At 61.1% G+C, this 57671-nt stretch carries 54 protein-coding genes (1 of these 54 running past the window's edge); 19 read left to right on the forward strand and 35 right to left on the reverse strand.

Annotated elements, in window-relative coordinates:
• Nucleotides 1-446 precede the first annotated feature (446 nt).
• The gene (locus SFU85_12905) at nt 447-1430 is read right to left on the reverse strand and encodes a WYL domain-containing protein (GenBank protein MDX6767674.1); all 984 of its coding nucleotides are present in this window, start codon (nt 1428-1430) and stop codon (nt 447-449) included.
• A gap of 95 nt (nt 1431-1525) precedes the next feature.
• Between SFU85_12905 and SFU85_12910 the strand changes: the two genes are divergently transcribed.
• Together SFU85_12910 and SFU85_12915 are read left to right on the forward strand one after the other, a co-directional pair.
• A complete protein-coding gene (locus SFU85_12910) occupies nt 1526-1735 on the forward strand; it encodes a hypothetical protein (protein ID MDX6767675.1) in 210 nt (69 codons plus the stop codon).
• A gap of 22 nt (nt 1736-1757) precedes the next feature.
• A complete protein-coding gene (locus SFU85_12915; protein MDX6767676.1) occupies nt 1758-1934 on the forward strand; it encodes a hypothetical protein in 177 nt (58 codons plus the stop codon).
• 16 nt (nt 1935-1950) lie between these two features.
• On the opposite strand, the gene hemN is transcribed toward SFU85_12915, so the two are convergent.
• From hemN to SFU85_13010, 19 genes are all read right to left on the reverse strand, one after another.
• A complete protein-coding gene (gene hemN / locus SFU85_12920; GenBank protein ID MDX6767677.1) occupies nt 1951-3345 on the reverse strand; it encodes an oxygen-independent coproporphyrinogen III oxidase in 1395 nt (464 codons plus the stop codon).
• Nucleotides 3346-3393: 48 nt separating this feature from the next.
• A complete protein-coding gene (locus SFU85_12925; protein ID MDX6767678.1) occupies nt 3394-3804 on the reverse strand; it encodes a DUF2721 domain-containing protein in 411 nt (136 codons plus the stop codon).
• Between the two features lie 3 nt (nt 3805-3807).
• Nucleotides 3808-5037: a DUF1343 domain-containing protein gene (locus SFU85_12930; protein ID MDX6767679.1), complete on the reverse strand. Its 1230-nt coding sequence runs from the start codon at nt 5035-5037 to the stop codon at nt 3808-3810.
• Between the two features lie 2 nt (nt 5038-5039).
• Nucleotides 5040-6353: a hypothetical protein gene (locus tag SFU85_12935; protein MDX6767680.1), complete on the reverse strand. Its 1314-nt coding sequence runs from the start codon at nt 6351-6353 to the stop codon at nt 5040-5042.
• Between the two features lie 24 nt (nt 6354-6377).
• The gene (ftsA, locus tag SFU85_12940) at nt 6378-7616 is read right to left on the reverse strand and encodes a cell division protein FtsA (protein ID MDX6767681.1); all 1239 of its coding nucleotides are present in this window, start codon (nt 7614-7616) and stop codon (nt 6378-6380) included.
• A 15-nt stretch (nt 7617-7631) separates the two neighbouring features.
• The gene (locus SFU85_12945; protein ID MDX6767682.1) at nt 7632-8492 is read right to left on the reverse strand and encodes an FtsQ-type POTRA domain-containing protein; all 861 of its coding nucleotides are present in this window, start codon (nt 8490-8492) and stop codon (nt 7632-7634) included.
• A complete protein-coding gene (locus SFU85_12950) occupies nt 8489-9382 on the reverse strand; it encodes a D-alanine--D-alanine ligase (protein MDX6767683.1) in 894 nt (297 codons plus the stop codon). The genes SFU85_12945 and SFU85_12950 overlap by 4 nt, the downstream gene beginning before the upstream one ends.
• On the reverse strand, nt 9379-11658 hold the full coding sequence (murC, locus tag SFU85_12955; protein MDX6767684.1) for a UDP-N-acetylmuramate--L-alanine ligase: 2280 nt from the start codon (nt 11656-11658) through the stop codon (nt 9379-9381). Before murC ends, SFU85_12950 begins: the two co-directional genes overlap by 4 nt.
• Nucleotides 11645-12742: an undecaprenyldiphospho-muramoylpentapeptide beta-N-acetylglucosaminyltransferase gene (gene murG / locus SFU85_12960; protein MDX6767685.1), complete on the reverse strand. Its 1098-nt coding sequence runs from the start codon at nt 12740-12742 to the stop codon at nt 11645-11647. Before murG ends, murC begins: the two co-directional genes overlap by 14 nt.
• Nucleotides 12739-13878, reverse strand: coding sequence for a putative lipid II flippase FtsW (ftsW, locus tag SFU85_12965; protein MDX6767686.1), 1140 nt, complete (start codon nt 13876-13878; stop codon nt 12739-12741). The genes murG and ftsW overlap by 4 nt, the downstream gene beginning before the upstream one ends.
• Nucleotides 13879-13889: 11 nt before the next feature.
• Nucleotides 13890-14792 (reverse strand): LysM peptidoglycan-binding domain-containing protein, encoded by a 903-nt coding sequence (locus tag SFU85_12970; protein MDX6767687.1) that lies wholly within the window; start codon nt 14790-14792, stop codon nt 13890-13892.
• A 48-nt stretch (nt 14793-14840) separates the two neighbouring features.
• On the reverse strand, nt 14841-16157 hold the full coding sequence (murD, locus tag SFU85_12975; GenBank protein ID MDX6767688.1) for a UDP-N-acetylmuramoyl-L-alanine--D-glutamate ligase: 1317 nt from the start codon (nt 16155-16157) through the stop codon (nt 14841-14843).
• 6 nt (nt 16158-16163) lie between these two features.
• Complete coding sequence (gene mraY, locus SFU85_12980) at nt 16164-17264, reverse strand: phospho-N-acetylmuramoyl-pentapeptide-transferase (protein ID MDX6767689.1); 1101 nt, start codon at nt 17262-17264, stop codon at nt 16164-16166.
• The gene (gene murF / locus SFU85_12985) at nt 17265-18638 is read right to left on the reverse strand and encodes a UDP-N-acetylmuramoyl-tripeptide--D-alanyl-D-alanine ligase (GenBank protein ID MDX6767690.1); all 1374 of its coding nucleotides are present in this window, start codon (nt 18636-18638) and stop codon (nt 17265-17267) included.
• Nucleotides 18635-20101: a UDP-N-acetylmuramoyl-L-alanyl-D-glutamate--2,6-diaminopimelate ligase gene (locus SFU85_12990; GenBank protein ID MDX6767691.1), complete on the reverse strand. Its 1467-nt coding sequence runs from the start codon at nt 20099-20101 to the stop codon at nt 18635-18637. The genes murF and SFU85_12990 overlap by 4 nt, the downstream gene beginning before the upstream one ends.
• Nucleotides 20098-21879, reverse strand: coding sequence for a penicillin-binding protein 2 (locus SFU85_12995; protein ID MDX6767692.1), 1782 nt, complete (start codon nt 21877-21879; stop codon nt 20098-20100). Before SFU85_12995 ends, SFU85_12990 begins: the two co-directional genes overlap by 4 nt.
• Nucleotides 21876-22238: a hypothetical protein gene (locus SFU85_13000; GenBank protein MDX6767693.1), complete on the reverse strand. Its 363-nt coding sequence runs from the start codon at nt 22236-22238 to the stop codon at nt 21876-21878. Before SFU85_13000 ends, SFU85_12995 begins: the two co-directional genes overlap by 4 nt.
• Entirely contained in the window at nt 22238-23149 is a 912-nt protein-coding gene (gene rsmH, locus SFU85_13005) for a 16S rRNA (cytosine(1402)-N(4))-methyltransferase RsmH (protein MDX6767694.1), read from the reverse strand. The genes SFU85_13000 and rsmH overlap by 1 nt, the downstream gene beginning before the upstream one ends.
• Before the next feature lie 382 nt (nt 23150-23531).
• The gene (locus SFU85_13010) at nt 23532-23981 is read right to left on the reverse strand and encodes a hypothetical protein (protein ID MDX6767695.1); all 450 of its coding nucleotides are present in this window, start codon (nt 23979-23981) and stop codon (nt 23532-23534) included.
• 196 nt (nt 23982-24177) lie between these two features.
• On the opposite strand from SFU85_13010, the gene SFU85_13015 reads away from it, so the two are divergent.
• Entirely contained in the window at nt 24178-25491 is a 1314-nt protein-coding gene (locus tag SFU85_13015; protein ID MDX6767696.1) for a hypothetical protein, read from the forward strand.
• A gap of 96 nt (nt 25492-25587) precedes the next feature.
• On the opposite strand, the gene SFU85_13020 is transcribed toward SFU85_13015, so the two are convergent.
• The 11 genes from SFU85_13020 to glgA all read right to left on the reverse strand — a co-directional run bounded on the left by SFU85_13020 (nt 25588) and on the right by glgA (nt 37794).
• On the reverse strand, nt 25588-26046 hold the full coding sequence (locus tag SFU85_13020; protein MDX6767697.1) for an acetolactate synthase: 459 nt from the start codon (nt 26044-26046) through the stop codon (nt 25588-25590).
• A gap of 117 nt (nt 26047-26163) precedes the next feature.
• Nucleotides 26164-26388: a DUF167 domain-containing protein gene (locus tag SFU85_13025; GenBank protein ID MDX6767698.1), complete on the reverse strand. Its 225-nt coding sequence runs from the start codon at nt 26386-26388 to the stop codon at nt 26164-26166.
• A gap of 68 nt (nt 26389-26456) precedes the next feature.
• The gene (locus SFU85_13030; GenBank protein ID MDX6767699.1) at nt 26457-28022 is read right to left on the reverse strand and encodes an NAD(P)/FAD-dependent oxidoreductase; all 1566 of its coding nucleotides are present in this window, start codon (nt 28020-28022) and stop codon (nt 26457-26459) included.
• A 97-nt stretch (nt 28023-28119) separates the two neighbouring features.
• Nucleotides 28120-28812 carry a hypothetical protein gene (locus SFU85_13035; GenBank protein MDX6767700.1) on the reverse strand — a complete coding sequence of 231 codons (693 nt, stop codon included), beginning with the start codon at nt 28810-28812 and terminating at the stop codon, nt 28120-28122.
• Nucleotides 28809-29984 (reverse strand): aminotransferase class I/II-fold pyridoxal phosphate-dependent enzyme, encoded by a 1176-nt coding sequence (locus SFU85_13040; protein MDX6767701.1) that lies wholly within the window; start codon nt 29982-29984, stop codon nt 28809-28811. Before SFU85_13040 ends, SFU85_13035 begins: the two co-directional genes overlap by 4 nt.
• A 23-nt stretch (nt 29985-30007) precedes the next feature.
• The gene (locus SFU85_13045) at nt 30008-30487 is read right to left on the reverse strand and encodes an Lrp/AsnC family transcriptional regulator (GenBank protein ID MDX6767702.1); all 480 of its coding nucleotides are present in this window, start codon (nt 30485-30487) and stop codon (nt 30008-30010) included.
• A 92-nt stretch (nt 30488-30579) separates the two neighbouring features.
• Nucleotides 30580-30996, reverse strand: coding sequence for a hypothetical protein (locus tag SFU85_13050; GenBank protein MDX6767703.1), 417 nt, complete (start codon nt 30994-30996; stop codon nt 30580-30582).
• Between the two features lie 75 nt (nt 30997-31071).
• Nucleotides 31072-33096 carry an alpha-amylase/4-alpha-glucanotransferase domain-containing protein gene (locus SFU85_13055; protein MDX6767704.1) on the reverse strand — a complete coding sequence of 675 codons (2025 nt, stop codon included), beginning with the start codon at nt 33094-33096 and terminating at the stop codon, nt 31072-31074.
• Nucleotides 33097-33105: 9 nt separating this feature from the next.
• Entirely contained in the window at nt 33106-35274 is a 2169-nt protein-coding gene (locus SFU85_13060) for a glycoside hydrolase family 57 protein (GenBank protein ID MDX6767705.1), read from the reverse strand.
• Between the two features lie 4 nt (nt 35275-35278).
• Nucleotides 35279-36316 carry a DUF4921 family protein gene (locus tag SFU85_13065; GenBank protein ID MDX6767706.1) on the reverse strand — a complete coding sequence of 346 codons (1038 nt, stop codon included), beginning with the start codon at nt 36314-36316 and terminating at the stop codon, nt 35279-35281.
• Nucleotides 36313-37794: a glycogen synthase GlgA gene (glgA, locus tag SFU85_13070; protein ID MDX6767707.1), complete on the reverse strand. Its 1482-nt coding sequence runs from the start codon at nt 37792-37794 to the stop codon at nt 36313-36315. Before glgA ends, SFU85_13065 begins: the two co-directional genes overlap by 4 nt.
• Before the next feature lie 27 nt (nt 37795-37821).
• Between glgA and rnr the strand changes: the two genes are divergently transcribed.
• Nucleotides 37822-39993, forward strand: a complete 2172-nt coding sequence (gene rnr, locus SFU85_13075) for a ribonuclease R (protein ID MDX6767708.1) — start codon at nt 37822-37824, stop codon at nt 39991-39993.
• A gap of 9 nt (nt 39994-40002) precedes the next feature.
• On the opposite strand, the gene SFU85_13080 is transcribed toward rnr, so the two are convergent.
• Both SFU85_13080 and SFU85_13085 read right to left on the reverse strand, forming a co-directional pair.
• Nucleotides 40003-41004 carry a hypothetical protein gene (locus SFU85_13080; protein MDX6767709.1) on the reverse strand — a complete coding sequence of 334 codons (1002 nt, stop codon included), beginning with the start codon at nt 41002-41004 and terminating at the stop codon, nt 40003-40005.
• A 13-nt stretch (nt 41005-41017) separates the two neighbouring features.
• Complete coding sequence (locus SFU85_13085; protein MDX6767710.1) at nt 41018-41872, reverse strand: hypothetical protein; 855 nt, start codon at nt 41870-41872, stop codon at nt 41018-41020.
• 237 nt (nt 41873-42109) lie between these two features.
• Between SFU85_13085 and SFU85_13090 the strand changes: the two genes are divergently transcribed.
• From SFU85_13090 to SFU85_13130, 9 genes are all read left to right on the forward strand, one after another.
• A complete protein-coding gene (locus SFU85_13090; protein MDX6767711.1) occupies nt 42110-42547 on the forward strand; it encodes a PqqD family protein in 438 nt (145 codons plus the stop codon).
• Entirely contained in the window at nt 42544-43620 is a 1077-nt protein-coding gene (locus SFU85_13095) for a hypothetical protein (protein MDX6767712.1), read from the forward strand. The genes SFU85_13090 and SFU85_13095 overlap by 4 nt, the downstream gene beginning before the upstream one ends.
• Nucleotides 43610-44839, forward strand: coding sequence for a glycosyltransferase family 4 protein (locus tag SFU85_13100; protein ID MDX6767713.1), 1230 nt, complete (start codon nt 43610-43612; stop codon nt 44837-44839). Before SFU85_13095 ends, SFU85_13100 begins: the two co-directional genes overlap by 11 nt.
• A gap of 22 nt (nt 44840-44861) precedes the next feature.
• Nucleotides 44862-45557 (forward strand): glycosyltransferase family A protein, encoded by a 696-nt coding sequence (locus SFU85_13105; GenBank protein MDX6767714.1) that lies wholly within the window; start codon nt 44862-44864, stop codon nt 45555-45557.
• 17 nt (nt 45558-45574) lie between these two features.
• The gene (locus SFU85_13110; GenBank protein ID MDX6767715.1) at nt 45575-47155 is read left to right on the forward strand and encodes a nucleotidyltransferase family protein; all 1581 of its coding nucleotides are present in this window, start codon (nt 45575-45577) and stop codon (nt 47153-47155) included.
• A gap of 99 nt (nt 47156-47254) precedes the next feature.
• Nucleotides 47255-47890 carry a phosphatase PAP2 family protein gene (locus SFU85_13115; protein MDX6767716.1) on the forward strand — a complete coding sequence of 212 codons (636 nt, stop codon included), beginning with the start codon at nt 47255-47257 and terminating at the stop codon, nt 47888-47890.
• On the forward strand, nt 47862-49409 hold the full coding sequence (locus SFU85_13120; GenBank protein ID MDX6767717.1) for a glycosyltransferase family 39 protein: 1548 nt from the start codon (nt 47862-47864) through the stop codon (nt 49407-49409). Before SFU85_13115 ends, SFU85_13120 begins: the two co-directional genes overlap by 29 nt.
• Nucleotides 49410-49411: 2 nt before the next feature.
• A complete protein-coding gene (locus tag SFU85_13125; GenBank protein ID MDX6767718.1) occupies nt 49412-50104 on the forward strand; it encodes a glycosyltransferase family 2 protein in 693 nt (230 codons plus the stop codon).
• Nucleotides 50097-50468 carry a lipid-A-disaccharide synthase N-terminal domain-containing protein gene (locus tag SFU85_13130; protein MDX6767719.1) on the forward strand — a complete coding sequence of 124 codons (372 nt, stop codon included), beginning with the start codon at nt 50097-50099 and terminating at the stop codon, nt 50466-50468. The genes SFU85_13125 and SFU85_13130 overlap by 8 nt, the downstream gene beginning before the upstream one ends.
• Nucleotides 50469-50524: 56 nt before the next feature.
• On the opposite strand, the gene SFU85_13135 is transcribed toward SFU85_13130, so the two are convergent.
• Nucleotides 50525-51397: a hypothetical protein gene (locus tag SFU85_13135; GenBank protein MDX6767720.1), complete on the reverse strand. Its 873-nt coding sequence runs from the start codon at nt 51395-51397 to the stop codon at nt 50525-50527.
• A 96-nt stretch (nt 51398-51493) separates the two neighbouring features.
• Between SFU85_13135 and SFU85_13140 the strand changes: the two genes are divergently transcribed.
• From SFU85_13140 to argS, 6 genes are all read left to right on the forward strand, one after another.
• Complete coding sequence (locus tag SFU85_13140; protein MDX6767721.1) at nt 51494-52363, forward strand: DNA glycosylase; 870 nt, start codon at nt 51494-51496, stop codon at nt 52361-52363.
• A gap of 248 nt (nt 52364-52611) precedes the next feature.
• On the forward strand, nt 52612-53655 hold the full coding sequence (gene bamD / locus SFU85_13145; protein ID MDX6767722.1) for an outer membrane protein assembly factor BamD: 1044 nt from the start codon (nt 52612-52614) through the stop codon (nt 53653-53655).
• Nucleotides 53652-54188: an LPS assembly lipoprotein LptE gene (lptE, locus tag SFU85_13150; GenBank protein MDX6767723.1), complete on the forward strand. Its 537-nt coding sequence runs from the start codon at nt 53652-53654 to the stop codon at nt 54186-54188. Before bamD ends, lptE begins: the two co-directional genes overlap by 4 nt.
• A 52-nt stretch (nt 54189-54240) precedes the next feature.
• Nucleotides 54241-54927, forward strand: a complete 687-nt coding sequence (locus tag SFU85_13155; protein MDX6767724.1) for a hypothetical protein — start codon at nt 54241-54243, stop codon at nt 54925-54927.
• Between the two features lie 7 nt (nt 54928-54934).
• Nucleotides 54935-55381: a PTS sugar transporter subunit IIA gene (locus tag SFU85_13160; protein ID MDX6767725.1), complete on the forward strand. Its 447-nt coding sequence runs from the start codon at nt 54935-54937 to the stop codon at nt 55379-55381.
• A 73-nt stretch (nt 55382-55454) separates the two neighbouring features.
• Nucleotides 55455-57212 carry an arginine--tRNA ligase gene (gene argS, locus SFU85_13165; GenBank protein MDX6767726.1) on the forward strand — a complete coding sequence of 586 codons (1758 nt, stop codon included), beginning with the start codon at nt 55455-55457 and terminating at the stop codon, nt 57210-57212.
• Between the two features lie 164 nt (nt 57213-57376).
• On the opposite strand, the gene rsfS is transcribed toward argS, so the two are convergent.
• Nucleotides 57377-57671: the 3' portion of a ribosome silencing factor gene (gene rsfS / locus SFU85_13170; GenBank protein ID MDX6767727.1), read on the reverse strand. The gene runs 50 nt beyond the window's last position; the window shows 295 of its 345 coding nt (coding positions 51-345); its start codon lies off the right edge, out of view; the stop codon is at nt 57377-57379.

Here is a 57671-nt window from a genome sequence, read left to right on the forward strand (position 1 = left end):
GACGATACGGTGGCCTTTTTTACGCGCTGCAATGATCCGCTTCCTTAAATCTGCACTCAATGGGTTCATCCCCAGTTTGGTACGGCATCGGACAGGGATTGTACAGTCTATTGTGCCTATCTAATCCGGAATTGCTCTAGCACTCGTTCTCATACACTTTTTCATTCTCGTGCTCTTTGAATGGGAGAGAACGAGCACGAGATCGAGTAAGAGAGACGATATGAAACCACTGCCCATTCAACGCAATGGGCCAAGACTAAAAATTCAGTTCATCCACCTGGGCGGAAAGGGCGCTAGATTTGGGGGAGTTGGATAATGCAGAAATCCAATTCACCAATCGGTGAGATTGAATCCAAGGGCAATACGATTGGGTCGCTCTGTATTGCATTCATATCCAACTATTTCGACTTCGCGAATTTCGTGGTGAACAACTGCTGCGTTACGGCTCAGCCATAAGCTGACAGCGCCTGCCGCAAGGCCTCCTGGATACTGCGGCGCAGTTCGAGCGGGGCCATCACCCGGGCGTGGGCCCCCCAACTCAGTATCCAGCGCTCCACCTCGGGCAGACTGGTCAGGGTCATCTCCACTTCGATCCCGTCCTTCCATTCACGGATGCGCTGCGAGGGATGCCACTGGCGTTCCCGCACCAACTGTGAGGCAAAGGCGTCGAAACGCACCCGGACCAAGCGCGGCTTGTCCCCGCTGAAAACGCCGAAGCTGCCAGCGAGCAATTTGGCCGGGGAAAAGTCCGCCGGCCGGCGGAAAGCCCGTCCGGTCGACCGCACCGGCCCCATGCGTCCGAGCACAAAGGTCCGCACCCCGTCGCGGGACAGATCGCGCCCGAAGAGATACCACTGGTTTTCCACGCAGGCGAGGTGGTAGGGCTCGACGCGGCGTTCTTCGGCCTCACGGCTGCGCAGTTTCCGATAAGGAAACACCACCTCCAGGGATTCGCGCAGACACCGTCCCAGGATCTCGAATTGTTCCAGGTCGGAAACCGGAGCCCCGCTCGAGCGAAAGGAATAGAACGATTCCCAATCCGAGGCTTCGAACGACACCTGGTCTTTCAGTCCCTGGGTGAGTTTGCGGAAAGCCGCGGCCAACGGCTTCTCGAAAGGCGTTCCGCGATACTGCAACATCGCCTTCTGGGCCACAAACAGGGCCACCATTTCCCCCTCGCTCACCTGGATCGAAGGGAAGGCCGTCACCGCTTCGGTGTAACGGAAGCCGAACTTCTCCGGCACATATTCCAACGGCAACCCCAGTTGGTCGCGCATGAAATCGAAGTCCCGCTGGATGGTTTTGTCCGATACCTCGAACTCCCGGGCCATCGACCGGCAGTTCGGGTGGCGTCCGGCGGACAACTCCTCATGCAGGCGGAGCATGCGGGCCAGCGGGGGGCGGGAATGGCGGGAGGGGGAGGTCTTCATGATGTTTTAATTTTTTATTCTGGCCGCAGGCATAGGACATCCAGTGTCCGACCCCATGTCGTACGCTGGTTTCCACAACCAAGAAAGGAAAAAACATGGAAACCCTCATCCAATGCCCCCACTGCCAGGAAGACAGCAACTCCGCCGACGTCGACGCCCTCCACGGGCACTGCCCGCATTGCGGCCTCGGGATCGATCACGGCTGGGAAGCGGCCTTCACGGGACGACGCCATCCCCTGGCCCGTCTGCGCCAGCGCCTCGAACTCCAACCCCTACTCCGGAGCCGCGCCGTCTATGTCTCCTGACCAGCGGCGACGCAAATCATGGATGGCTGCCTGCGAACGTGGGGGCCTGGCCGGGGGCGCGGTCTTGATGGCTGTCGTCTGCATGTGTGCCGCCCTCTGGGCCGCCCCCCACCTACCCACCGGAGGGTGGCTGTGCTACCTCCTGAGTCTCGGCTGGAGCGTGATCGGTTGCACCTGCTACTCCCTGACCAAAAACTAAAAGTTTCTATCCGAGTTCAGAATGTCCGCGAGTAAGCCGTCGGTTGGACCGCCGCGTGGGCGTCGAAGACCCGGGCAATGCGGCGGATGAAGAAACGTCCGGGACCCAAGACCCGGAGACCGTACGGGTCGTGTTCCAGGAGGCCGTCGCGGGCCATCCCGTCCAACGCCGCCAGTTCTGCAGGACCGGGCCGGAACCCGGTCGCCCCCCAATCAACGGCAAAATGACACATCAGTTCCATGATCACTTCGCGCCGCACCAGGTCATCATCGCTCAGGCGCAGGCCCCGCACCGTGGCCCGTCCGTTCTCGCGCACCAAGCGCCCGTAGCGGGGCAGGTCTTTTTCGTTTTGGGCATAGCACCGGCCCAGGCTGCTGATCGCCGAAACCCCGAAACCCAACAAGTCACACCCACCATGGGTGCTGTATCCCTGGAAATTGCGCTGGAGTGTCCCCCCGTCCTGGGCCCGGCAGAGGTCGTCGTCCGGACGGGCGAAGTGATCCATCCCAACGTGGCGGTAACCGGCCGCGGCCAGTTGTGACACCGCGTCAGCCCACATCGCGAGGCGCTCCTCCGGAGCGGGCAGCTCCGCCGGATCGATGGCCCTCTGGTGGCGGATACGCTCTGGAAGGTAGGCAAAGGCAAAGAGCGAAATCCGGTCGGGTGCCATGGCCACCACGGCATCGACGGTTTGCCGGAATCCCGCCCGCGTTTGCCGGGGAAGTCCATGGATCAGGTCGATCGACACGCTGGTGAACCCATGTGCCCGCACCCGGGCCACCACTGCCTCGGTCATTTCCCGGGGCTGGATACGGTGGACTGCCTGCTGCACCGCCGGGTCGAGATCCTGCACCCCGAGGGAAACCCGCTTGAACCCCTCGCTCCGCAGGACTTCCAACTGCGCGTCACAGACCACCCGCGGGTCGATTTCAATGCCGCACTCCGCGCCGGCATCGAAGGCAAAATGGGTGCGGAGGAGGCGGGAAAGCACGGCCATCTCATCAGGGCCCAGAAACGTCGGCGTGCCGCCACCCCAATGCAATTGTACCACCGGGCGCGCACCGTCCAGGCGCGCGGCGGTGGCAACGATCTCTCGTTCCAGGTCGGCCAGGTAGGGACCGGATCGCCTTTCATCCCGCGTGTGAACGGCATGGCAGCCACAGAACAGGCAGACATCGCGGCAAAAGGGCAGGTGGACATAGAGCGATAGCGGCCGGGCGGGCATCTCCCTCCACGCAGATTGCTCCTGGTCCGGGGTGAAGTCCGTGAAACATGGGGCTGTGGGGTAGCTGGTGTAGCGGGGTGCCTCACCACCGTAACGCGCCAGCAATTCCTTCCCGGGAAGGGCTTCCGGCAGGATACTTTCCTCGACAACTTGCACCCCGCCATCGTGTCCCGCGGCGTGTGTCATGGAAAGTCGATTCCACTATCAGGGGCCCTCAAACGGCCGCCAGAACTCCTAATGACCCTTGTTGGCTTCGCCCGATTCCAAATCGCGCAGCAGGATCTCCAAAGTGGTGGTGGAGATGTGGATCTCCCACACGGAAAGCAGGAGCGACAGGGCCATCAGGGCCAGACTCAAACCGAAGAACACCGCCCCCGTCATGTCCCAGCCGAGGTAAAACGCACCCATGCTGAGCGTGCAGAGCAGGAGGCTGAGGACACCACTCCCCTGCATGTTGCGGATGAGATACAAGCGGCCGCGGATGTGGTGGATCTGCTCCAACAAGCGGGCCTCCCGGTCGCGCTCATAGGCCATGTGCAATTGGCGGATCAGCGTGGCCAGGGCGAGGAACCGGTTGGTGTAGGCCAGCAGGAGGAGGCTGACCGCCGGAAAAAGCAGTGCCGGTGTGGAAAGGGTGATGTCCATAGTTCAAGGATACATCAGGTAGGGCAGGCGATCACGCTTCCATTGCGCCTCAGTTCCAGCCCAGGATCGCCGCACATCAGCCGCGCCGGCACCCCGCACCCAACGCTTGCGGTTGGCCGGTCCGCCGTTGATTTTATCGAACATCGCCCGCCCGTCTTCCTGCAAACGCGCGGTGAATTTCTTGCTTGGCTGGAGCGTGCGCAGGACATCCAACAGGTAAAAATTCAAACCGACCAGGGTTTCCGCCGTCCGCGGGTCGACCCGCAACCGCACGCCCGAATAGGTCACCCGGCTGTAGGGACCGGACGGCGGACGGAAGGAATACGGTTCGAACCGGACCCCGGCCAATCCCAGTCCATTCAACAGGGCGGCCATCCGGCCCGCATCCACATTCTCAGAGGCCACCACTTCGAACGGGATGGGGGTGACATTGGCCCCGTTGCTCACGCCCAGATCACCTACCAATCCGGTCGCCGCATAGCCCCAGGTTGATCCGGACGAGGGAATGTTGGGTGAAGTCGGTACCCAGGTCAGACCGGTATCGGCCCAGACCATGGACCGGTTCCACCCGCCCATTTTGAAGACATGAAGGTTGCAGGGGTGCGGCAGCCACTTGTCATTGATCCACCAGGCCAGTTCACCGACGGTCAGACCGTAGACATAGGGGATGTCGTACTGGGCGACGAAACTTTTCCAAGAAGGATCGACCCCCGGGCCCTCGACACGCAGGCCCCCGAGCGGGTTGGGGCGGTCCAGAACGACAACCGGTATCCCGGCTTCGGAGGCCGCCTCCATCACCAACCCAAGGGTACTGATGAACGTGTAACTGCGACATCCGACATCCTGCATGTCGTAGACCAGAACCTCAATGCCCCGCAACATCTCCGGGGTCGGTTTGCGTGTCTTTCCGTAGAGGGAATGCACCCAGATTCCGGTGCGCGCGTCCCGATGGCTGTCAACGTAACGGCCAGCGGCCACCTTCCCGTCCACTCCGTGTTCCGGCGCAAACAGCGCCACCAATCGGAATGATTTCTGCCCGGCCAGGATCTGGGAAGTGCGGACGCCCGCCGCATTGACCCCGGAGGGATTGGTCACCAAGCCGACACGTTTTCCAGTCAGGATCGGATATCCCTGTGCGGCCAGGGTGTCGATTCCCAATGTCACCGCTGCAGACGATGACTCCAACGCCAGAAAGGGACCGACCAGGACACCCAACAACAGCCTAATCCACATCCTCAAACCTTGATCTTCATGTTCAGACGCATGAAAGTGGGGACATCGAGGTCTTCACCATCCACCATGGTTGGCTCGGTGTTTTCGAATATTCCCCGCTGCCTTCTCTGGTCCAGCGGCAGTTCTTCCTGTCTGGCAAAGTATCGTTGCGGCGTCTCGCCTTCTTCCTCCGCATCCAGTCGGAAGAGGGAATCGGCCGGTTCGACAGCAACACTTTCTTCCTCCTGACCCTTGTCTTCCAGGACATCAAGTTCGGGCACGCCGGCCATGATCTCATCGGCCTTGTCGACCAGGGTGTCCGCCTGGGCGATGTCGCCTGACCCGGCGGACAAAAGAACCGTGATCTGGAGGCGGTCATGGGCTTTGGCCTCCATCGTTGCACTGCCCCGGACCGGAATATCGACCGGGATGAGCGCCTGGAGGGACTTGACCACTTTATGGTATTCCGACACGGTGAAATCCGGGCCGGCCACCACACTCAGGAGGGCGGATTCGGCCAGTTTCCACGCATCGCCATCTTCCAACAAGGGGCTGGCCATCACTTGCTCGAGGGCGCGGTCGATCCGGTCGGGGCCGCTGGCACTCCCCGAGCCCACCCAGCAGTTTTCCAGGCAGGCTGAGCCCACATAGTCGCGCATCTCGGACAGGGAGAGCGGGGAAGTTCCGTTTTCGCACACAAGTCGCTGGATTCCCGTGCAGGCCCGCCCCATCAAGGCATTCATGTGGCGGAAGACTTCCCGGATATCCTCCTTGGATTCGGGCAGATGCAGCAGACGTCCGTTGGAAAAGGTCAGCAGCAAATCGCACTCCCGCTGAAGATCGGCCAGAACAGCGGTCGCAAGGTCGCGGCGACGGCGGCCCTCGAATTCAAATGGTGTCGAGGCCAGGACAATGGTGCGAACGCCACGCTGCCGCAGTTCACGCGTCCAGACCGGCAACAAGCCGGTGGCGGTTCCCCCGCCCAACCCGGCAGCGAAAATCACCGTGCGGATGCCCGCCATCTGGCCGAGAAAGGCCTCCATCTCCCAAAGAGCAAGGTCCACGCCCAAGTCGCGATCCCCGCCGGTCCCGAGTCCGCGCAAGCGGCTTCTTCCCATGAGGTGTTTGTGGGGCGCCACTGAGCCGCGAATTTTCTGGTCGTCGGCATCGAAGGCAAAGACATTTTTCCAAGTGCTGTTTTCGAGCACGAGGTGGTCGACGATGTTGACCCCGGCCGAACCGACGCCGACGATGGCGTAGCCGGACCCGTCCCCGGCCCGCGGGACTGCGAAGGGGCCGTCTTCTTTGAACTGGATCATGTTCTTGTCCTTTTTCATGGATGGTTCCACCCGCAAGGATGGTCAGAGCAAATTCATGGCCGAGAGCAAGTCCCGGAACGAGCGTCCGATCCGGGCCAGGCCCCGCGGGCGTTCACTCTGGCGCATCACAATCTGGGCGTAGCGCAGCAGGCCCAATACGGTGGAAAGGTCGGAGCGGCGGTTGTAGGTCTGGTCCCCTTCGAACCGGAATTCATTCACCACCGAACACGGCACGGGGAAAATCTTGGCCGCCATCGTGCCCAGTCCCTTCATGCGCGAGGCACCCCCGGTAAAGTATATCTTCGAGCCGATCTGTCCCCACAGTCCCTTGTTTTCCAGATCATTGCGGATCAACTCGAGAATTTCACGCTGGCGGACGTGGAGGATGTCGGTCACCGATTGCAGCCAGACCGTGCGCTCGGCGAAGCTGTCCTCGCGCGGCAGGGTGATTTTTTCATCCCGCGCACGCGGATCAAGGAACAGGTCCCCGTGGCGTATTTTCATTTCTTCGCCCTGCCGGGTCGGCATCTTCAGGCCAAGGGTGAGATCCTGGGTCAGGTGGTCGCCGCCCAGCCCGATGACGCCCGAATGCACAATGGCACCACCCACGTACACGATGTAATCGGTCACCCCGGCCCCGAGGTCGACCAGGACCGCACCGTTGTTTTTGTCCTCTGCTGTCAGAACGGATTGCGCGGACACATAGGAGGCCAGGGCCACCCCCGCCACTTCGACTCCAAGCTCGGCCACACAGCGCACTTGGGTTTCGAGGCAGGTGCGGAGCCCGTGCACCAGATGGTAACCGGCTTCCAGGCTCCGTGAACTGAGTCCGACCGGATCGGTTGTGCGCGTGCGATTATCGAGGTGGTAGAACTGCAACAATTCATGCACCAATTCATGGTCGGACGGGATCGGGCTTTGGAAGGCCATTTCGCCCAAGGTCTGGATGTGCTCCGGAGTGACCGTGCCTTCCTCCTCCTCGATCGAGGTGCGGACCATGACATTGCGGGAACACAGATGTGTGCCACTGACGGACAGGAATACCTGGCCGATTTCAACCTCGGTTTTTTGTTCGGCATCGAGCAATGCCGCTTTGACGGCTTCCTGTGCCCGGTTGAAGTCACGGATCAATCCTTTGCGCACGCCAACAGCGTTGGATTCCCCCACCCCGAGCAGGGCGAGCGAGCCATCCTGCCGGAGTTCGGCCACAGCCACGGCCACCTTGTGGGTTCCGATTTCCAGTGCGGCAATCACCTCGGGTTCATTTTTCCAGAATATCATGGGACTCCTTGCGGGTTAGAAGTAGGTCACCGGAACGTTGCGCTCCGGGGTCAGGTCGACCGTTCGTACAAAAAGGTTGTTCTCCCGGGCATGGTCCAGGATGACCCGCAGGCGCTGGATCTGTTCCTGGAGGTAGTCGGTGCGGAAACAAATCATGCCCTGGTCGCGCGTCCGCAAAATCAGGTATCCCCGGCTCTGGACCTCGATCTCGGTCAGGTCGAGTTCGCTCTTGAGCGTGGTGTAGTCGGCCAGACGCAGGAGATTGAGCGCACCCAGCAATTCGGCCCGTTCCGTCCGCTCGCCCTCGCGGATGTATTCATGGGCCACTCCTTTGATCACCGGCAGGGGCTTCAGCCGCTCACCGGCTTTGGGCCGCATGACGTAGCCCTGCCCATCGACATAGTACACCGACTGCGCGAGTTGGTGACCGGCGCTGGAGTAGGGCAGCAGCTTGGCCATCGGTTGTCTCTCGACCACTTCGATGCGGAGGGTCGAAGGAAGGCGGCGTTCGATCACTACAGAAGCGATGTAAGGCATTCGCTGGAGTCGCTCACGGACGTCGGGCAGTTTCAGGATCATCAGGTTGCTCCCCATCCGCACTCCGGCCCATTCGATGACCTCGGAGCGGCTCACCCCTCCGGTGACCTTGATTTCGATGTTTTTGATCTGAAAGTCGTCGTTCCGGAAAAAGGCGTGGTGGAGGATGCTGCGCGTGGCGAAATGGGTGCCCAAGGCGATGACCCCGAGCACCACGACCCCGATCCCGACCATGGTCAGATGCCCCTGCAATTTCTTGTTCTGCGTGCGCTGGTGGACTTCGGCCAGCAGAACATGGCGTTTATTGCGACGCGGCCCGCGCGATCCGAAACGGCTCATCGGCGTGCCTCCAGCGAAAGTTCCACGATGCGGCGGCAAAGTTCCGGGAAGGAAATGCCATCGGCGGCGGCGGCCTCTGGAAAGAGACTCAGGTCGGTCATGCCGGGGAGCGCATTCAGCTCGAGCACCACTGGTGCACTTCCGTCGTCGGGCAGGATGACATCGACCCTCGCATACACACTGCAGCCCACGGCCCGGTAGGCAGCGGCGGCGGCAGCTTCCACCGAAGCACGCTCTTCCGGCGTGAGAGGGGCCGGACATAGGTGCTGGGTCCGTCCCGCCGTGTATTTGTTGGTGTAATCGTAAAATCCTTCGAGCGGGCGCATCTCCACCACGGGCAATGGTCGGCCATCCAAAAGGCCGACAGTCAACTCGCGCCCGGCGATGAATTCTTCCACCATCATGGGCCTGCCAAATGCCGCGGCGGCCTCACGGGCCTGCTCCACTTCCCCGTCCGTCCGGGCGATGGATACACCCACGCTCGATCCATCCGCCACCGGTTTGAGCACGAAGGGCGCGGGCCATTCCGTCTCCGGCGTCCACGCGCCACCCCTCGCAATGCGCACACCACCTTGTTGGAATTTTTCCCGCGCCAAAAGCTTGTCAAAGGACAGACGACAGGCCTCGGCTCCCGGGCCGGTGTAGATCCTGCCCGCTTCATCCAACCGGCGCTGCAACATCCCGTCCTCACCGAATGTTCCATGCAGACCAATGAACAACACCCGCCCGGGTGCCGGCAGATCAAAGGCAACGGTCGTGATGTCCAGCTCGTCCACTTCGCATCCCGCCTCCCGAAGGGCACGGGCCACAGCCGCACCGGAACGCAAGGACACCTCACGCTCCGAGGATATACCGCCTTTCAGGACGGTGATGGGTGGGAGTGGGTTCATGTCACATCCTCCCCGACGACCTGGACTTCCAGTTCCAGTTCTATCCCTCGCTCCTTGAGGGCGGTTTCACGGATTTCCCCAATGAGCGTCAGCATGTCCGAGGCCGTCGCACCACCGTCGTTGACCAGGAAGTTGGCATGAACGGGTGATACACGGGCTCCACCCACCCGGCGGTCCTTAAGACCCAGCTCATCGATCAAACGTCCAGCCGGTATGGAGTCGGTGTTTTTGAACGTGCAGCCCGCACTGGGGGCTGCCGGCTGGGAGTCCCACCGCTTGCGGCTGTAAGCCGCCAGTCGCGCCTCGATTTCCGAGGGGGCCTCCGGCCTGCCCAGCAAAGTTGCTCCAAGGACAATGTGATTTTGCAAGAGCGGCACGTGCCGGTAACCGGCCTCGATTTTTTCCCGGGGCAGTTCAAACACCTTCCCCCCCAGATCCATCAAACGTACGGACTCAACCACCTCGAACATCCAGGATTGCATCGCCCCCGCGTTCATCTTCAGTGACCCGCCGAGATTGCCAGGAATCCCTTCCATGAATTCCATTCCTGCCAGGCCGTGTTTTTTGGCCATGTAGGCGATCTCACGCAACCGGACCCCGGCCCCGGCAACCAGGCGGCCGTTCTCCACCCGCAGACCCGTGAATGCCGCACGTCCCAAGTGGAGGCACAGCCCGCGGATGCCGCCATCGCGCACCAGGAGGTTGCTGCCCCGGCCGATGACGGTCACGGGAATACCCTCGGAACGGCAACAGGCCAGGACGCGGGACAATTCTTCCTCACTCGTAGGCTCCAGCCACATTTGGGCCGGCCCTCCGACCCGCAGGGTGGTGTGTTTGCGCATGGGTTCGAAGCAGCGGAACACCGAGGCGGATTCCAGATGGGGGCGCAACAGATCGGCTTGCTTCAGGTCGGCGGCTATCTGCCCGGCCACCAGATGAACGTTCCCAGCCCCCATGGTCACCAACACATCGCCGGGGACGAGTTGCTCGGCCACCAAGGCCTTTGCGTGCTCAAGATTCCAGGCAAAGAGGGGTTTATCACGGTGTCCTGATCCCTCGCAGAGTGTCCGTGCGGACAACCCGGTGGGATTGTCTTCACCCGCGCCATATATCTCTGTCACCACGACCCGGTCGGCATCTTCGAAGGCGTTCGTGAACTGGCCGAGAAGATGGGCCGTGCGCGAATAACGGTGCGGCTGAAAGAGGGCCAGCACGCGCTTGCGCGGTAGTCGGCGGGCCGCTGCGAGCGTCGCGCGGATCTCCGAAGGATGGTGTGCATAGTCGTCGACGATGTGATAGTCCTGGCCAAGGTAACGGGTTTCAAACCGGCGTCCGGGGCCCACCAAGGCGGCCAGGGCCCGCTGGCAGTCGCCGAATTCCACATCAAGCGAGAGCGCAACCGCAATCACTCCGAGGGCATTGCTGACGTTGTGGCGTCCGGGCAGGGACAAGGTGATGTCACCAAGGACGCGTTCGCGGTGGTGGACGGTGAAGCGTGACATCCCTGCCGCCAAATCGATCCCGGTGGCGCGAAAGTCGGCATCATGGTCGAGGGCGTAGGATATGGAAAGGGGGTTGGCCGGAGCCAGAAGGCGGCACACGGGATCATCGGCACAAAGCACCGGAACCCGGTCCACACGGGAAATGACCCCGCGGAAGGTTTCGACGATTGCGGCGAAATTTCCATAGTGGTCGAGGTGGTCCTCTTCGATGTTCAGCACGAGTGCGGCATGGGGCTGGTAGCAGGCGATGGTTCCATCGCTCTCGTCCGCTTCGACCACGACTTCCGGACCGGTACCGAGGGCGGCATTGCGGCCGAGGGACGGTACTTCGGCTCCGATATAATAGCCCGGGTCTCGCCCTGCTTCCATGAAGAGACGGGAGAGCATCAGACTCGACGTGGTTTTACCATGCGTGCCGGCGACCAGGATGGCCTTTCTGGATTGGATAAGGTTCGCCAGCATTTCCGCCCTTTTTAGGACGGGCACCCTGTTTTGTACAGCGTAAATTAGCTCCGAATTGTTCGTACGGATCGCCGAGGAATAAACCACGATATCAGCGGAGCGCACCGCCCCGGGCTCGTGGTCCTGTTGGAACAGCATGCCCCGCTCCTCCAGCGCACGCACCGCCGTTCCTCGTTGGAGGTCGGATCCGCTGACCCGGCAACCGGCATCCAGGAGCATGTGGGCCAGCGCGCTCATGCCGCTGCCTCCGACACCAAGAAGGTGCACCCGACTGCCCGGACCGGGGGGCTTGATTTTTTCAGAAGAGGGCATCTTCCACCTCCCTGGCCACCCGCGCGGCGGCCCCGCCTGTTTGGAATTTTCCTGCGGCACTGGCCATGACTTCGCGTCGTCCGGGTTCTTCCATCAATTCCCTGATCCAACGGGCCAGGGCGGACGAACCTTCGTCGTTTTCGCGGGCCACCCTGGCCGCGCCCCCCTTGGCGTAGGCCTGGGCGTTGCGTGTCTGGTGGTCTTCCGCCGCATGTGGATACGGAACCAGGAATGAGGGCAGGCGGTAAAAGGCCAATTCGGTCAGGGAGGAGGCTCCGGAGCGGGCGACCACCGCGTCGGCCAGGCTGTAGACAGTTTCCATGCGGTCGCAAAAATCGCGGACTTCGGCCCGGATGCCGTCACGCTGGTAGTTGTAATGGAGCAAATTGACATCCTGCGGTCCGGCCAGATGGATGATCTGGATTTTGTCGGACAGGTTCTTCCATTCAGCCGCGGCACGCGCCACCAATCGGTTCAGGCCAGCGGCTCCCTGGCTACCGCCCATGACCGCGATGGTGAATCGGTCGGGATCCAGGCCCCATTCGGCGGCTGCCTCGCGCCGGTCCATGACCTTCAGGGTTGAACGAACCGGAGTTCCGGTGACCTTCAGGACCGAGGCTTCAAGATGGGCCGCGCACTCCGAGAAGCCCAGGAGGACCCGGGTGCTGCGGGAAGCCATCCAGCGGGTGACCTTGCCAGGAATGGCGTTGGATTCATGCAGAAGAGTCGGGATACGACGCCTTGAGGCGGCCAGCAGGATCGGGGCCGAGGTGAACCCCCCCATCCCCAGGACCGCGTCGGGGGTGTATTCACGCAGTTCGGCAACCGACTGGCGATAAGCCTTCCAGAAGGCCACGAAAAACGAGGGCGTGCGCGGGCCGAGCCCCGGCCATCCTAACACAGGTAGAGCCACTCTTTCAAATTCGGGGTAGGCCGCGAGCGCGCGGCGGTCGATTTCCTTGTTCGAAACATACAGCCGCACCTGGTGGCCGGACCGGCGCAGTTCCTCGGCCACTGCCAGTCCAGGGAACAGGTGCCCGCCGGTTCCCCCACATGCGATGCAGATTCGGGCCGAGGTGCTCACATGCGGGCGGATTGTGCCGCCGGGAGAACGCTCCTGTGGCGGCGGGGTTTGAAGGCGGAGTTGCTGTGGATATTCAGCAGAATGCCCACACCGGCAAGGCAAAGCAGCAGGTTGGAGCCGCCGTAGCTGATGAACGGAAGGCCGATGCCCTTGGCCGGCACCATGGCGGTGACCACAGCAATATTGAGCGCGGCCTGCAGGCAGATGGCGCAGGTGATGCCAATACCCAACAGCAGGCCGGTGGCATCCGGCGCATGGCACGCAATCATGCCACCCGACAGGGCGAAGAAGAGGAAGAACAGGACCACACCCAGGGTGAAGATCAACCCGAGTTCTTCACCGATGATCGGGAAAATGAAATCGTTGTGGGCCTCGGGCAAATAAAACATCTTCTGCACCCCCTCGCCGAGTCCACGGCCGCTCAAGCCACCGGAGCCGAAAGCAATGAGGGCCTGCCATACCTGGTATCCCGCGTCCTCCTTGTGGCCCTCGGGATCGAGGAAGGCCAGGAGCCGCGTGCGACGCTCGGGCATGGTCAGGGCCAGGACGAGAATGCCCACAAGGCCGAGCACCGGCACCGGGACAATGAATTGCCAGCGGGTCCCGGCGACAAACATCAGAATGAAAGACAGGAGCACGAGGATCGCGGAGGTTCCGAGGTCCTTTTGCAGGATGCAGAGGCCGATGGCCAGGGCCAACACCCCCATGGGGATGGCGAAACCGTCTTGAAAGCGCGAGACAGTTTTCTGGTGCAAACCCAACCACCAACCCATGAACACCACCACGGATAGCTTGAGCATTTCCACGGGCTGGAAGTTCATCGGGCCGAGATCGATCCAGCGGCTGGCCCCCTTGACCTTCACGCCGAGGCCAGGAACAAAACAGGACAGCATGAGCAGCGAAGCCACGCCGACAATCCACCAGGCATAGCGCGTCCAATGCCGGTAATCCCATTTAGCCAGCAAGACGCATACGACCACCCCGGCCGCAAGCGCGGCGGCCTGACGTTTGAGAAAAAAGGCCTGGTCGCCATTGTTGGCCGGGGCAAAAGCGCTCACACTGGACAACATCACCAGCCCAAGGGAGACCAACCCCAGGACGGCGATGAGGAGGAAGTAAGCACTGTTGCGGGCCATGGCAGGACGGGTCAGTTCTTGGGAACCATCGCCATGTCCGTATTGACCGGGGCGGGTTCGGGACGGGACGGGGGTTGGGCCAAATCCTGTTTTTCCACACCGCCCGGAAGACGGAGCACCATGCCCACCTTGAGCTTGGAGGGATCCGTTATCCCATTGGAGTTGGCGAGTTGCTGGGGATTGACATTGAACTTACGGGCGATTTTCCAGAGGGTATCCCCCTTGCCAACGGTATAGCTGCCTCCCACCACTTCGGCGCGTCGCACAACAGGCGCAGCCTGCGGAGGCAAAGCCGGGGCGGCTGAAGCCGCGACCGTACGGCCCGCCGGAATCCGGATCACTTGACCGATGCGGATGGTGTCATTGGTCATGCCATTGACGGAACGAAGGTCGGCCACCGATACCCCATAGTTGCGGGAGATACGGGCCAGTGAATCCCCTTTGGCCACGGTGTAGGTTTTATTGCTGTCGACCGTCTGCACATTGGCCGGCTTTTCACTGGCAACGACAGGTGCCGGATTCGGAGCCGGGTTGGCAATGGCGGGCCGCTCGGTGGTTGACGGAACGCGCGTCCAAATCGGGTCATTGCTGGCCGGCATGGGCAGCGGCGCGGCTTCCGCCGGGACGGGTTCTGCCTCTGCCGGGGAAGGGCTGGGAGCGGTCCCGGCCTGCTGAGTTTCCACGGTGGGATGTTCCTCCGTGGCAGCCCAGGCGGGCTCATCTGCGTTCGGGCTTTTTTCGGTGGTGCTGCTGACTTCCTCTACCGGTTTTTCGCTCGAGGAATCCCCCTTGAGCAGGTGGTAGGCACTGAAGGCAACGATCAGCACAATGTGCAGTCCGAGGACCACGAGGAAAATCGTGGATAGTTTGCTCCCACCCATCGGGGCAGGCTTGGGGTTCTGGTTTTCATTCATGGTCTTTTATTCTCCTGTTGTTTTGTTGGTTTGTTAGAAGTTCTTGATTCAGGCCAGATCTTTCACGAGCTCACGGAACAACTGCCCGCGTTCCTCGAAATTTTTGAACATGTCGTAACTGGAGCACCCGGGTGAGAGCAGCACAGTCTGACCGGGACGGGCCAAGCGTCGCGCGGTCTGCACCGCATCGGCCAGATCCACGGCCCGATGACAGCGGGTGCGCTGCCCCCAGGCCTCGACCATGCGCGACTGCGCCTCGCCGATCAGAACCGCATGGGCCACATGGCGCCCGACCAGGTCCTTGATGGCGGCATAGTCAAATCCCTTGTCCTTGCCGCCCGCGATCAGAACACAGGGTGTGCTCATTCCCTGGAGGGCACTTTCGAGGGAGTGAAGGTTGGTGGCCTTGGAGTCATTGACGTAGTCCACCCCTTCGATTTGGCGGACCAGTTCACAACGATGCGGCAGGGCACGGTAAGAGGCGAAGACGCCCGCGACTGTTTCATGGTCGATACCGTAGAGGTCGCCCAGCGCCAGCGCGGCCAGTTGGTTTTCAGCATTGTGAGGCCCGCGCAGGCTGGTCTTGGATTGCTCGATGATCTTCTTGTCATGGCGGCAGAGCCAGCCGTCGCGGAATGTGTATTCGGCCTCGCGGCCATACGCATTGAAAGTGATCCGGCGGGCCGCCAGAAACGGAAGGGACAGATCCGAATTGACCAGGGCGAAGTCATCAGGCCCCTGATTTTCAAAGATGCGCAGCTTGGCTTTCCAATACTCGTCCATATCGCGGTAACGGTCGAGATGGTCGGGGGCAAAGTTTAGGAAAACGGCCATTCTTGGACGGAAGGTTTCAATGGCCTCCAATTGGAACGAACTCACTTCCAAGGTGATCACATCCAGGTCCTCGGCGTTCCGGGCCACATCACTGAAGGGCTTGCCAATGTTGCCACATGCCTCGGTCCGCTTTCCCCCTGCGGTCAAGACGGCGGCGATGAGCTCGGTGGTCGTGCTTTTGCCGTTCGTGCCGGTGATGGCGACCACGGGTTTTTCGCAGAAACGGAAGGCCAGTTCTATTTCCGAGATGATCGGCACCTTGTCTGCGCGGAGTTGGCTGACCAGGGGCACGGAAGGATCGATACCAGGGCTGAGGACACCCAGATCAATACGGCACGGATGAAAAGGCCGGGGCTGGACCTCCACCCGCACACCCTGGGGACGGAGCCGCTCAGCGACGCGCTCGATCCTCTCGTTCATTTTGCTATCTCGTATGATCACATCCGCTCCTTTCGTTACCAACAATTCGGCCGCAGCCCTTCCGCTTTCTCCCATGCCAAGGACCACGACCTGTTTTCCAGTCACATTCACGTTTTTTCATCTCAGTTTGAGGGTGGCCAGGCCGATGAGGGCCAGAACCAGGCCGGCGATCCAGAATCGGATCACCACGGTGGATTCATTCCAGCCCTTGAGTTCGAAATGGTGGTGCAGGGGCGACATGGCGAAGATGCGCTTGCCCGTAGTTTTGAACGAGGCCACTTGAAGGATGACGGAGAGGGCCTCGATGACGAATACCCCGCCGACAATGACCAAAAGCAGTTCCTGGTTGACGCAGATAGATACCAAAGCGATGGCGCCACCAATCGCCAGCGATCCGGTGTCCCCCATGAAAACCCGGGCCGGGTGGCAGTTGTACCACAGGAAACCAAGGCAGGAACCGGCCATGGCCGCACAGAAGACCGATAATTCCCCAACACCTGGGGCATAGGGAAGCAGGAGGTAGTCCGAGGCAATCTTATTGCCGGATAGGTAGGCAAAGATGGCAAAGACCGAGACCACACTGACGGTGCAACCTGTGGCCAGGCCATCCAACCCGTCCGTCAAATTCACGGCGTTGCTGGAGCCGACGATGACCAGGGCAAAGAAGATCAAGGCGAACGGGCCAAGATTGTCCACCACCGGGGTCTTGAAGAAAGGCAGTTGCAGGCTCCGCGCATGTTCCCTTGTTTCCGGGTGGTAGATCAAAAAGATCCCGACCGCCACCGCAATGAGCACCTGCCCGAGGAATTTTTGCCTGCTGCTGATGCCACCGGAATTCTTTTTGCGGATCTTCTGGTAGTCGTCGAGAAAACCCAGTCCGCCAAAGGCCAGGGTGGGCACGAGCACGACCCAAAGATACAGCCCGTCCAAGCGGGCCCAGAGCAGGCAGCCGAGGGTGAGGGAGACCAGAATGAGCAGCCCACCCATGGTCGGGGTGCCCTTCTTGCTTCCGTGCAGTTCGGCCAGCTTGTGTACTTCCTCTTTGCCCCGGATCGGTTGGCCCAGTTTCAACCGGGTCAGGGCCGCGATCATTTTTGGACCGGACCAAAGGGTGAAAACAAAGGTGCTTACAGCGGCAGCGATCGCCCGGAAAGTCAGGGCCTCAAAGACCCGCAGCGGTCCGATCCATTCGGCCAAGTGGTGAAGGTAGTAGAGCATTCAGTTCTCCAGATTGGGCAGGATTTTTTCCATCTCGGCGCTCCGCGAACCTTTGACGACCACACGGTCATCATCCCGGGCGGTCTCCAGGTAGCCCCGGACCAGGGATTCGTGGTCATTCCAGACCGAGACGTTTTCCATCCCCCGCGATTTTGCGCCCTCGACCAAGTCGTCGGCCCCGTGCCCAATGGCGTGGAGACAGCGGATACCCGCATCGGCGGCGGCGGCTCCGACCCAATGGTGCAATTCGCCGGTCCTTATGCCCAATTCGCCCATGCTGCCCAGAAGGGCGACACCACGGCCCTTGCCGGGCAGGGCCATGAGGGTGGCGAATGCCGCCGCCATAGAGTCGGGATTGGCGTTGTAAGAATCATCCATGATCCAGCCGGACCGCCTTTTCCGGAGGGCCATGCGGCCTTTCGGCAAGCAGGCTTCCTCCAGACACGCACGGATCAGTTCCGGAGCTATTCCTAGCCGGACCGCCACCGCCACTGCCAGTGCCGCATTATGTGCCATATGGCTGCCCGGGACCCGGATGGTGAATCGTTCTATTCGATTTCCTATTTGGACATCGAACGAGGAGCGCTCCGGTTGCACAACGATTCCGCTTATTTGGAAAGTGTTGTCCGGGCCTGAACCCACCCAGGCGACGGGAACCGGGATCCGAGGGGCCAGTGCCCTCAGTCGTGGATTATCCCCCTGCAATACGGCAAATCCATTCTCGGGCAGATGGTAGGCCACCTCGCCTTTTTCCGCCGCTATGGCCTCGCGATCGGAGAAATGTTCGATGTGCGCCCAACCGGCCTGGGTGATCACGCCGATTTCCGGCCGGGCCATTTCAACCAGCGGGCGAATTTCCCCGGGATGGTTCATGCCCATTTCCACCACCGCCCAATGGTGGGATTCGTCGATTTGGAGAAGGGTCAGGGGCACACCGATGTGGTTGTTCAGATTGCCCGACGTCTTGGCAACCGGTCCCAAGGGAGCCAGGACGGAAGACAGGAATTCCTTTGCACTGGTTTTTCCGTTGCTGCCGGTGACCGCCACCACGCGGACACCAAGACTTTGTCGGTAATGCGTGGCAAGTTTTTGCAGGCCCCGGAGGGTGTCATCGACCCGGATGACCCCACAGCCCGCGACCAAGGCACTGGGCGGGATTTCGCGGGATACCATCACCGCCAGCGCGCCCTGCCGGAACGCATCCGCGACGTAATCATGTCCATCGAAACGTTCCCCGGACAAAGCGACAAAAAGATCGCCCGGAAGGATGGCACGAGAGTCGGTCGTCACACGCGTCACGGTGCGCTCACCCTGTCCGTGGGCGAGGACTCCGCCAGACCATACGGCCAGACTGGAAAACGGGATCGGTTTCACGCGCACCCCCTTTGCCGGAGGGCCGCACGGGCCTGCTCCGCATCCGAAAAGGGAGTGAGGACACCCTTCACCTCCTGCGTGTTTTCGTGGCCCTTACCAGCCAATACGACCACGTCTCCCTCTTTGGCCAGGCTGATGATATGCGCGATGGCCGCCGCGCGATCGGCCACGACTTCGTAGCCTTCCATGCCGGAGACTCCTCTCTCCATGTCGCGGAGTATGGCGGCGGGGTCTTCGCCCCGCGGGTTGTCCGACGTGAGCACGGCCCAATCAGATTGTTCAACGGCCGCCCGGGCCATCAATGGTCGTTTGCCACGGTCGCGGTCCCCGCCACAACCGACCAGCACCAGCAGCCGGCCACGACATAGCGGGCGCAGGGTCGACAGAACATGACGAATGGCATCGTCCGTGTGGGCGTAATCGACCAGGACAGAAAAACCACCAGTGGAGGGTATGCGCTCCATGCGACCGGGAACGGGCGGGGCAGTCCGGAGTGAAGCCGCAACATGATCCGGCGCCAGGCCAAAGGCGCACGCGGCAGCGGCGGCGGCCAATGCGTTGGCGACATTGAAGCCTCCGACCCAGGGCATGACGACCTCATGTTCGAAGGCCGGTCCCTTCCACTTGAAAGTGGTCCCGGAAGCATGGAGGCAAACGTCCGTCGCTTGATGTTCGGCGGCCGCACCAAGGGAATAGCCGTGCAGATGCACGCCCGCGGGAAGCATCCCGGCCAGGCGCAGGCCGGCCCCGTCATCGAGGTTGATCACGGCATGGCTTCCGTGCCGCAAGCTGGTGAAGAGCTTGGATTTGGCTTGGAAGTAGTTCTCCATCGAGCCGTGATAGTCCAGATGGTCCTGGGTGAGGTTGGTGAATACAGCCACTTCGAAACCCAGTCCCAGGGTGCGTTCTTGGTCCAGTGCGTGCGAAGAGACCTCCATGACCGCGGCCCGGCAATTTTCGTCGCGCATTTGGGCCAAGAGGCGTTGGAGGTCGAGGCATTCCGGTGTTGTGCGCGGAGACGCCATTTCTTTTTTGCCCGAGCGATAACAAATCGTACCCATCAGACCCGAACTGATTCCGGATGTTTCGAGGAGGTGATGGAGCAGATAGGCGGTCGAGGTTTTCCCGTTCGTGCCGGTGATCCCGGCAAGCCGGAGGGATGCCCCCGGATTCCCATACCAGCGGGACGAGGCACCCGCCAGGGCCCGGCGACCACTGGCCACCCTAACTTGGGGGACGGACGGGGCGGGATCCGCTTTCTCCTCGACCACGACGGCGGCAGCCCCCCGTTCCACGGCCAGACTCACGTAGCGGTGTCCGTCGGACTTGAGTCCCTTCCAAGTGAAGAAGGCATCACCGGGGTTGACCTCGTCCGCTCGGTAGGCCAGTCCGGAAACGGAGGCTTCTTTGGGACCGGACCACTCCAGCACTTCCAGTCCACTGAACAGGTCGCGCAGGGTCATGGCTCCCTCCTGCTGGCCACTATGGCCCGGCTGGCGGCGGTCTGCGGGGCGGTCAGATTCAGGACTTGGACCACACCGGTGGCGATATTGCGGAAGGCAGGCGCGGCGACAGAGCCCCCGTAGATCTTCTCCCCCTCGGCGTCATCGACCACGATGGAGATCACCACCTCGGGTTTTTCCGCCGGCATGAAGCCAATGAACGAGGAATAATAGCTGCCTTTTTCATAGCTGCCCTCGACAAACTTGCGTGATGTCCCGGTCTTGCCGGCCACGGTGAAAACATCCAAAGGTTTGGGTAGTTGTGCTTCCTTGCCCGTTCCGGTGGCCACCACCTCGCACATGGCCCGCGTGACCCGACGGGCCACATCCTGCGATACCGTCTGGCGGATGACCCGCGGAAGGAATTGTTTGACCACCTTGCCCTCCCCGTCGGTCACGGCCTGGACCAGATGCGGCTCCATCAACTTGCCCCCGTTGGCGATGGCCCCCACCGCGGCCGTCATCTGCAGGTTGCTGGTGGAAATTTCGTAACCAATGGGAACGCGGGTCTGGGATATTTTTGTCCAGCTTTGCGGGGGACGCAGGATTCCTTTTTGTTCCCCGCGCAGTGCCTGAACCGGGCTCTGTACCAGCTCACCGAACCCAAACTGGCGCAGGTAGCGGTAGATGCGCGAGTCGCCCAGCAGGAGTCCGATCTTGGCGAAGGCGATGTTGCTCGACTTGGCAAAGCCGTCTATGGTCCTTAGCGATCCGTAAGGGTGGACATCGGTCAACTCATGTCCGGCATACCAGAAACTGCCGTTGTCACAGAAGACCGGGGTGTCGAGGTCGACCACTCCCTCGCTGAGGGCGGCGGCCAGGGTGAAGATCTTGAAGGTGGAACCGGGCTCATAGAGATCGAGGATGGCGGCATTGCGGATGTTTTCCGGCTTCATCGTGGCACGGTCGTTGGGATCGTAGGTCGGACGATTGGTCAGGCCGAGGATTTCCCCGGTATCGGGGCGCATGACGATGATGTGCACGGCATCCGGATGAAATTCCGAAACGAGACGCTCGGCCTCGGTCTCAATGACGTGCTGCACACCCTGGTCGATGGTGAGGACGACGTTGAGCCCGTTGCGCGGCGGGCGGTCGTATTGGCGGTAGCCCGGGATTTCCTTGCGGCGGCCGTCGCGGACGATCCGGCGTTCGCCCGGGATACCGCAGAGGTATTTGTCCATGACCAACTCGATGCCGTCCATGCCCTTCTCGATCTCGACCGGGGCGCGCCATTCGGGGCTCTTCTGCTCGGTGGCGTTGGCAAACCCGATGACATGGCTGGCCTCGTGGGAATTCGGATAGACCCTCAACTGGCGGTCCCGGAAAATCAGTGACTTGGGCCGCAGGGCGCGCAGCGCAGTCTCGGCGGAATCGGGCAGGTCGCGGACGAGGAGCTGGTCGCGCCGTTCGGGGAAAAGATAGGCGGCAAGCTGGTTTTCTTCCCAGCCGAGGGCCTGGGCGATGGCGCTTTTTTCTTCCGGACGTTCCAAGGCAACCTTGCCATCGATGCGCAGGTCGGTGACCGTGATGGTCTGGGCCAAGACCCGCCCCTTGGCATCGAGGATGGCTCCGCGGCGGGGTGCGGTCGGCACGACGTCGGTGTGCATGCGCACGGCCTTTTCACGATAGTCCTCGTGGCTGACCAACTGGACGTAGATCAGCCTGGCGGAAATGGCGGTAAAGCCGCAGGCGAAGATCAGGATCACCACCAGGGCCCGGAATTGCAGGGGGGGTGTCATGGCCGCCGGGGCGTTCGCGCCATCATGGTGTCGGCATTGCGGGCCGGCACCGGGGCGTCATAGACCTTGATGTTGGGGTTGTTGATGTCGACCATGCCGAGGCGGAAGAGGACGATTTGCTTCTGCAGGGCGGCCGGGCTCTTGCCATGCTGGATCTGCACCATCAGGCCCTGGTTCTTGCGCTTCACATCCTCCAACGAGGATTCAAGCTTTTTGATCTCTTCGGCCGTGTTGATTATGCGGATCTGCAGGAAGACGAAAACCAGCCCGAAGATCGTGACGAGAATCCCGAGGGCAAGGAGTTTCCACAGGCGAGTGACCTGGAGGGTGTTGGTGGAACGAACGCGGTTGCGGGCCATCAGATCCTTTCCGCCACCCGCAGGCGGGCGCTCCGGGCACGTGGGTTTTGCGCAACTTCCTCCTCCGAGGGGAGATGGCGTCCAATTTTTCGCAGGCAGTACTCCGGGTTCGGCTGGCCGAAGGGCGAGGCCGGACCGCGCAATTCCTCCTGGCTGTGCGACTCGATGAACTGCTTCACCCGGCGGTCCTCCAGGGAATGAAAACTGATGACAGCCATCCGGCCTCCGACGGCCAGGGCGTTGGGCATGGCCGCGAGGGCCCGGTCCAAGGCCCCCATCTCGTCATTGACGGAAATGCGCAACGCTTGGAAAGACTTGGTCGCCGGATGGGTTTTACGGTCACGCCGTCCGCCAACGGCCTGGGCAATGACCCCGGCCAGATCGGTGGTCCGGAGGAAGGGGGATTTTTCCCGACGACGCACGATGGCCCGGGCGATGCCGCGGGCCTGGGGTTCGTCGCCGTATTCGAACAGGAGACGGGCCAGGGTCTGTTCGTCCAACTGGTTGACCCGGTCGGCCGCGGTGTCACCCCGGGTGGGATCCATGCGCATGTCGAGCGGGCCGTCGTGGAGGAAGCTGAAGCCGCGCTCCGCCTCGTCCAACTGTGGGGACGAAACGCCCAGATCAAGCAGGATCCCGTCAAAAGGACCCTGCCGTCCGGCCACCTGCTCCAATTGGTCGAAGTTATTCATTTCCAAAACAAACCTTGTGCCGAATTCCGATCGCAGTACGTGCGCGACGGGGGAATCGTGGGCGGCCGGATCACGATCCAGTGCCACCACGGTTGCCCCCGCAGCCAACAGGGCCCGGCTGTGACCGCCGCGGCCGAAGGTCCCGTCCAGCATCCGGAGTCCCGGAGCCGGCTTGAGTGCCTCGACCACCTCGTTCAATAGGACCGGGCGGTGTTCCACATCACATCAATTTCAATCGCAGCCCAGCTTCCTTGGCCGGCCTTCTCAGACCGATCAACTGGTAGGCGTTTCTCCGCGGCAAGATCAGCGTTCCATGTCCCTGCATCATCCCGCTGTTGTCTTTCGTCGGAGAAAATCCCACCGGGAATTTTCTGCGGCTGCAGGATTTCGCTTCCATGTGTTCAGTGCCTCGCGTCTTCCTGCTCTCTTGGCCCATTCGGTGCCAATGGCGGCCGGGCCGACCGCCATTCAAAATCCAAAGCCGGGCGGGACTGCAACAGGTCCCAGGTCCGGTTCATCCGCTCGCGGAAACGCCGCCGGTGTTCCTGTTCCGACGGGAGAGCCATCCGGCTGCCCACCAGATAGTCGGCGGGCCGGGGGATCACAAGCCCACCTCGCGCATGACCTGCTCGATGGTCGGCACAGACGATTGCAGGTTTTGGAAGTGGTCCGGGTTCCACAACTGGAAGTGGTCGCCCGCGCCCATCAAGACGGCGGATTTGTCCAGATCCGCGCTCCGGCGCAGGTCCTCCCGCAAGGCCACACGGTTCTGCGTGTCCATGATCAACATTTGTCCCGCGGCGTAGAGATTGCCCAACGACACCCGGCGGGGGTCGTCCAACGGCATCGTGGCCAGTTTTTCAAATTGACGCGTCAGGTACGAACCCGGGAAGACACGCAACAAACGGCCGCGCCCGTCGTGCGCCGGCAGCGCCACCAAACGGGACTCAAAGCCCTCCCCGCGCCACTCCTTGGGCACGGTCAGCCGGCCTTTTTCATCAAAAGCATGGGTAAAGGTCCCCAAATACGGCAGGTTGAAGATGTTGCTCATTTCACTCCGCTGCGACCCGGTCCGGACCACAACGCCCCTTTTTAAACCACAATGACCCACCAACCGTCAATCGTTTTCCTAAGTTTGTTGATTGGAAGCACTTCCCCCAATTCTCCCATCCACCTCGATCCTGCGGGAGAACCTTGCTTGGAGAAGAGCCTTGCCAGCCCCCACATCTCCGCGCTACTGATGACACATGAAGCAGGACATCCTTGCCGGAGCCGCCCTCTTCCTGCCCCCCGAACCGGAGGATTTCACCACCCTCGACATCGAACCCGTCATGGTCGAGGGCCTCATCCTCAAAGCCCTGGCCATGCGCAGTTCCATGGTCGCCCAGGAAGTGGCCGAGCTCCTCTGCCTGCCCTACTTCGGCATCGTCGAACCCATCATCGAACAACTCCGCGCCTCCCGTCTCATCGAGGTGGCCCGCGGCGACCTACAGGCCATCTCCTATGTCCTGGCCATCTCCGATGCCGGACGCGAGCGCGCCAACCAATTCTTCGCCCAATCCACCTATGTCGGACCGGCCCCCGTCGCTCTGGAAAGCTACACCAAGGCCATCAAGGCCCAGACCATCCGCAACATCCAGGTCAACTCCCGCCGCCTCATCAACGCCTTCAAGGGCCTGGTCTTCGACCAGGAAATCCTCACCCAGGTCGGGCCGGCGGTGAACTCCGGCCAGTCCATCTTCCTGTACGGCCCCCCCGGCAACGGCAAAACCTCCATCTCCGAGCGCATCGTCGAGGCCTTCGGTGGCGCCATTTTCATCCCCTCCTGCATCGAGGTCAACGGCTCCATCATCCGCCTCTTCGACGACTACAACCACCACCCGGTCGCGACCGAGGACGACCCCCGCCTGAACCAAAAATACGACCGCCGCTGGCGCCTCATCAAACGCCCCGTCATCATCGTCGGCGGCGAGCTGACCATGCAGTCCCTCGATCTGATCTGGAGCGAAGAATCCCGCACCTACGAGGCCCCCTTCCAGATGAAGGCCAACGGCGGCGCATTCATGATCGACGACTTTGGCCGCCAGCGCATGGACCCCAAGGAACTGCTCAACCGATGGATCGTCCCCTTGGAAAAAAAGGCGGACTACCTCGCCCTCCACACCGGCGTCAAGATCGAGGTCCCCTTCGACCAGCTCATCATCTTCTCCACCAACCTCGACCCCAAAGACCTGGTCGACGAGGCCTTCCTGCGACGCATCCGCTACAAGATCCCCATCAGCAACCCCTCGGAGGACAATTTCAAAAAAATCTGGTCCATCATGAGCGGGGTCAAGGGATTGCCCTACAGCGACGAGGTGGTGGACTACTTCGTGGAAAAACACATGCGCCCGCTCCACCGTCCCTTCCGCGGGTGCATCCCCCGCGACATCCTCGACCTCGTCATCGACTCCTGCCGTTACCACCAAACCGAGCCGACCATCACGCCGGAACTGCTCGACGAGGCCGCCGACGCCTACTTCGTGAAGCTGGAAGACCGCCTGAAAAACCAGACGATCTGATCACCTCGAAGTGATGCCTAGTATTTCCCGGAGTCCACGCACGCCTCATACCTGCCTTGCTCCGTTACCTTCGTTATCTTCTGTTCACATTTCCACCTACCGCGAAATATCGCGCTGCCCGAGGACATTGTAATGGCCCCGGCTCAGGGCCTGGGCGGCGATGTCGATGTCTTCCAAATGGATGCCGAGGGCCGGCTTGCCGTTGGGCTGGGTCAGGAAAGCATAGGCGTAGTGGATGTTGATCTCCGCCTGCAAGATGAAACAGAGCACCGCCTGGACATCCTCGGCCCCGTTCAATTCCACCACCAAGACCTCGGTCTCCGTATGGGCGATGGCATGCTCCAGGAAGAGGGCGCGCGCGCCGTCTGGGTCGTCGACAACCAAACGCAGGATGGTGCTGTCGGAAGTGTCCAGGGTCATGAGCGCAACCACGTGGATGTGTTCATCACCGAGCAGCTTGATGATCTCCAGCATCTTCCCCACTTTGTTCTCGAGGAAGATGGAAAACTGTTTCACCGGCTCATAGAGCCCCGACTTTTCCAACTGCTTGGCCATGGGAAAATCCTAGGCCATTTCCGTCACAAGTCTGCACGATTTTCACCCCCCGCCTCCCCAGCCGGTTTAGCCGACCTCCCTGCTTGGCTTGGTCATATCGGATGTCCTTGATGATGATTACACATCCACACAGACCCACTTCATCCTTCCCAAGGCCCCGCCCTTGATCGTCACGACCGACTTCGGGCATCGGAAATGGCCGGCCACAAGGCTGATGAGCTCCTGATTGGCCTTGCCATCCACCGGCGGAGACTTCAATCGCGCGACCCACGTGCCATCCGCCTCCTGAGCCAGAGAAGAGACCCGGGCATTCGGCTTCACTTTGACTTGGAGGAGGGGCATGGGCTTTGAAATCAGGCGATGGCGCAGCGGGCTTTCCATACCTGAGAAAAACAAATCCTTCCCCAAGCTCAACGATCGGCCAACACGACTTTGGCCGTGTTGTGACCACTGGCGCCGAAGACCCCTCCTCCGGGGTGCGTACTCGATCCGGTCAAATACAAGCCGGGCAACGGTGTTTTGTATTCGGCCAGTTCGGGCAGGGGGCGGAACATGAACATCTGATCCAGGCTCATTTCCAGATGCATCACGTTCGCCCGCAACAACCCGTGCATGCGCTCGATCTGCACCGGAGTCTGGATGAAGCGGTCGATCATTTTCCCCCGCATGTTGGGGGCATAGCGGCAGACCAATTCATAAAGCTTGTCCGCCTCGCGCTCCTGGATCTCGTCCCAGTTTTCGCCGTTCGACAGTTCATACGGGTGATACTGCCCCCAGGTGAATAGGGTGTGTTTGCCCCCCGGGGCCAGGGTGGGATCGATCGCGGAAAAGGTCATGGCCACCACCGAGGGCTCGCGCGGGGGCAGGCCGAAGGAGAAATCGCGGAAGGAGCTTCTCAAATAATCCTCGCCCGGACACAACAACTGCATGGAGCTGTGGTAGGGAAGGGCGCCGGATGACGGATGGCGGACGACGGAATTATACACCGGCAATTCCTCGACCGCGTGGCGGACGATCATGCCGAAGCCGTTGCCGACGCGCGTGCGCAGGGTGCGTCTTTTCAGTTCCTCCGGTGGATTCTCCAGCAGTTTTCCAAAAAGCGTGTGCAGGTGGCAGGCGGAAACGACTTTCCTGGTTTCGAACGACCGCCCCCCGGCCTGGATTTCCCAGCCACCGGGCACCTGGCAAACGGATTCGACCGCGCAGTCGGTGTGGATTTCCCCACCGTGCGACTCGAGGCAACGCGCCAGCGCAGTGCTGAGTGAACCGGAGCCGCCCTTGGCCCGCCAGGCCCCGCACTTGTGGATCATGGCGTTCCAACCGAACATGTCGCCCGCCGCGACCTCGTCAGGCCCCGGACCGGACTGGGCGGAGAGCCAGAGCATGGCGGAACGGAGGTGTTCGTTCTCGAAGGTCTCCTTGATCACCTGTCCGTAGGGCGCCATGAGCTGGCGGGACGTGTCGAGGGACGACCAGAGTTTGCGCGACTTCCCCATGCGGAGGTTGCGCTTGAACATGGTCCAGAACAGCCGCCCGGGATTGGGGGGCTGGAGGAAGGTTTCAAAAACCCCCTCGTTCAATTCCATCCAGTGCCGCACAAACGCGCGGTAACGGTCGGCATCGGCGGGAGAGAAGGCGGCAATGCTGGCACAGGTTTTATCGACATCGCGGTAGAAGGTGATGCCCAGGTCGGTGCCGAGGACGGGGTAATGGGCCCAGGGGTCCATTTCGATGTATTCCAATCCATGGCGGGTGCAGAGATCCAGGTCGCGCAGGACCGGGGTGAGATGGATCATGATGTGGACGGAGGACCCGACATCGATGCGGTAGCCGGGGATCAAGTCGGTCTGGGTGCAGACGGCTCCGCCGACGACGGGTCGCCGTTCGAGGACGGCAACCTTCTTTCCCGCTTTGGCGAGGTAGGCGGCGCAGACCAGGCCGTTGTGCCCGGCCCCGATGACCACAACATCATGCATAGGCACTGACAATGTCAGGTGGGCCGGACAAAGCAAACGGAAGACGGTGGACGCTTGGCCATGGGCGGATCCGCGTGTCCCGCCATGGGCAGAACGGTCAATTCCCTGCAGTTCCAGAAGACTTCCGCCACCAGTGGAACCCCGCGCAGGCCATGATCAGGGACATGACGATCCAAAAGATCCCGTGGCTGAGATGGAGCTGCTCGGCATAGAAGCCCTGGTTGCACAGTCCCTGGAGGGTCAGCTTGACCCCGATCCAAGAGACCAGGACGTAAGCATAGATGTTGAGTTCGGGGAACTTCTCCAGAACCTTGAGCACGGCCATGGCGGCGAAGCGCATGGCGATGAGGCCGATGACCGCCCCGGCGTAGATGATCCAGATGTTGCTGGTCAGGGCGACCGCGGCAAGGACCGAGTCCACGGCGAAGGCCAGGTCGGTCAACTCGATCACCAGAACGGTGGCCCAGAATCCGCGTTGGCGAACGGGCCGACCCCCGGCATCCGGACAACCTTCGGAAGGTGCCGTGAGATGGTTGAGACCTAGCCAGATGAGGTAGCCGCCACCGAGGACTTGGAGGAACCAAAACTTGATGATCCAGGCGGCGGAGAGGATGGCCAGGCCGCGCAGGACAAAGGCGCCCAGGATGCCATAGAAGAGGGCGCGGCGCCGTTGGTCCGGCGGCAGGCCGTTGGCCAGGGCCCCGAGGACGATGGCGTTGTCGGCCGAAAGAACGATCTCCAGACCCACCAGGGTCGCGATCATGACCGGCGCTTCCATCATGGCGTTCATAGAGCTTTGACAAACTCCCCGATGCGTTCCACGGCCACTTCCAATTGGTCGTAGGCGGTGGCGTAACTGCAGCGGACATACCCCGCACCTCCGGGCCCGAAGGCATCCCCGGGAACCACCGCCACTTTTTTATCTTCTAGCAACTTGAGAGCGAATTCGCGGCTGGTCAATCCGGTGCGCTTGATCGAGGGGAAGACATAGAACGCGCCCTTGGGTTCGTGGCAGTCCAAACCCATGGCGTTGAAGTGGTGGACGAGGAAGTTGCGGCGGCGTTCGTATTCGTCGCGCATTTTTTCCATGGCCGGCATGCCGTTTTTAAGGGCCTCGAGGGCCGCCTCCTGGCTGATGATGGAGGCACAGAGCATGGAATACTGGTGGATGCGCATCATGGCCTCGGTCAGGGCGGCGGGGGCGCAGGCGTAGCCGATGCGGAATCCGGTCATGGCAAAGGCTTTGCTGAACCCGTGGAGGAAGATGGTACGCTCGCGCATACCGGGAACCGTGGTGATGGACTGGTGCCCGCCGGCATAGGTCAACTCGGAGTAGATCTCGTCGGTCAAAACGATGAGATCGTGCTCGATGCAGACGCGGGCGATTTTTTCCTGCTCGCTGCGCGGAAGGGTCCCGCCGGTGGGGTTGGTGGGGAAGTTGAGCATGACCGCCTTGGTCCGCGGGGTGATGGCACGGACCAGATCATCCGCCCGGAGAACAAAGCCCTCTTCCGCCCGGGTCGATACCGCCACCGCCTTGCCGTGGGCCAGCGCGATACTCGGGCTGTAGGAAACATAACAGGGTTCGTGGTAGACGACCTCATCGCCGGGATTGAGAACCGCCCTCAGGGCCAGGTCGATGGCTTCGGAGACCCCGACGGAAACCAAAATCTCGCAGGTGGGGTCGTAACGAACCCCGAAGTGTTCCTGCACGTAACGGGAAATTTCCCGTCGGAGCGAGGGGGCCCCAAGGTTAGAGGTGTAGCCGGTGCGTCCACGTTCCAGAGCAAAGATGGCGGCCTCACGAATGTGCCAAGGGGTGACAAAGTCCGGCTCACCGATGCCCAACGAGATGACATCCGACATCGATTGCACGATCTCGAAAAAATCCCGGATGCCGGAGCGCGGAATTTTGCGGACATGTTCGGCGACGTAGTCGCGCGTATTCTGCTGGGTCTTCATGGCGCGGAAGCCGTGGAAACAGCTCAGGGTGTGACCTTGAGGCGGTCGTCGAAGGTCTCCTCGGGGTAGAGTGTGCCCATTTCCTTGTAGGTCTTGAGCTGGAAATGGGTGGCGGTGGAAAGCACCCCCTGGATGGTGGAAAGTTTCTGGGAGACGAAACTGGCCACGGCTCGGAGATCCCCGCCCTCGACGACCACCAACAAGTCATAACCCCCGCTCATGAGACGGCAGGACTGGACTTCGTCGAAGCGGGAGATGCGGGAGGCGATACGGTCGAAGCCCCCATCGCGCTCCGGGGAAATGCGGACTTCAATGACCGCCTGGACCAGTTTGCGGCCGGTCTTGTCGTCATTGACAATGGCCTTGTAGCCGAGGATGACCTTTTCTTCTTCCAGATGGCGGATTCTTTCCCGCACCTGGTCGACCGTCATCTTGAGTTGGACGGCGATGGACTCGGGCGAAGCCAGGGCATTGGCCTCAAGGATGGAGAGGATGGGGTCCATAAAAATAAGTTAGTAGGAAGGAATAAGGAAGGGAATCAGGAATCCCCCCCGGCGGTGGTGTTCCAGAGGCACCGCAGGGAAACTTTCAAGCCTCAGGGAACGATGAAGATTTTCCCGGTGTAGGGGCACTTGACCTGGGTGCCGGAGGCGATGCCTTTGACGTCGACTTCACCGGCGTAGCGGGCATAGGGACTCTTGACCAATCCGGGTTTGCCGGCGATTTTTTCGCCCAGCGGGTATTCCTGCTTGGCCGTTGGTTTGGCTCCACCACTTTCCCAGGGCTTGGGCTCGTTGCTGACCGTGCGGCGCGGAGCGTTGTTGGCCGGGGCGTTGGGTGCCGTTGGAGCGGTTGGAGAAGGCATGGCGTTGGGATCGAGCGGGGCGGGCTCCGTGTAGGGGGCGGTTTGCGAAGCGTCCGCATAACCGGTACCGGAACTGGAGCACCCCACCCAGGCCAAGGGCAGGACCCCGAGCAGGATTCGCGATAGGACAGGCAGGGCGGTTTTCATAGAGTTATCACACTAGAACAGCCCCGGGCTTCGGCAAACCCGAAATTCAGCGCCTTCAGTGCCGCAGGAGCGGGATCAAACGACCGACCAGCGCGCGCAGAAGGTCACGGTGTCGGCTTCCCCGGGCGCCAAGTGGAGCGGGATGCCGGACACCACGGCACTGCCCTGGCGGATGGGGGTGGTTCCTTCCGCGGAATTACAGACCACGGGATAGGACCAAAGCAACAACGGACGATCGGCCTGGAAATGAAAGGATGGGGTCCCGGGGACCGAACGGGCCCGCCAGACCGTGGCCGCCCCCTCATACCAGGAATGCCCGGCGGCATACACCTGCTCCCCAACCACCCACTGCATGTGTTCATCCCCGCCGGGCAGGGCCAGGTTGACCTGGACACCAAGGACGGCCTGCACGGACAGCTTGCCCTGGTTTTCCAACCGGTAAGCGATGCGCAGTTCATCCGGCCGCTCCGGATGCCAAAGGAAGGACTTCTGCATCTTCACCGGCACGGGGGCGGTCATTTTGACCGAGCCGCGACGCAGGAACACCACCAGATGGCCTCCATCGGCTGTTTTTTCCTGCAAGCATTCGAAAGGTTGGCCGATGAAATCGCCCAATTCCGTGGCCCGTCCGGTGGCGAGTTCCTCGACGGTGGTTTGTTTGCGGAAGAAGATTTCCTGGAAGGCGTGACGGGTCCATGGGTCGACCACGGCCGCGGCACCGCCCTCCGGAGCCGGCCCGGGACCGGACTCGCGGTAGCGGGTCATGGTGTTGCAGAGATTGAAACCGGTGCCGAGGTGGCTCCATTCGAACAACGCCCCGCCCCGGGCGGAAGACCAGGCCAATGCGGTGGTGGGGCTTTCCAACAAAACTTCGGGTGAACCATCGGCATCGGAATCCGCCACCACGATTTGCGCGGGCTGTCCCTGCAGGGCCAGGGACTGCGCGGAAAGGAGGCTTCGCCAAACGGCCTCGCGCAGATGGGGCGAATAAATCCCCCCGCTGGTGCCGTACCAATAGGCGGTATTGCACTGGGCCTCGTGCAGGTGCCGCTGGATCTCGGCCCGGTGGGGATGGTCAGAGGGCAGCCGCCGCTTCAACCATAACCCCTTTTTATGCATCAAATTGGATTCCAGGTAGCGGGCACGGAAACCCGCCCATGAACCGGCGCGGAAATAAGGCAGGAATTGGTCGGCATCGAAGCGGGCCTGCAGATTCTGCCGTGCCTGTTGGAAAGCCAGGCGGGTTTCATCCGGCAATGACCACACCCCCAATTCCTTCGACACCCCCGGGGGCAGGTAGCAATGCCCGGTGGGCGGGTTGGCGGCGAGTGTCTCGGAGAAGAAACCGAGACGGATCCAGTCGGCCTGTTCGCAGAAACGGGCCAGGAGCTGGCGCAGATGGCCGGAGTCGAGCAACCGCTCGCGGCTTCCCGGCCAAACCGACCAACGCTCGGCCTGGTCGGCACAGGTCAGGGCGATGTCGCCCCGGTTGGCCATGCGACGGAGGAAGGCGAACAACTCATCCGCCGGTGCAAAGGGGATCATCCGCAACAAAGTATCGTCGTTGGGGAAGAGGCGGCAGCAGTCGCCCATATGCTCGGTGACGAGATGGCCATGGAGTGCGCCGCCCGGAACCCCGGCCTGGAGGAGGCGATCGCGGGTGACCACGGTGTAGGCCAGTCCGGCTTGGGCAAGGGTGCGGGGCAGATCGGTGGCCCAAACTCCCTCCGCCAACCAAAGCCCGGCAGGCCGCAGGCCGCGGGCGCTCCACCAATCCCGTGTGAGGGCCAGCTGGCCAAGGCGGTCGTCGTCTTCCAGGTCGGCCAGGATCGGCTCGTAGAATCCAGTGGCCAGGATCTCGACCCGCCCTTCACCGGCCATTCGCTGGAGGATTTCCAGGTACTCTGGGAAGTTTTCCGCCAGATAAAGGAGAAGGGGGCCCGAGTAGGAAAGATTGAACTTCAGGGGGGAGGCCTCTTCGAGCAAACGCAGCAACGGAAGGTATCCATGACGGCAGCAATCCTCCAGGACCCCGGGCAGGTTGCCGAAGGGTTGGTGGTGGTGCAGGGCCAGATGGAGGGTGACAATACGCGAGGCCATGGCGTGCAATCAGATGAACCAATGGTTCAGGGTGAAACCCGGACTGGGTCCTTCAAATTCAATGAAGCCCCGTTCGGGGTAGCGTTCCTTTTCCACGCCGTCTTTCCAAATCTGGACAAAAAAGGCGACTTTTTCACCCCGGTCTTCCAATCCGATCGCGTTGAGGCCGATGGACAATTCCATCCGGTCCCCCCAACCGACCTCAACCATTCCTTCCTTCCTCACCTCGAAATGGACTCCATCCGGGCTGGCTTCCCACGACCCGCCTCCGTCCCGCAGGACCCGGGCCCGGGCGTGGCACGGACGACAGAAGACCGCCATGATCTCATCGGGTTGCCCCGCACCAAAGTCGACCCGGAGGTAGAACCGCCCCCGGTCGAACCCGTAGTGGATGTCGGAAACCATGCGGTCCGCCTGGAACATGGCCGTCTGTTGTTGGTGCACCAGGACGCGACCACTGCCCAGCCAGTCAAAATAACCCAGGGCCCAGCCGTCGATGCGGGGGGAAATGAAGGCCGTCGGACGGGTGAACCCGGCGGGACGTCCGCGTTGGCGCACCGGCACCTCGAGATACTGCGGAGGCGGACACCCCAGCAGGAGGTAGACATTCTGCAGGTGCAAACGGAAAAGCTCGTCGAAGAGCATGTCCGAATCATTCTGGAAATCCGGTCCGTACCACCAGAACCAATCGCTGCCCTCGGCGGCATAGATCTCCAGCCAGGCGCGATCCGCCACCGCCGGGTCCAGGGCGTGCTCGCGCTGGTGGCGCAGGAGGAACTCGCGCGTTTGGGCCACCAGGTCCCAGGCGTTGTTTTCCTCGGGATCGCCGATCCAGATGTCAAAGTTCCCCCCGATCCATGAGCCACTGTGCAGGCGGGTGATTTCCGGCTCTCCGGCGGAGGCATCCATGACCCCGCCCAGCAGGCAGGTGTTGAGCCGTTCACTGGCGAGAACACCCTCATAAAGCAGCGCGAGAAACCGCTCCCCGCCATCAGGGAAAGCCTCCCAGGCGTTTTCGCCATCAAGGGCCAGGAGGGCCACCGGCTGGCGGGTGGCGGCCACCCCGGCGATGTGCTCGAGGTGGTGGACCACGAAACCAGCCGCCTGTGCGGCCGAGTTGCGGGCGGCATTGAAACCGATGAAATCTGAAAGCGGGCGCTCGCGGAAAAGGGCCCTTACCCTTGCTCCTTCATGGCGACAAGCCCAGGGTTGGAAGAGTTCGAGGTGGTCGACGGTTTTGCCAGCCCATGCCGGGTCCCCGGAAAGGCTGCGGAACAGGATGTCCTCATCGGTGCAAAAGTACTCGATCCCGGCCTCCTGCATCAGGGGGAGGATCTCCGGGGCGACTGAACCCTCACTGGGCCACATGCCGCGGGCGGGCCTTCCGAAGGTGCTGGCGTGGAGTTCCTGGGCCAGGCGGAGATGGGCCCGGACATCCTCCGGGGCCCCGTAGGGCGCGGGAAATTCCCGCCCCGGCATGGCGCGGGCGGCGATGCGGTTGTCGTAGACCACGGGCATGATGGGATGGAAGAACGGCGTGGTCGTGATTTCCACCGCCCCCTGGTCCTGGGCCTCGCGGTAACGGCTGAGGACGGTGCGGACGATCTCATAATGGATGTCGAGGACGCGGTTTTTCTCCTCCTCGGTGAACCCGCGGCCCTTGCGGCGGAGTTCCTCCAGTTCCGGGTAAAGGCGAAAGGCGCTGAAACCGCACCAGTTCAGGTTGTACCAGGTCTGGAGATCGAGCAGATCCTGGCTGGAGAAGAGGCGGGCCGCGCCGGACAGGCTGTCATGGTTCCAATCGCGTCCGCGCAACTCCAGCAATTCCCGGTAACGCGGGAAGGGGTCGATCAGGTTGGCCCAGTGTATTTTGAAGAAATGCTCGAGCAGGCGGCAGCGGTCGGTCAGATCCAGTTCGGCCGCGGGCTTGCGCGACCATTGTTCCCAGAGGTCGGACACGCTTCCGGAGGCCAGCTCCTGCAACTGCTGGACCAGGACGGGGGTGAAGTTGAAATTGGTCCGCAAAGCGGGATAGCGGCGGGCCATTTCGATCATGTCGAGGTAACCCTTGGCCGCATGCAGGCGGACCCAGGGCATCATGGCCGTCTTCGTCAAGGGATTGACGTAGTACGGCTGGTGCATGTGCCAGAGGAACACCACCTGGAGCGGCCCGGCCATCGCGTCAGCCCTCCCCCTTGATCCCGCGCAGGAATTGGGCCGCACCCTCGGGCAGAACCGGATTGATGTAAAAGCCGGTGCCGAACTCGAAACCCGCCACACCGGTCAGCCGCGGCAGGATCTCGATGTGCCAGCGGAAATCAAAGTCCAGGGTCTGCCAGTGGCCGGGCCGAGGCGAACGCAGGGGGGCGGTGTGGAGGACCAAGTTGTAATTGGGGCGGTCCAGGCCGAGACGGTAGGCCGTCAGCACACGCTTGAGCGCGTCCGCCAACAGGACCAGGTCGTGGTCGCCCACGCGGTGGAAATCCGCCTGCTGCTGGCGCGGCATGATGCAGGTCTCAAAGGAAAAGCGGCTGGCGAACGGGCAGAATACGCCGAAGCCCGCATTTTCACAGACCATGCGGTCGCGTGCCTTGAGTTCATTGCGCAGGATGTCCTCGAACAGGTTGCGGTCCTTGGCCAGGAAGTATTCCCTCGCCGCCGTCAGTTTTTCCTTGAGTACAATGGGGGTGACCGGCAGGGCGATGATCTGGGAATGGGCGTGGGTCTGCGAGGCTCCGGCCAACGGGCCGACATTCTTGAAAACCATGAGGTAGCGGAATCGTCCGTCCTTCATCAGGTCCTGCATTCGGGCCCGCCAGGCCTTGAGGACATGGACCATCTGGGCCAGCTCTAGTTCGTCCAATTCTTTGTCAGGGAACGGGGTCTCGACCACGACCTCGTGGGCTCCGATGCCGTTCATGCGGTCGTAAAATCCGACCGCTTCCTTGTTGAGTTCTCCCTCCACGCGCAGGGCGGGGAAGCGGTTGGGGACGACACGGACGCTCCATCCGGGGGTGTCGGGGCCGCCGCCGTTCTCCCGCACGGCATAAACCTCCGGGGGGGTGAAGGACTCATTGCCTGCCAGGAAAGGGTCCTCGGTGGCGGCCTCGGGATGGGGCCGGGTGAAGGCATAGTCCATCGGTCGGTGGAGACGCTCGGGACAGAAGACGACCCAGCGGCCGACGACCGGGTCTTTGCGGATTTCAGGCATCGGGGTCATGGGTTTTCCGTGTTGAGTGGGTTGTTGGGGGTGGAGGCTTCGCTTTCCAAGCCGCAGACACGGCGGTAAATCTGTTCATAGGACTTCGCGGCGGCGGACCAGGAAAAATCCCTGGCCATCGCCCGGCGACGGATGAGGTCCCAGGCTACCGGATCGCCGTAAACCAGGAAGGCCCGGCGGATGGCCTTGGAAAGGGCCGCCGTTGTGCAGGGAGCAAAAACAATGCCGGTCCCGGATTTCTTGCGTGGCCGCCAGTCCTCGACCGAATCGGCGAGCCCGCCGGTGCGGTGTACGATCGGAATGGTGCCGTAACGCTGGCTGTACATTTGGTTGAGCCCGCAGGGTTCGAAGCGGGAGGGCATGAGGAAAAAATCCGCCCCGGCCTCGATGCGATGGGCCAGCTTTTCGTTGAAACCGATTTCCACCGCCAAAGACTCCGGGTGTTCCGCGGCCAGGGCGAGGAATTTCTTTTCCAACTGGGGCAGACCGGAACCGAGCACGACGAGGGCGCCGCCCTGCGCGGCCAATTCGGGGGCCACTTTCGCCACCAGGTCCAATCCTTTTTGCGGGACGAGCCGGCTGATGCAGGCGAAGACCGGGCCGGTCACGCGTTCCGCATCCAAACCGACCGCCTTGAGCAAGCGCGCACGGCAGGCTTTCTTCGCCTCCCAATCCCCGGGCCCGTACGTTTCACGGAGGAAGGCATCCGTGGCCGGGTTCCATGCCGCCTCGTCGATGCCATTGAGAATGCCATTCAGATCCTGCGACCGCCCACGGAGGACCCCCTCCAGCCCGCATCCGAATTCCGGGGTCTGGATCTCCGTCGCGTAGGAGGGACTGACGGTGGTGAGGGCGTCGGCGTGAACCAGGCCGGCCTTGAGCAGGTTGAGCCGCCCGTAAAACTCCATCCCGCCCGGATGAAACCAATCACCGGGCAGGTTGGTCAGGTCGAAATCCCAGGGGGCAAAGACGCCCTGATAGGCCAGGTTGTGGATGGTCAGGACGGTGCGCAGGGAGGGCCGTTTCTGCCGCACCACCGCGGCGGCGAAGGCGGTCTGCCAGTCGTTGAGGTGCAGGACCTCGGGGCGGGGGCGCAGATGCCCCGCCAGTTCCACCACCACCTTGCTAAAAAAAATGAAGCGGTGGGCATTGTCGGTGTAATCCCCCTCACTGTTCCCGTAAAGCCCGCGGCGGTCGAAAAATTCATCCTTGCCCACCAGCAACAGCTTCACTCCCTCACGAGTCCGTCCCTCTAAAATCCTGGCCGTGGCCCGGCCCGGTCCCAAGGGGACGGTGAGCCGCAGACCGGTATCACGGACCTCCGGCAGGGAATCGAAAACGGCCCGGTAGCCGGGCAGAACCACCGAAACACTGTGCCCGTTATCGCGCAGACGGGCGGGCAGTGCGGCCAACACATCGCCCAGCCCGCCGGTCTTGGCCAGGGGGGTCAGTTCACTGGTGGCGAAAAGAATGTTCATCCGTTCGGGTGGTGTTTAGCTTTGTCCATGCCTGCAACCTCCCCCCTTGCACCCAAAGTGCTGAGGACCCTCGGTCACCCGGACTACCAACCAATAAACGAAGACGGCATCGCCCGTAAACTCAAACTTTCCGGACCGGCCCGCGACGAACTCGCCCAGACCCTCCGCGAACTGGCCGATTCCGGCAAAATCATCCGCGTGCGCGGCGACCGTTGGATTGTGCCCGAAAAAGCCGAATTGCTCACCGGGGTGATCAGTTTCAACCCCAAGGGCTTCGCCTTCCTGCTGAGTGAGACCGGTGATGACGACGCCTACATCCCGGCCGAGGAAACCGGGACCGCCTTGCACCAGGATCTGGTGGTGGCCCAAAAGATCCCATCCCAGGCCGGACGCTTCCGCGAGCGGGTGCACGCTCGCGTCATCCGGGTGGTCAAGCGGCGGCGGGCCTCCCTGGTCGGCACCCTCCAATCCGGCGGACGCTTCTTCCATGTCGTCCCCGACGATCCACGACACCTGCAAAACATCTACGTCACCGACCCCGCGGATTCACCCCTCGACCCCAAACCTGTACTTGGCGACAAGGTGGTGGTGCGCCCCGAGGACTGGAAGGACCGACACCTCAATCCAGAGGGCACCATCGTCGAAGTGCTGGGAAAACCCGGCGATCCCAACGTCGATATCCTGAGCGTCATCCGCAAATACGAATTGCCGACGGAATTCCCCTCGGCCGCCCTGGCCGAAGTGGCGCAGTTCAGCCTGGACCCGCAGGGACACGCCTTCGACCCCGGACCGCGCCTCGACCTGCGGGGCGAGCGCGTCTTCACCATCGATCCCGACACGGCCAGGGATTTTGACGATGCCATCCACATCCGTCCCGCGGGCAAAGGCAAATGGGAGGTCGGCATCCACATTGCCGACGTCTCCTACTACGTCCGGGCAGGAGGGGCCCTCGATGAAGAAGCCTCCAAGCGCGGCAACAGCGTCTATCTGGTCAACCAGGTCATCCCCATGCTCCCGGAAGAATTGTCCAACGGCCTCTGCTCCCTCCTTCCCCACGTTGACCGCCTGACCCACTCCGTCATCGTCACCCTCACCGAAACCGGCCGGGTGGTCGAAGAACGCATCGCCCGCACCCTCATCCACTCGCAACGCCGTTTCACCTATCAAGAGGCCTTCGCCCGGCTCCAGGACCAGCCGCGCGATGACATGGACCGCGACCTGCACCAAGCCTGGGCCCTGGCCTCCAACCTGCGCAAGAACCGGATGAACAACGGATCGCTCGACCTCGACATGCCGGAGGTCAAGGTCCGCTTGAACGACCAGGGCGTGCCCGTCGCGCTGGAAAAAGTCGAACATGACATCTCCCACCAGTTGATCGAGGAATTCATGCTGCTGGCCAACGAGGTGGTGGCGCGCACATTGAAAAACAAACACATCCCCGCCCTCTACCGCGTGCATGAAGCCCCGGAGCCGGAAAAACTGGCCGAATTGCGCCAGACCCTGCTCATCCAGGGCATCAAAGTCGGCGACCTGACCAAGCGCCATGAAATGCAGCGCGCCTCCAAAGCCATCGCCGCTTCCCCCGCCTCCTACGCGTTGAAAATCTCCCTGCTCAAGTCGCTCAAACGCGCCTGCTACCGCAGCCAACCCCTGGGCCACTACGGCCTGGCCAAAACCAACTACACCCACTTCACCTCGCCCATCCGCCGCTACGCCGATCTGGTGGTCCACCGATCGCTGCTCAAGCCATCCGAGCGTCCGAAATACAAAGCCGGGGAATTGGAGGAAGTGGCCGCGCGCATCTCCGCCACCGAACGCAACGCCGCCGAAGCCGAGCAGGACACGGTGCGCATCAAGAAGCTGGAATTCTTCCAACGCCAACTGACCAGTGGCACACCCCAGTCCTTCCCGGCGGTGGTCGTCGACGTGCAGAACTTCGGTCTCTTCGTCGAGGTGCCCGACTTCCTCGTCAGCGGCCTGATCCACATCTCCAGCCTGGGATCGGATTTCTTCAACTACGACGAGCGCCAGCGCCGCATCATCGGCAACCGGAGCAAAAAATCCTTCAAAGTGGGGGATCGCCTCAACGTCCAAGTGGAAAAGATCGACACCCAGCGCCACCAGATCGATTTCAAGCTGGCGGGCGGCACGGAAGCCAAGCGCGACGAAAGAAGCAGTGGTCGGAGAGGCCGCCGGTAAGCGCCTCACTCATTTCTCAGAAACCACGAAGGCAAAGGGATTGGCTTCCCGGGTCGGCCTGCGCTCATTTTCGAGCAACTTCCGAAAGTCTATTTTCTTGTGCAGGAGCGCCATGATCCTTGCGCTCCGGGAAATACTTCCGCCACGGGCCCGTCGTATCAAGCGGATGTTCCGCTTCAACTCACCGGAAGAAATGCGGCCATAATAAAGGTCCTCATAAAAACCCAATAAATCGCCCCGGATAAAGCCGCTTTTGTGGAAGGTTTTGACCCCCGCCCAGTGGATCAAAGCGGGGTAACCCTGGCGATTCCGAATCCGGTCCAGTTCAATGTCCCAAACCATCTCCCGGTGGATCGACCAGCGGACAAAGTCGCACAAACCCAACGTGCATTCCCCCCTGCGTTGCATTTGCACGAGGAGAAGATTGAGAAGGCTTTGGTCGAGATGGGTCAGGGCCTCGGGAAACCGGGCCGTCTGCAAGGGCGGGGTTCCCATGAGCCAAGTTTCAACTTCCCCCCTCACCAGGAGGGATGAGGTCAAGACCATCTGGCCGGCATTGAAGAAAAAATCGGGAAGCTCAAAGTCGGGCAACACGTTTCGCAGCTTTTCCGGATTGTAATAACCATCAAGCGCGTATTGTTTTTTCTTTTCCGCGGACAAAGGTTTCGTGCCCCCCCAGTTGACGACGAAATCCTCATCATGCCGCTCCAGCTTTTCCAAAACCCGGCCGAGGAAAATGATGTCCGAGTCCAAGAGCAGAATCCGTTCACGGCCGGGGAAATAAAAGGCCTCCAGCTTGGTGAAGTAACCCCGGGGCGGATCAGGCACAGCCGCCACGGATACATCCCAGTAGCCTTCCATTTCCCGGGTGTCAAAATCTCCCAAAGAGACATCCTTGATGATCCCAATGGGAATCTCCGGATACCAATACCGGATGCTGGCGACACAGATCCGGGTCAGCCAGAAATCGCGCTTACAACACAAGACGATGATCCGATCGATGGACTTCATGGGCGGATTTTATTCAAGATGCGACTGGCTGCGGCATCCGTTTGCGATATTGGGCCACCATGCCTTGGTAAATCCCACGGTAGAATTCGAGCAGCCGTCCATTCGGCATCGTGCTGAAATCCACACTTTTTGTCCCCGCCCAATGGACCAATACTCGGTGGAGGGAGGACTGCGCCATCGACTCAGGAGTTAGGTGCGGCAAATCGTTTCCATTCGCCCACTGCATGAACGAATGGCGTCGCAAGGTCAGCCTGCCTTCCTTCTCCCATTTGGACAGGAGGTAATTGAGCAGGCCTTGGTCATTGCATTTGAACACCTCCGGCTGTTTCAAATGCCACTCCGGCGTATCGCCCACCCAAGGATCAAAATCCCGCATGTTCATCAGGCCGGTCGTGGCCACGAATTGTCCCGAGTTGAAATTCATGCCGGACTCGACCCAATCCGGATCCATCAACTGCAGCTTGGCCAAATCATAATAAAACTCCCTTTGAGATTCCGGGGTGAATCGCTCCAAAACGACCACAAAATCCTCCTCGAAAACCTCGAGGGAGCGCAACAGTGGACCCGCCAGCACAATGTCACTGTCCAGAATGAGCAATCGCCTGCTTGGCTGGCTGGAAAGGATTTCCAATTTGGCCCAACCCCAACCGTAAGCTTCCCGATCGGTGGGCCACAACTCCACCCGACAGGCGGACTCCAATTCGCTCGTGTCATAGTCACCCAGCCGTCTGTCCTTGAACAGGTAGATGGGGATTTCAGGATAAAAATGCCGGATACTGGCCACACAACACTGGGTGTAGGGCACATCGTCCGGTCCGGAAACCGCACAGATCCCCTCGATTCTTCTTCCGCCTAACTTTCGTCTCAAAGCCTGGCGGATTCTGGATAAAAAGCCCATGAGTGCGGAGAGGGGGATATGTTCGATTGGTGGAAGTATCCGTTTCCAGAAACATACCCTCGATACCGGAAAGAGTGCAAATGAGAAGACTGCTCCGCAAGCGCCCCTTCCCCGTGCCTTGGCCCTTCCGTATCACCAATACCCGAGAATCCCGGAGACGGATTTTGACATTGTGCTTGCCTCGGATCTGTATCATTTTCAAGGTTAATGACCGCCAACGCCGCCCGCTACTATGCGGTATTTGAAAAGGACATCGCCCACGAAATCATCGATGGCGAGGCCATCATCATCCATTTCGACACCGGCAATTACTACAGCCTGAACACGGCCGGTGCCATGGTCTGGTCCTGGCTGGATGCCGGGGCCAGCCAAGAGGAAATCCTGGATGCCTTCCCCGGCCTCAGTCCGGATGAGATCGCGGAAATCGAAGAATTTATCAAGGGGCTGGTCTCGGAAAAAATCCTCCATCAGGTGGAGGCCCCGGCACGGCGTGACGAGGCTTCGCTTCCGACCAAGGGAGGCGGCCCATACTTGGCACCCCGTTTCGAGAAGTTCAACGACATGCAACAACTCCTTCTCTCGGACCCGATTCACGAGGTGGATGAAAAGGGGTGGCCGCCCGCTCCGGCTGATCCGTCGGGATGAGCGGGACTCATCCTCCGGGGCGCCGTTTCAGCAAGGTCTTTGAAGGCATTCCCGGAGCTTACTACCGAGAGGCCGCCGGGGCTTTTCAAGAAGCCCGTGCACAGACGGGTTGCCGGGCGTCAACCACCCTGCGGGTGGCCGGGGTGACTTTCCGCCTCGAATTTGCCGATGACCAAACCCCCGGAATCATTCTCCCCACTCTGGCGCACTCAACCTCTGCGGACGATCCAGCGGCAGACTGGACTATCCGGTGTTGGGAAGATGCCTCCACGGGCGGCACCATGCCCCTGCCCACACCGGTTATGCTAACCGGCCAGCGGCACAACTGCCTCTTCACGGTCAGCGACCAGCGCTACCGGACTTTTTACCACGGATGGATGGAAACCCTGATGTTCATCGACCGGGAGGGGGAGGGTTACGCCTGTTATCTCGATGCCGCCCAATTGCCGATGTATGAAAAAGCCGCACCTCTGCGCCAGATTTTCAACACCGCGCTCAACCTCCGCGGACGGCAGATCGTCCATGCAGCGGCGGTCGGCCACCCCCACGGGAGCCTGCTTTTGGCCGGTCCCCCGCGCTCCGGAAAATCCACCCTCGCCGTCCAGTGCCTCCTACAGGGCATGGGCTTCCAGTCCGACGACCTCTGTGTGATTTCCCAGGACGATCCGCCGCGGTCTTGGAGCATTTACAATGTGGCCAAGTTGCGCGACGACAGCCTTTCCCGCGTACCCTCCGGCTTGCCCCTGCAATCCTTCATCGAAGGAACGGAAAAAAAACACTTTTTCCATGTCAACCGGGTGTTCCCCGAACGACTGCTCCCTTCCGCTCCGCTCAAGGCCATCGTCATTCCCACCATCACCGGGGAATCAACCAGCCGCCTCCTCCAAGCCACCCGTCTGGAAGCCATGAAGGCCCTCATCCCCTGGTCGGTGCACGAAGTGCCCACATCCGACAACCTGGGAGAAAAAATCATGCTGAAGGCTCTCAGCCGGTTGCCCGCATACCGACTGGAATTGGGTGGAAACGCAGAACAGACTTTTACCCTACTGCAAACATTACTCCATGAAGCTTGACCCACAAATGCCCCGCCGGCGCATCCTGTTTCTCTCCTACCTCTACCCGTCGTTTAACGGCTCGGGCACGCAGATCCGTGCCGCCGCACTTGTCCGCATGCTCGCCTCCCGTGACGATGTTTTTCTTTTGGCGGCCAACCACTACGACCGTCTTCCGGGCCCGACCGACCCGGAGTTGGAGGCCTTCTGCCATAAGATCCTTTACGTGCGTTTGGTCCCTGGTGAAGCTACCAGGCAAGCATGGCACCCCGTCGAATACTTGGCCGATTGGGCAAAGTTCCCTCATTTGGATTGCCAAACGGGCCACGTCGCCGCAGCCATCCAAGATTTTTACCAACAGAACAACCTGGATAAACTCTTCGTATTCCGGATGGAATCGTTCTTCCTTCTGGAAGGCTCGCTGGACCAGTTTCCCGGAGCGTGGCTGGACCTCGATGAATCCACTTTCCGCCGGAATCAGCAAATCGAACAACTCAAATCACAAGCCAGGGGCATCCGCCTGGATCCGGAACAGTGCCGGGCCAATGCCGTCATCCGGGTCATTGAAAACAAAGTCATTCCACGTTTTGAAAAAGTCTTTGTTTCATCCGAGGAGGAGGCCCGGGATGCCCGCCGGGTCCGGCCGCAGGGAGGGATCGAGGTTATGCCCAATGTCTTTCCCGATCGCACCGCATTGACCGGCTCCCCCGCGGACAAGCCCAGGGAAATCTTATTCGTCGGAACCCTGTCCTACTACCCGAACGAGGATGCGGTGCGTTACTTTTGCCGGGACATTTTTCCCCTCATCCGACGTGTCCTGGGTGATTCGATCCTTTTCCGGATTGTGGGATTCGGCTGCCCTCCCGGTCTCCGGGAGGTGGGCGAGGAACCGGGCGTTTCCCTGATGGGTTTTCAGGAATTTTTGGAACCCTACTATGCCCAGGCCTCCCTCGTCGTCGTCCCACTCCGGGCCGGGACCGGAACCCGTCTCAAGATCCTCGAGTCGTTCGTATACGGGCGTCCGGTGGTCTCCACCTCCATCGGGGCCGAGGGACTGGATGTAACCGACGGGGATAACATCCTGCTACGCGACCAACCAGAAACCTTTGCCCAAGCCTGCCTCCAACTACTGGATCAACCGGAACTCGCCCAACGCCTTGTCGAGGGCGGGAGATGCTTGCACCGGAACCGTTACTCGCTGGATCATTTGCTCCGTTGCTACGGCCAATCTCTTTCCTGAAGATGTGTTTACTTCCAACACGATGACACCCACCGAAGCACCCATCTCCGTCATCATTCCGGCCTTCAACCGGGAACAATACCTCGGGGAAGCCATCCGCAGCGCCTTGGAGCAAACCCTTCCCCCGGGGGAAATCATCGTGGTGGACGACGGCTCGACCGACGGCACGGCGGCCGTGGCCCGTTCATTTGGCGGGATCGTGCGCTGTCTGTCCCAGAAGAACCAGGGCGCGGGTCCGGCGCGAAATTGGGGAGTGGAATCCGCCCGCGGTCCCTGGCTGGCTTTTTTGGACAGCGACGATCTGTGGCTCCCGGAAAAGTTGGAATGGCAGATCCGGCACCTCGGAACCCATCCAGCAACGGATCTGGTCTTCGGTCACAGACAGTCCTTCATCAGTCCGGAACTCCTTCACAGCCTGGATCTGAAAGTGGACACCACGATCCAACCAAGTATTTACAGCAGCTGCCTGATGCTCCGCAAAGATACCTTCGAAAAAGTCGGGCCTTTCGATCCGAAAGAGCGGGTCACGGAATTCGTCGAATGGTTCAGCCGGGCCCAAGAGATGGGTTGCACCAACTTTGTTCTTCCGCAGTTGCTTTGTAAACGCCGGGTCCATTTGCATAATACTGTAAGGGACCGCGCACACATGAACCGTCAGTACACCCGTGTCCTCAAGACCATCTTGGACCGCCGTCGCGGACAGCTTCCCGCATCCTGACCCGGCCTCGCAACCCTATGTCGCAAAAACGTTTTTGGCCCGATCCCGACCAAATGCTCCTGCTGCATTTGTGCCTGCAAAAGGATCCCGCTGCCGCAAAACGGACCTGGGTCCAATGGAAGAGGCGGGTCAATCTCGACGACCTCGACCATGCCTCCTTTCGCATCATGAGCCTGGCCTACAACCGGTTGGTTTCCCTGCGGATCGACGACCCCGATATGGGCCGAATCAAAGGCATCTACCGTTACCAATGGACCAAGAACAAACTGGCCTTCCGCGGCAAGGCGGATTTGATCCGGGCCTTCAACCAGGCTTCGATCCCCACCCTCCTCCTCAAGGGCGCGGCCCTTTGCCAGTCGGTCTACCAGGACCCGACCACCCGCCCCATGCACGATTTGGATTTACTCGTTCCCGTCGCCGATGCCCCCAAAGTCGTCCGGCTCCTGCAAGAGCGGAAATGGACCGCCCAACACTTCGACCCGGATGCCATCATCGCAAACCTCCACGCCTGTTCCTTTCTCCACCCCCAGTTTGGCGAACTTGATCTCCACTGGCATGTTTTTCGTTCGCACTGTAGCGCCGAAAGGGATGCCGAACTATGGGCGGCAGCAGTCGACCATCGTTTTGAAGGAGCCCCGACCAAAATCCTCTGTCCCGCAGACCAATTCCTGCACGCCTGCGAACACGGCACCCATTACTCCCCTAGTTCTTCCCTACAGTGGTTGGTGGACGCCTGTTTCATCCTGCGCCGGTCTTCGACCCGAATGGATTGGGACCGTCTCCTGGAGCAAACCGGTAAATTCAGCCTCACCCTTCCCGTCCGCCACACACTGGCCTTCCTGGCCGAACAGTTTGATGAAAGCATTCCCGGGCATGTGATGCGCCAGCTTGCCCGGAGTCCGGTGGGATGGGTCGGCCACCTCGAGTACTTCCTTGCCGGACGCAAGGAAACCACCGAACAAACCTTTCTCCACCGTTCCCTCACTCTTTTGTGCCACTACGTAAGAGCCAAACAGGGACGTTCAGCCTGGGATCTTGCCCTCGGCTTCCCCGATTATGTCCGACTGGCACACCATTACGACGGGTCCCTGGGGGGCTTTCTGCTGGACAGGCTCCTCGCCGCCCTCGTTTGGACCAAGCTCAAGCTCTGCGATTTCCTTCTGTGCGGGATTTGCCGGTTGTCCGGAAGCCCCCCTCTGGAAAAAAAAGACCTGGCCGTACTTTGCAAACACGGCACCACCGGCCTCCATGCTGCGGAATCCGTGCTCAGCCAAACGTTCATGTGGTCAAAGGTGGAGGGCTCGATCCAACTGCAACTGCCTGAAAAAGACTGTCTATTGATCTGGGAATTCCCCGAATGCTGCCGAAGCCGGCACGTTTGGCGGCGACATCCCGTCTTCCGCCTGAATGGCCGTACACTTTCCGCACAAAAAAACCCATGGACCCAGCCCGGCGTGGCCCTGGGTGTTGCCCAAAAGCTTATCCAACCCGGGGCCCTGCAAACGCTTTCATGGTCGGTGGAACCCTTCATTCCAGGCGGTAAAGACCCCAGAACCCTGGGGCTGCCGGTTTACCGGGTGTGGGTGTTTCCCCAGTAACCAGCGTCCAGAACCCGTAGACAGCCAAGCGGCTACCCCCAACCGAAATGGCCTACAGACATGCTTGCCTCACCCTTCCCCGTGATGGATTCTTGATGCTTGGACTTTCTGTATCAAATCGACATCGCTGTCCTCCGTTGGATCAACACCACGGCGACCCATCCCATTCTGGATTATGTCCTCAGCCTCATTGCGGACACGGATACCATGATCTGGTTGTTGGCTCCGACGGTGATTGCCGTGGCGGTTTGGGGCGGATTCAAGGGCCGGGTTTTTCTGGTCCTGATGATTCTTTGCCTGCTCATCGGGGACGCCGGCATCAACTGGGCCATCAAGACCACCGTCAACCGCCCGCGTCCCCACCAAACCCTGGAAAACGTACGCCGGGTCAAGCTGACTTCCCCCACCACCTACCGGGTGCAATGGTCCGAACCCGGCCCGGTCAAAAACGGACGCTCCATGACCTCAGGTCACACCTGCAACAATGTCGCCCTCGCCCTTCTGCTCACCCTGCTCTACGGACGATGGGGGGCGCTGGCCTGGATCTGGGCCGCGGCCATGGGCTATTCCCGTATTTATTCCGGGGACCACTACCCCAGTGATGTGCTTGTCTCCGCTCTGGTGGCCTGTGCTTACACCGGGTTAATTTGTTGCGCTGCCTGCTGGCTCTGGCACAAAGGGGCGCCCCGTTTACTGCCCAAAACCTATGCCCGACATCCCCACCTCCTCCACTGAAGACCCCAAGGTGGCCGGGTGGAAGACCTTCCTCAACCTCGTCCGACCCAGGATCGACAGCTACGCCCACGCAGCCGCATGGCTGCTCGTCGTCATCACCCTTTTCCGTTTCTGGTATGCCACCCAAATCGAACTGGTCGGCGACGAGGCCTACTATTGGCTCTGGTCCAAGAATCTCGACATCGGCTATTACAGCAAAGGACCCGGCATTGCCTGGACCATCGCCCTCGGGCGCAGCCTTTGGGGCGATACGGAATTCGGCATCCGCTTCTGCGCCGTCCTGCTTTCTGCGGGCACGGGCCTTCTGACCTTCCTTCTGGCCCGCCGTTTGTTCCAGGAACGAGTGGCCTTCTGGGTTCTGGTCACGCTGCTCGGCATCCCACTCTATGCCGTGGGCAGCATCCTGATGACCATCGACCCACTGAGCGTGTTCTTTTGGACCGCTTCCGCCTTGTTGTTTTGGCGCGCCAAGGACAGCCCAAACAACGGTCCATGGGCCGCCACGGGCCTGCTGATCGGTTTGGGCATGCTTTGCAAATACACCAACGTGGCCGAACTGATCTGCTTTGCCCTCTTTTGCGGCCTCTTCCCTGAATTGCGCTCCCATTTCCGCCGACGCTTCTGGATCATGACCGGGGTCGCTCTCCTCTGTCTGGCCCCTGTTCTGATCTGGAACGCCCGTCACGACTGGATCACCTTCCAGCACCTCTGGCAGCGGGGTGAATTGAACCGACCCTGGCGTTTTTCTCCCAGCGAATGCTTCCAATTTCTGGCCAGCCAGTTCCTGGTCCTGGGTCCCTTTCTCGCGGCAGGCTTGGTGGCCGCGGTTGTCTGGACTTTCCGTCGCGGCCTGGTCACGGCCCACCGCAAGGAACTCGCGTTCCTGCTCTGCCTCACCCTGCCACTGATCCTGTTCTACACCTTCCTCAGTTTCAACGATGCCGCCGAAGCCAACTGGACCGCCCCCAGCTGGATCAGTGGCATCATCCTCCTCGTCGCCGTGGCCCAGCCCTGGATGGACCGCTCGGCGGCCGCCCGCAGGACCGGGCAAGCGGTTCTGGCCGTCTCCCTCCTGGTGACCGTGCTCTTCCATGCCGCTTCCCTCAGCCGCACCGGTTTCGGCCCCCTGGACAGCCTCTTCGACCGCGCCCGCGGTTCCGCCGATCTGGCCCGCCAAGTCGCCGCATTACAACAGCAGCATGGCGCTACATTTCTGATCGCCAATAAATACCCCACCGCCAGCCTGATTTCCTTCTACCACCCGTCCCATCCCATGGTCTACCTGCCCAACGACCCGAAACGGCGCAACCAGTTCAGCTACTGGCCGGACTACACGGACGGCTACGCCATGGAAACCGCGCTCTTCGTGACCGACAGCCGTGAGTTTCCCGAAGGACTGAGCCGAAGCTTTTCTGCGGTCGAACTGATCAAGAACCTTGATGTCCTCCACAGCGGCCAGTCCATCCGCAATTTCCGCATCTACCTGCTCAAAGAATACGGCCTCCCAGCCCACCCCTGACCATGCCCCAGCTTTCCATCATCATCCCCTTCTACAACGAGGAAGAAAACGTCGCCCCGGTTCTGGAAGAAGTCTTGCGCTGCCAACCGGAGGCCGAGGTGATTGCCGTCGACGACGGAAGCCGCGACACCACCGCTGACAAAATACGGGGCTTTCCCGGCGTGGTTCTGCTCTCCTTCCCGCGCAACCTGGGCCAGAGCGCGGCCTTCTACCACGGGCTCCACCGTGCCAAGGGCGGGATCTGTGTCATGATGGATGGCGACGGACAGAATGACCCCGCCGACATTGATGCCCTTGTCGCGGCACTCGCCCATGGGGATGTGGCCTGCGGCTACCGCCGCACGCGCAGGGATTCGTTCAGCAAACGCCTCGCCTCAAGAATCGCCAACCACATCCGCAAATCCGTGCTGGGTGACGGCATCCGCGACACCGGCTGCAGCCTCAAGGCGTTGCGGCGCGAACATGTGAAATACCTCGTGCCCTTCAACGCCATGCACCGCTTCATTCCCGCGTTGTTGGTGAATTGCGGGCTGAAAGTGGTGGAAGTCCCCGTGAACCACCGGCACCGCACACGGGGGGTTTCGAAATACACCGTGGCCGGCCGGGCCTGGCGCGGGCTGCGCGATTTGCTGGGCGTGCGTTGGTTTATGTCTCGACAAATCCGCTGGGATTTGGACCCTCACCGGGATGATTGATTCCCCGGCTTCATTTTTTGACAGTGTCACGGCCTTCTACAACATCGAGATCAAGGACATCCACATCTTCGGTTGGGTTTGGAACCTGAAGGTGGGCAAGCTGGTGGGATTCATCGGCACCTTTCTTTTCGCCGGACGCTGGGTGGTACAGTTGGGGGCCTCGAAAATCAAAGGGCGGCCCGTGCTGCCGCTGCTTTTCTGGTACATGAGCATCTCGGGCAGCCTCCTGCTGCTCAGTTATTTTGTCTTCGGCCAAAACGACTCGGTCGGGATCGTCAACAACCTCTTCCCGATGTTGATCGCCTTCTACAACCTCTACCTTGAACTGAAGCACCGCGCGAAAGCAAGCCGGGCGGAAGGCTGAACCAATCCATCATCCGGTATCCCGATCGCTCTCCCCCGCGGCAGATGAAGCAAAGCTCAGGGAAGCGGGGCGCCCGGAACCTGGGGCAGATGTGTCTCCGGCGGCAGGGGGACGGCACGCAAAATCTGGCGGATTTCGAACTCACGCTCCACCCGGTTGAACGGCCCGAAGATCGGCTGTCCCGCAGCATCGAAGAGTTCGACCAACAAACGGTGGCGTCCCGGCTGGAGGTTGGCCCAGAGCACCGGGCCGGGCTCGGTCAGGGTGCCCTCGTAGACGTCCAGCTTGTAACGGAGCCTCACCGCATGTTCCCCAGAAAAGTCCACGTTGTGGACCCAATAATCAAAACAGAGACGCTCGTTGGCATCCAATGAAGCGGGCCCGCCCGCCGGAAGATTGACGGTGAGGAAAGGCAGCGTGGGATCGGTGTAATTCTGGAAATCCTTCTTTTTGACAAAAAAATGCACCATGGCAAAGGCTCCCGGCTGCCGCAGGGATGTGCCATCCGGGCGAACCGCCAGGACCCGCACGGTGTGCCCGCCCTGGTTCAGGTTTTTCAATGGGAAGGGACGGGCCACGTCGTGCCAGGGCTGCGGGGGCTGGTTATCCACCAGGACATGAAGGCGGTTCCCCTCCTCGGCCAAAAGGTAGTTGTCCACTTGGAGGAAGACATCCACCGTGCTGGTGGGAATGATTTCCCGGCTGCGTGGTGAAAGAATGCGCACCTCAATCGGACGGGAAGGATCGGTCGGCTGGCCATCCCGCCCGGCTTCCGGATTGACCGCGGGGAGTGGCTGGGTTTCCGCCGACTGGGGGATGGGTAACGGAAGATCGTCCGCCACAGGCTCGGCTCTCGGAGGCGTGGAGGGCGCGGACGCAGGTTCTTGGGCCCCCAGCGACACGACGGCCAGCAGGAGAGGAATCCCCATCCTACAGCCCAATCCAGCCCAATGGCGCGTGATCTCCACTCTCGGTTGTTAAAACGGGCTGGGCAGAAGTCAAGGGAAGGGTGCAGCATCTCGCCCATGTTCCGGATCGAGGCCCCTGACTTCGACCTCCATGCCACGCTGGATTGCGGCCAGACATTCAGTTGGGAATGTCTTCCGGACCGGACATGGCAAGGCTGGATCCACGGCATCCCATGCCTGATCCGGCAATGCGGAGATGAACTGGAAATTGAGGGGACCATAGACCCTGGGGTCGTGCGGTCGTATTTCGCACTCGATGATTCTTGGGCCTCCTGGATGGAACTCCTACCGGCAGACCCGGTGGTCCGCGCGGCAGCAGAAGCCTGCCGCGGTCTGCGCTGCATCCAGGACCCCTGGTGGGAATGCACCGCCAATTTTATCTGTTCGTCCCTCAAACAAATCCCTCAAATCCGCCGCATCCACCGGGCCCTGCGCGCCGCCTATTCGCCGGGAATTCCAGTCTGGCCGGGGGCCCCCTTCCCCGGACCGGCCACCATCGCCACCGCCCCCGAATCCATCCTGCGCGCGGCCGGTTTGGGTTACCGGGCCCGCCACCTCCACCGTGCCGCCACCCACCTCACGGAAAAGGGCTTTGACTTTGCTTCCACTGCCGGAATGCCCATCGAAGTCGCGGCCCGGAAGTTGTGCGAACTCCCCGGCGTCGGCGACAAGGTGGCGCATTGCATCCTGCTTTATGCGGGAAGACGTTACGACGCCTTCCCACTGGATGTCTGGATGATCCGTTTAATCCGGCAACACTACCGCCGGCCGGGACGACGATTGAACCGCATGGCCGATCTGCATCGCTTCGCCCTCCGCCATCTGGGACCCCACCGGGGCTTGGCCCAACTTTACCTCTTCCATGACGGTCGCAGTCGTTCCATCCGGCAACGCGCCCATGAACGCCCTCGGGCCCAGTCCTTGTGAACGGAAAAACACGCCCCCACACCTATTGATGCACCCCGCCGTGAAACACTCGGAAGATCATGGAGGCCGACCGGGATGGTCTGAAATGCCGAATGAGTCGGCAACTGCAAGGCCCTTTTCCAAAAGGGTTTGCAGCAGGGTGCGGATCCCAGGCCTTATTGCCATGCGAGATAAGCTGGCTAAACCCTCCTGCCAGAAGAGGATGTGAACCCTTGACCTGCAACCTTGCTGACCATAGGTTGAGACGCATGAAGCGCGTCTTTTCCGCCCTGCTCCTTGCGGGGGCCTTGGCCTGTCCGGTTGAGGCCGCTCTGGTTTGGCGACCCGGTGAAGGCTGGGTGAACGAAAGCAGCGGCGAAACCCTGGCCGCGAGCGACGCCAAGGCCGCGCTGCAGATGTCCCGCGATTTTGAATCCAAGGAAGCTTGGAAAGATGCGCTCGCCGGATACCGCACCATCATCCGCCGGTGGCCCCTCTCCTCCGCCGCAGGCGAAGCCCAATTCAAAGCCGGCCTCATGCAGGAAAAGATGGGGGACTTCTGGAACGCGAACAAATCTTACCAGGAAGTGGTTAAGAAATACGCCGGCAGCCAATACTTCGATTTGGCCATTGAGCGCCAATACAACATCGGCAACCTCTTCCTGGCCGGTGAACCCCAACGCATCTGGAAAATCCCCCTCTTCCCCTCGATGGAAAAAACCATCCAGATTTTCCAGGGCGTGATCAAGAACGCCCCCTATGGAAAATACGCGCCGGCCTCGCAGTTCAAGATCGGCCTGGCCAATGAACAGCAAAAGAAATGGACCGCAGCCATCGATGCCTATAACAAGCTCCTCGACCGCTACCCCAAGAGCGACTACGCCGACGATGCCCAATACCAGATCGGTTACGCGTGGTACCAGGCCTCCAGCCAACCGGAATACGACCAGAGTGCGGCCCAGAAATCCATCGAAGCCTTCCAGGATTTCAGCGTTCGCTTCCCCAACAGCGAAAAGGCCGCCCAAGCCCGCGAGTATGTCCAAGAATTGAGCGAACGCCGCATCAAGGGCTCCATCAATATCGCTCGTTTTTACGAGCAACAAAAAAACTACAAAGCGGCGATCATCTATTACGGAGAAGTGGTGCAGCAAAACCCGGACTCGCCCGACGCCACCGAAGCCAAGCAAAAGATGGAAGCGCTGCGCTCCAAAGTGGAAAAAGCCTCCCGCCCTGGACAAGCCCCCTCAGAAGCAGATGTGCCACCCCCCATCGATTCCAAACAACCCCCCATCGAAGACGCCCCGCCCTTATGAAACGCCCCACCACCACCTTTGGCATCTGGATCGCCTCAGTCGTATTGATTCCCCTCCTCACTCTGTCGGGATGTTCCGGCTACCGGTTGGGCAATGTGCCCTACAAGGAAATGGAAGGCGTCCGCAGCATTTACGTGCCCACGGTCAAAAACAAAACCCTCGAACCCAGCCTGCAGATCGCGGCCACCAACGCCATCCTGCGCGCCATCGACAACGACGGCACCTACCATTCCGCCCGCTCATCCGCGGCTGACGCCACCCTGGAAGTCACCCTGTCCCAATTCTCACGCAAGCCCATACGCTCCAACCGGGAAAACCTCACCACCACCATCCAATACCGCCTGACCATCGTCGCCACCGGCACGCTCACCAACCACCGGACCGGTCAAAAGGTCTTTTCCGAACTGACCGCCACGGGGGAGACCGATTTCTTCGTGCAGGACGACCTCCAAGAGAGCGAACGCCAGGCCGCCCCGACCGCGCTGGATCAAATGGCGCAGCGGTTGGTCAACCAAATCACCGAAGGCTGGTAATTCCCGGGGACCCCCACACCGGGAACAGTCCGAAGGCCGGGAGAATGCGGGCGTGAAGTTCCTCAAAGCCCTGCTCGCTTGTCTGCTGCTGCCCTGCTTCCATGCCCTCTTTTCCTTTGCCAGGGAAATCGCGCTGGCTGTCGATGTATCCCGTGTGCCCTGGATACCCTTGGCGGTTTTCTTCCTTGGCATGAGTGCCTGGTGCCTGGTTTTTTTTCTTTTTCCCAGACCGACCTGGTTCTACGTCCTCGGACATGAAATCACCCACGCCGTCGCCGTGGTGGCCAGCGGAGGCCGCGTCAGCGGTTTCAAAGTCCGGTCCGACGGCGGCCATGTGGTGGCCGACCGGACCTCATGCTTCATTGCCCTCAGCCCCTACTTGATCCCTTTTTACCCCATTGTCTTGGGCGTGATCTGGGCTCTGGTCGTCCATTTCCTGCCAGATTGGCAGCGTTACACCATCCTCTTCCTCCCCTTTTGGGGGGCCAGCTGGGGATTCCACTTCACGTTCACCGGCAGTCTGCTCAAAAGCGGCCAATCAGACTTCGAGAGCCAGGGCTATTTTTTCAGCTGGGTGATCATCCTGCTGGGCAATCTGGGCTTCCTCGTTTGTATGGCCTACTTCTGGACCCAACCCTTCCCCCTGCCGGAGGCCCTCGCCCTTCTGGCCCGCTCCCTGTTGAATTCGTATGAATTGTGCGGGCAGGTATTGCAGGACTGGAAAGACATGATTAACTGATGCGCGCATGGAAACCGTGGATATTCGTCCGAAAACCATCCTGGGCAGCCTGCGGGCCTGCAGCCGGGCGGAGGTGTTCCGGGAAATGGTTGACCATCTGGTTGAAACCAAGCTCCTTCCCCAAGACCTGCGCGAGCCCGTGATCCAGGCGCTGGAAATTCGCGAACAGAAACTGACCACCGCCATCGGCAACTCCCTGGCCCTGCCGCATGCCTCCATCCCCCACCTGCCCACCAGTGTCACTGCTCTGGCCCGTTCCGTCGAAGGCATCGATTGCCAGGCCCCCGATGGCCGCCCCGTCCACCTTTTTTATCTCGTCTTGGTGCCGACAGAGGACTATGCGGTCCACTTGCGCACCGTGGCCGCAGTCACCCGGTTCTTCCGTGACCCGGGCATCTTCGAGAAACTCCATGCCTGCGGGAACGACCAAGAATTGATGGCCGTCTTCAGCTGAGTCTTTCCCTTCCCGGAGTGGTCCCCACGCCATCCTTGAAGCCCGGGCGCCTGGCCGCTATGGTGCATCCGCCATGGCTTCTGTTTCCCTGCTTGCCACCCTAGAGGAACTCCTCACCGTCTGGGTCGGACGACACGCCCCGGCTTGCGGCAAAGGTCCCTGGGTCAAGGCCTGCCAGGATGAACGATTCGGGCATTTCCAAACCAACCTGGCCATGGTGGCCGGCAAATCCCTCGGCATCAATCCGCGTGAACTGGCCGTCCAGATTGCGGATTTCACCGGACAGGATCCACGGCTGGAAAAACCGGAAATCGCCGGCCCCGGTTTCGTCAATTTCCGTTTCCGCCTGAGCGCCATCGAAGAACGCACCCAAGCCCTCTGGGACCACCCACGCACCGGACTCTCGACCACGCTCCACCCCAAGACCATCGTGGTCGACTACAGCGGCCCCAACGTGGCCAAGGAGATGCACGTCGGCCATATCCGCAGCACCATCCTCGGCGATGCCCTCTCCCGCATCCTCGCCGCGCGCGGGCACTTCGTCATCCGGGACAATCATCTCGGAGACTGGGGAACCCAGTTCGGCAAAATGATCCTGGGCTACAAAATGGCCGGCAAGCCCGCCCTCTCCCCCGAAAATGCCGTGGCCGACATGCAGCGCTTCTACCAGCAAACCCATGAGGCCTGCGAGAAAGACCCCCAGTTGCTGGAACGTGCACGCCAGGAACTGGCCCAGCTCCAGGATGGCGACCTGGAGAATGTCTCCATCTGGATGGAATTCCGCAAATTGTCCCAATCCGCCTTCGATGAAATTTATGCACGGCTGGGCGTGGAATTCGACCAGACGTTGGCGGAGAGTTTCTACAATCCATGGCTCAAAGAAGTGGTGCGGGACTTACTGGACAAAGGGGTGGCCCGCGAAAGCCAGGGTGCGGTCGGCGTGTTCCACGATCCAGCACAGCCGCGGGAAAAAAGCCCGTTCCTGGTCCGCAATAAAGAGGAGTGGACGGATGTCCCCATGCTCATCCAAAAAAAGGACGGGGCCGCATTGTATGCCACAACCGACCTGGCCACCGTTCGTTACCGGGCGGAAGAATGGAAGTCCGAAGCCATCCTCTACGTCACCGACGGACGCCAACAGCAGCACTTCAACCAGCTCTTCGATGTTTGCCGCCGCTGGGGCTACCGGGTCGAATTCCACCACGTCTGGTTCGGTGCCGTGCTCGGTGCCGACGGGAAACCGCTGAAAACCCGCGACGGCAATCCCATCCGCTTGCGCGACCTTCTGGATGAAGCCGAGCAGCGCGCTGCCGCCATCTTGCGGGAGAAACGACCCGGGGCAAGCGAGACGGACATCCGGGCTGCGGCGCGGATCATCGGTATTGGGTCGCTCAAATACGCTGATCTGAGCCAGAACCGCAACCTGGACTACGTCTTCGATTGGGACAAGCTGCTGGCTTTCGACGGCAACACGGCGCCGTATCTGCTCAACGCCTATGTCCGCACCCGTTCCATCCTCCGGAAGGCTGACGGGCCGAGCGGGAAACCGCGCTTCATACTCCGGGAAACCGTCGAATCCGATCTCGCCCGCCGGCTGCTGGCTTTCGAGGATGCCCTGGATTCGGTCGTCCAGGACCACCGGCCACATCTCCTGTGTGCCTATCTCTATGAAACCGCCGTGCTCTTCCACCGATTCTTCGAACACTGCCCGGTGCTGAAGGCGGAAAATGAGGAATTGAAACAGTCCCGGCTGGCACTGTGTGAGCTGACCGGGCGCGTGTTGCGCGAGGGGCTGGGCCTGCTTGGGATCGGGACACTGGAAGAAATGTAAGATCGCCCGCCAAGTCGCACACCCAATCCGATTGACTGGGCGACGGGTCTTCGGGAGGGCGAGGCTCCCGCCGAGCCAAGTTAAGGTCAGCATGCCACACGCGGCTCAGCAGGAGCTTCGCCCTCCCGTAAGGCGCTTTATCGCCTACTGAATGTGAAATGGTCTCACTTGATACGGGGGGCGTCCTTCCAAAGATTCTCCAAGTCGTAAAAGGCGCGCTTCTGTTCGTGCATGATGTGTACCAAGACATCGCCGTAATCGAGGACGATCCATTGGCTTCCAGAGCGCCCATCTCGGGCCAGCGGCTTCATCCCGGCTTTTTCCCTCAGCCCCTCCTCAACGGATTCGGCGATGGCTTTGAGGTGGGGTTCGGACTGGCCCGAGCAAACCATGAAGCACAAGGCAGGTCCCTCGATCTTCTCCAAGTCGAGCAGGACCGGATCGAGGGCTTTTTTTTCC

The organism is Candidatus Methylacidiphilales bacterium (assembly GCA_033875315.1).
Taxonomy (GTDB): Bacteria; Verrucomicrobiota; Verrucomicrobiia; order Methylacidiphilales; family CAZTYG01; genus JANRJG01.

Coding starts and splice junctions, on each gene's coding strand:
- SFU85_13095 (MDX6767712.1), top strand. CDS start 42,544: ATGAGCGGGACTCATCCTCCGGGGCGCCGTTTCAGCAAGGTCTTTGAA.
- SFU85_13000 (MDX6767693.1), bottom strand. CDS start 22,238: ATGGCCCGCAACCGCGTTCGTTCCACCAACACCCTCCAGGTCACTCGC.
- rnr (MDX6767708.1), top strand. CDS start 37,822: ATGCCTGCAACCTCCCCCCTTGCACCCAAAGTGCTGAGGACCCTCGGT.
- SFU85_12995 (MDX6767692.1), bottom strand. CDS start 21,879: ATGACACCCCCCCTGCAATTCCGGGCCCTGGTGGTGATCCTGATCTTC.
- SFU85_13050 (MDX6767703.1), bottom strand. CDS start 30,996: ATGAAAACCGCCCTGCCTGTCCTATCGCGAATCCTGCTCGGGGTCCTG.
- hemN (MDX6767677.1), bottom strand. CDS start 3,345: ATGACACACGCCGCGGGACACGATGGCGGGGTGCAAGTTGTCGAGGAA.
- SFU85_13125 (MDX6767718.1), top strand. CDS start 49,412: ATGCCCCAGCTTTCCATCATCATCCCCTTCTACAACGAGGAAGAAAAC.
- SFU85_13035 (MDX6767700.1), bottom strand. CDS start 28,812: ATGAACGCCATGATGGAAGCGCCGGTCATGATCGCGACCCTGGTGGGT.
- SFU85_13060 (MDX6767705.1), bottom strand. CDS start 35,274: ATGGCCGGGCCGCTCCAGGTGGTGTTCCTCTGGCACATGCACCAGCCG.
- SFU85_13160 (MDX6767725.1), top strand. CDS start 54,935: ATGGAAACCGTGGATATTCGTCCGAAAACCATCCTGGGCAGCCTGCGG.
- SFU85_12970 (MDX6767687.1), bottom strand. CDS start 14,792: ATGAATGAAAACCAGAACCCCAAGCCTGCCCCGATGGGTGGGAGCAAA.
- SFU85_13055 (MDX6767704.1), bottom strand. CDS start 33,096: ATGGCCTCGCGTATTGTCACCCTCCATCTGGCCCTGCACCACCACCAA.
- SFU85_13140 (MDX6767721.1), top strand. CDS start 51,494: ATGTTCCGGATCGAGGCCCCTGACTTCGACCTCCATGCCACGCTGGAT.
- SFU85_13015 (MDX6767696.1), top strand. CDS start 24,178: ATGAAGCAGGACATCCTTGCCGGAGCCGCCCTCTTCCTGCCCCCCGAA.
- SFU85_13135 (MDX6767720.1), bottom strand. CDS start 51,397: ATGGGGATTCCTCTCCTGCTGGCCGTCGTGTCGCTGGGGGCCCAAGAA.
- SFU85_12950 (MDX6767683.1), bottom strand. CDS start 9,382: ATGAACCCACTCCCACCCATCACCGTCCTGAAAGGCGGTATATCCTCG.
- SFU85_13080 (MDX6767709.1), bottom strand. CDS start 41,004: ATGAAGTCCATCGATCGGATCATCGTCTTGTGTTGTAAGCGCGATTTC.
- ftsA (MDX6767681.1), bottom strand. CDS start 7,616: ATGATATTCTGGAAAAATGAACCCGAGGTGATTGCCGCACTGGAAATC.
- SFU85_13090 (MDX6767711.1), top strand. CDS start 42,110: ATGACCGCCAACGCCGCCCGCTACTATGCGGTATTTGAAAAGGACATC.
- SFU85_12945 (MDX6767682.1), bottom strand. CDS start 8,492: ATGAGCCGTTTCGGATCGCGCGGGCCGCGTCGCAATAAACGCCATGTT.
- SFU85_13110 (MDX6767715.1), top strand. CDS start 45,575: ATGTCGCAAAAACGTTTTTGGCCCGATCCCGACCAAATGCTCCTGCTG.
- SFU85_13130 (MDX6767719.1), top strand. CDS start 50,097: ATGATTGATTCCCCGGCTTCATTTTTTGACAGTGTCACGGCCTTCTAC.
- SFU85_13120 (MDX6767717.1), top strand. CDS start 47,862: ATGCCCGACATCCCCACCTCCTCCACTGAAGACCCCAAGGTGGCCGGG.
- SFU85_13010 (MDX6767695.1), bottom strand. CDS start 23,981: ATGAGCAACATCTTCAACCTGCCGTATTTGGGGACCTTTACCCATGCT.
- glgA (MDX6767707.1), bottom strand. CDS start 37,794: ATGAACATTCTTTTCGCCACCAGTGAACTGACCCCCCTGGCCAAGACC.
- SFU85_13025 (MDX6767698.1), bottom strand. CDS start 26,388: ATGCCCCTCCTCCAAGTCAAAGTGAAGCCGAATGCCCGGGTCTCTTCT.
- SFU85_13105 (MDX6767714.1), top strand. CDS start 44,862: ATGACACCCACCGAAGCACCCATCTCCGTCATCATTCCGGCCTTCAAC.
- argS (MDX6767726.1), top strand. CDS start 55,455: ATGGCTTCTGTTTCCCTGCTTGCCACCCTAGAGGAACTCCTCACCGTC.
- SFU85_12910 (MDX6767675.1), top strand. CDS start 1,526: ATGGAAACCCTCATCCAATGCCCCCACTGCCAGGAAGACAGCAACTCC.
- lptE (MDX6767723.1), top strand. CDS start 53,652: ATGAAACGCCCCACCACCACCTTTGGCATCTGGATCGCCTCAGTCGTA.
- SFU85_12905 (MDX6767674.1), bottom strand. CDS start 1,430: ATGAAGACCTCCCCCTCCCGCCATTCCCGCCCCCCGCTGGCCCGCATG.
- SFU85_12935 (MDX6767680.1), bottom strand. CDS start 6,353: ATGAAAAAGGACAAGAACATGATCCAGTTCAAAGAAGACGGCCCCTTC.
- SFU85_12915 (MDX6767676.1), top strand. CDS start 1,758: ATGGCTGCCTGCGAACGTGGGGGCCTGGCCGGGGGCGCGGTCTTGATG.
- SFU85_12930 (MDX6767679.1), bottom strand. CDS start 5,037: ATGTGGATTAGGCTGTTGTTGGGTGTCCTGGTCGGTCCCTTTCTGGCG.
- SFU85_12925 (MDX6767678.1), bottom strand. CDS start 3,804: ATGGACATCACCCTTTCCACACCGGCACTGCTTTTTCCGGCGGTCAGC.
- SFU85_13100 (MDX6767713.1), top strand. CDS start 43,610: ATGAAGCTTGACCCACAAATGCCCCGCCGGCGCATCCTGTTTCTCTCC.
- SFU85_13030 (MDX6767699.1), bottom strand. CDS start 28,022: ATGCATGATGTTGTGGTCATCGGGGCCGGGCACAACGGCCTGGTCTGC.
- SFU85_12990 (MDX6767691.1), bottom strand. CDS start 20,101: ATGACCCTGCGCGACCTGTTCAGTGGACTGGAAGTGCTGGAGTGGTCC.
- mraY (MDX6767689.1), bottom strand. CDS start 17,264: ATGCTCTACTACCTTCACCACTTGGCCGAATGGATCGGACCGCTGCGG.
- ftsW (MDX6767686.1), bottom strand. CDS start 13,878: ATGGCCCGCAACAGTGCTTACTTCCTCCTCATCGCCGTCCTGGGGTTG.
- murC (MDX6767684.1), bottom strand. CDS start 11,658: ATGCCCTCTTCTGAAAAAATCAAGCCCCCCGGTCCGGGCAGTCGGGTG.
- bamD (MDX6767722.1), top strand. CDS start 52,612: ATGAAGCGCGTCTTTTCCGCCCTGCTCCTTGCGGGGGCCTTGGCCTGT.
- SFU85_13045 (MDX6767702.1), bottom strand. CDS start 30,487: ATGGACCCCATCCTCTCCATCCTTGAGGCCAATGCCCTGGCTTCGCCC.
- SFU85_13065 (MDX6767706.1), bottom strand. CDS start 36,316: ATGACCCCGATGCCTGAAATCCGCAAAGACCCGGTCGTCGGCCGCTGG.
- SFU85_13040 (MDX6767701.1), bottom strand. CDS start 29,984: ATGAAGACCCAGCAGAATACGCGCGACTACGTCGCCGAACATGTCCGC.
- SFU85_13020 (MDX6767697.1), bottom strand. CDS start 26,046: ATGGCCAAGCAGTTGGAAAAGTCGGGGCTCTATGAGCCGGTGAAACAG.